At 68.5% G+C, this 54731-nt stretch carries 61 protein-coding genes, 1 pseudogene and 1 riboswitch (1 of these 63 running past the window's edge); of the genes and pseudogenes, 34 read left to right on the top strand and 28 right to left on the bottom strand.

Translation table 11 applies throughout. From position 1 onward, the window contains the following. Nucleotides 1–244 (bottom strand): annotated as a pseudogene (locus OMP43_RS08520) (heme-binding protein); the annotation flags it as partial. 149 nt (nucleotides 245–393) lie between these two features. Between OMP43_RS08520 and OMP43_RS08525 the strand changes: the two are divergent. The 7 genes from OMP43_RS08525 to OMP43_RS08555 all read left to right on the top strand — a co-directional run bounded on the left by OMP43_RS08525 (nucleotide 394) and on the right by OMP43_RS08555 (nucleotide 5182). Further along, nucleotides 394–1128, top strand: coding sequence for a hypothetical protein (locus OMP43_RS08525; protein ID WP_280279295.1), 735 nt, complete (start codon nucleotides 394–396; stop codon nucleotides 1126–1128). Nucleotides 1129–1324: 196 nt separating this feature from the next. Continuing rightward, complete coding sequence (gene crcB, locus OMP43_RS08530) at nucleotides 1325–1702, top strand: fluoride efflux transporter CrcB (protein ID WP_280279296.1); 378 nt, start codon at nucleotides 1325–1327, stop codon at nucleotides 1700–1702. Further along, entirely contained in the window at nucleotides 1699–2967 is a 1269-nt protein-coding gene (locus OMP43_RS08535; RefSeq protein ID WP_280279297.1) for an RluA family pseudouridine synthase, read from the top strand. The genes crcB and OMP43_RS08535 overlap by 4 nt, the downstream gene beginning before the upstream one ends. Continuing rightward, complete coding sequence (locus OMP43_RS08540; protein ID WP_280279298.1) at nucleotides 2967–3569, top strand: FMN-binding negative transcriptional regulator; 603 nt, start codon at nucleotides 2967–2969, stop codon at nucleotides 3567–3569. Before OMP43_RS08535 ends, OMP43_RS08540 begins: the two co-directional genes overlap by 1 nt. A gap of 46 nt (nucleotides 3570–3615) precedes the next feature. Beyond that, the gene (locus tag OMP43_RS08545) at nucleotides 3616–4278 is read left to right on the top strand and encodes an HAD-IA family hydrolase (RefSeq protein WP_280279299.1); all 663 of its coding nucleotides are present in this window, start codon (nucleotides 3616–3618) and stop codon (nucleotides 4276–4278) included. Further along, a complete protein-coding gene (locus OMP43_RS08550; protein ID WP_280279300.1) occupies nucleotides 4275–4508 on the top strand; it encodes a hypothetical protein in 234 nt (77 codons plus the stop codon). Before OMP43_RS08545 ends, OMP43_RS08550 begins: the two co-directional genes overlap by 4 nt. Beyond that, complete coding sequence (locus tag OMP43_RS08555; RefSeq protein ID WP_280279301.1) at nucleotides 4505–5182, top strand: ATP12 family protein; 678 nt, start codon at nucleotides 4505–4507, stop codon at nucleotides 5180–5182. Before OMP43_RS08550 ends, OMP43_RS08555 begins: the two co-directional genes overlap by 4 nt. 87 nt (nucleotides 5183–5269) lie before the next feature. Here OMP43_RS08555 and OMP43_RS08560 read toward each other — a convergent pair whose 3' ends face one another. From OMP43_RS08560 to fumC, 4 genes are all read right to left on the bottom strand, one after another. Then, nucleotides 5270–5833, bottom strand: coding sequence for a hypothetical protein (locus OMP43_RS08560; RefSeq protein WP_280279302.1), 564 nt, complete (start codon nucleotides 5831–5833; stop codon nucleotides 5270–5272). Between the two features lie 24 nt (nucleotides 5834–5857). Beyond that, nucleotides 5858–6508, bottom strand: a complete 651-nt coding sequence (gmk, locus tag OMP43_RS08565) for a guanylate kinase (protein ID WP_280279303.1) — start codon at nucleotides 6506–6508, stop codon at nucleotides 5858–5860. Nucleotides 6509–6558: 50 nt separating this feature from the next. Next, on the bottom strand, nucleotides 6559–6753 hold the full coding sequence (locus tag OMP43_RS08570; RefSeq protein WP_280279304.1) for a hypothetical protein: 195 nt from the start codon (nucleotides 6751–6753) through the stop codon (nucleotides 6559–6561). Nucleotides 6754–6837: 84 nt separating this feature from the next. Then, nucleotides 6838–8226 (bottom strand): class II fumarate hydratase, encoded by a 1389-nt coding sequence (gene fumC / locus OMP43_RS08575; protein ID WP_280279305.1) that lies wholly within the window; start codon nucleotides 8224–8226, stop codon nucleotides 6838–6840. Nucleotides 8227–8348: 122 nt separating this feature from the next. Here fumC and OMP43_RS08580 point away from each other — a divergent pair, with 122 nt between their 5' ends. Then, a complete protein-coding gene (locus tag OMP43_RS08580) occupies nucleotides 8349–9005 on the top strand; it encodes a PilZ domain-containing protein (RefSeq protein ID WP_280279306.1) in 657 nt (218 codons plus the stop codon). Nucleotides 9006–9183: 178 nt separating this feature from the next. Here OMP43_RS08580 and OMP43_RS08585 read toward each other — a convergent pair whose 3' ends face one another. Further along, on the bottom strand, nucleotides 9184–9672 hold the full coding sequence (locus OMP43_RS08585; RefSeq protein ID WP_086128528.1) for a ClpXP protease specificity-enhancing factor SspB: 489 nt from the start codon (nucleotides 9670–9672) through the stop codon (nucleotides 9184–9186). 71 nt (nucleotides 9673–9743) lie between these two features. Between OMP43_RS08585 and hisB the strand changes: the two genes are divergently transcribed. From hisB to OMP43_RS08640, 11 genes are all read left to right on the top strand, one after another. Next, nucleotides 9744–10331, top strand: a complete 588-nt coding sequence (gene hisB, locus OMP43_RS08590) for an imidazoleglycerol-phosphate dehydratase HisB (RefSeq protein ID WP_280279307.1) — start codon at nucleotides 9744–9746, stop codon at nucleotides 10329–10331. Nucleotides 10332–10473: 142 nt separating this feature from the next. Further along, a complete protein-coding gene (gene hisH / locus OMP43_RS08595) occupies nucleotides 10474–11076 on the top strand; it encodes an imidazole glycerol phosphate synthase subunit HisH (protein ID WP_280279308.1) in 603 nt (200 codons plus the stop codon). A gap of 11 nt (nucleotides 11077–11087) precedes the next feature. Then, nucleotides 11088–11813 carry a 1-(5-phosphoribosyl)-5-[(5-phosphoribosylamino)methylideneamino]imidazole-4-carboxamide isomerase gene (hisA, locus tag OMP43_RS08600; protein WP_280279579.1) on the top strand — a complete coding sequence of 242 codons (726 nt, stop codon included), beginning with the start codon at nucleotides 11088–11090 and terminating at the stop codon, nucleotides 11811–11813. 229 nt (nucleotides 11814–12042) lie between these two features. Then, on the top strand, nucleotides 12043–12813 hold the full coding sequence (gene hisF, locus OMP43_RS08605; RefSeq protein ID WP_280279309.1) for an imidazole glycerol phosphate synthase subunit HisF: 771 nt from the start codon (nucleotides 12043–12045) through the stop codon (nucleotides 12811–12813). A gap of 124 nt (nucleotides 12814–12937) precedes the next feature. Further along, nucleotides 12938–13192, top strand: a complete 255-nt coding sequence (locus OMP43_RS08610) for a PEP-CTERM sorting domain-containing protein (protein WP_280279310.1) — start codon at nucleotides 12938–12940, stop codon at nucleotides 13190–13192. Between the two features lie 36 nt (nucleotides 13193–13228). Continuing rightward, nucleotides 13229–13432 (top strand): hypothetical protein, encoded by a 204-nt coding sequence (locus tag OMP43_RS08615; RefSeq protein WP_280279311.1) that lies wholly within the window; start codon nucleotides 13229–13231, stop codon nucleotides 13430–13432. A 58-nt stretch (nucleotides 13433–13490) separates the two neighbouring features. Further along, on the top strand, nucleotides 13491–13808 hold the full coding sequence (locus OMP43_RS08620; RefSeq protein ID WP_280279312.1) for a phosphoribosyl-ATP diphosphatase: 318 nt from the start codon (nucleotides 13491–13493) through the stop codon (nucleotides 13806–13808). Nucleotides 13809–13868: 60 nt separating this feature from the next. Next, nucleotides 13869–14246 carry a histidine triad nucleotide-binding protein gene (locus tag OMP43_RS08625; protein ID WP_280279313.1) on the top strand — a complete coding sequence of 126 codons (378 nt, stop codon included), beginning with the start codon at nucleotides 13869–13871 and terminating at the stop codon, nucleotides 14244–14246. A 392-nt stretch (nucleotides 14247–14638) separates the two neighbouring features. Continuing rightward, nucleotides 14639–15355, top strand: a complete 717-nt coding sequence (locus OMP43_RS08630) for an MgtC/SapB family protein (RefSeq protein ID WP_280279314.1) — start codon at nucleotides 14639–14641, stop codon at nucleotides 15353–15355. Nucleotides 15356–15413: 58 nt separating this feature from the next. Continuing rightward, nucleotides 15414–15743 (top strand): SMR family transporter, encoded by a 330-nt coding sequence (locus tag OMP43_RS08635; RefSeq protein ID WP_348538599.1) that lies wholly within the window; start codon nucleotides 15414–15416, stop codon nucleotides 15741–15743. 320 nt (nucleotides 15744–16063) lie between these two features. Then, complete coding sequence (locus OMP43_RS08640; RefSeq protein ID WP_280279316.1) at nucleotides 16064–17605, top strand: amino acid permease; 1542 nt, start codon at nucleotides 16064–16066, stop codon at nucleotides 17603–17605. Nucleotides 17606–17707: 102 nt separating this feature from the next. Here OMP43_RS08640 and OMP43_RS08645 read toward each other — a convergent pair whose 3' ends face one another. After that, nucleotides 17708–18706 (bottom strand): adenosine kinase, encoded by a 999-nt coding sequence (locus tag OMP43_RS08645; protein WP_280279317.1) that lies wholly within the window; start codon nucleotides 18704–18706, stop codon nucleotides 17708–17710. Between the two features lie 56 nt (nucleotides 18707–18762). Here OMP43_RS08645 and OMP43_RS08650 point away from each other — a divergent pair, with 56 nt between their 5' ends. The 3 genes from OMP43_RS08650 to OMP43_RS08660 are packed head-to-tail and all read left to right on the top strand — an operon-like array spanning nucleotide 18763 to nucleotide 20614. Then, on the top strand, nucleotides 18763–19455 hold the full coding sequence (locus OMP43_RS08650; protein ID WP_280279318.1) for an EI24 domain-containing protein: 693 nt from the start codon (nucleotides 18763–18765) through the stop codon (nucleotides 19453–19455). After that, nucleotides 19452–19844, top strand: coding sequence for a hypothetical protein (locus OMP43_RS08655; protein ID WP_280279319.1), 393 nt, complete (start codon nucleotides 19452–19454; stop codon nucleotides 19842–19844). The genes OMP43_RS08650 and OMP43_RS08655 overlap by 4 nt, the downstream gene beginning before the upstream one ends. Beyond that, complete coding sequence (locus OMP43_RS08660) at nucleotides 19841–20614, top strand: class I SAM-dependent methyltransferase (protein WP_280279320.1); 774 nt, start codon at nucleotides 19841–19843, stop codon at nucleotides 20612–20614. Before OMP43_RS08655 ends, OMP43_RS08660 begins: the two co-directional genes overlap by 4 nt. Here the strand turns inward: OMP43_RS08660 and queG are convergent. Next, on the bottom strand, nucleotides 20611–21660 hold the full coding sequence (queG, locus tag OMP43_RS08665) for a tRNA epoxyqueuosine(34) reductase QueG (RefSeq protein ID WP_280279321.1): 1050 nt from the start codon (nucleotides 21658–21660) through the stop codon (nucleotides 20611–20613). The two genes, OMP43_RS08660 and queG, sit on opposite strands and share 4 nt — an antisense overlap. 145 nt (nucleotides 21661–21805) lie before the next feature. Here queG and OMP43_RS08670 point away from each other — a divergent pair, with 145 nt between their 5' ends. The 4 genes from OMP43_RS08670 (at nucleotide 21806) to msrB (ending at nucleotide 25966) form a co-directional block, all read left to right on the top strand. Then, a complete protein-coding gene (locus OMP43_RS08670) occupies nucleotides 21806–22732 on the top strand; it encodes an ATP-binding cassette domain-containing protein (RefSeq protein ID WP_280279322.1) in 927 nt (308 codons plus the stop codon). Further along, nucleotides 22729–23961 (top strand): ABC transporter permease, encoded by a 1233-nt coding sequence (locus tag OMP43_RS08675; RefSeq protein WP_280279323.1) that lies wholly within the window; start codon nucleotides 22729–22731, stop codon nucleotides 23959–23961. Before OMP43_RS08670 ends, OMP43_RS08675 begins: the two co-directional genes overlap by 4 nt. 204 nt (nucleotides 23962–24165) lie before the next feature. Beyond that, nucleotides 24166–25401: a cytochrome P450 gene (locus tag OMP43_RS08680; protein ID WP_280279324.1), complete on the top strand. Its 1236-nt coding sequence runs from the start codon at nucleotides 24166–24168 to the stop codon at nucleotides 25399–25401. A 79-nt stretch (nucleotides 25402–25480) separates the two neighbouring features. After that, on the top strand, nucleotides 25481–25966 hold the full coding sequence (gene msrB / locus OMP43_RS08685; protein WP_280279325.1) for a peptide-methionine (R)-S-oxide reductase MsrB: 486 nt from the start codon (nucleotides 25481–25483) through the stop codon (nucleotides 25964–25966). 92 nt (nucleotides 25967–26058) lie between these two features. Here msrB and OMP43_RS08690 read toward each other — a convergent pair whose 3' ends face one another. Beyond that, nucleotides 26059–26571 carry a CHAP domain-containing protein gene (locus OMP43_RS08690; protein ID WP_280279580.1) on the bottom strand — a complete coding sequence of 171 codons (513 nt, stop codon included), beginning with the start codon at nucleotides 26569–26571 and terminating at the stop codon, nucleotides 26059–26061. A 476-nt stretch (nucleotides 26572–27047) separates the two neighbouring features. On the opposite strand from OMP43_RS08690, the gene OMP43_RS08695 reads away from it, so the two are divergent. Next, entirely contained in the window at nucleotides 27048–27599 is a 552-nt protein-coding gene (locus tag OMP43_RS08695; RefSeq protein WP_280279326.1) for a hypothetical protein, read from the top strand. A 120-nt stretch (nucleotides 27600–27719) separates the two neighbouring features. Here OMP43_RS08695 and OMP43_RS08700 read toward each other — a convergent pair whose 3' ends face one another. The 15 genes from OMP43_RS08700 to OMP43_RS08770 all read right to left on the bottom strand — a co-directional run bounded on the left by OMP43_RS08700 (nucleotide 27720) and on the right by OMP43_RS08770 (nucleotide 43695). Then, nucleotides 27720–28454, bottom strand: coding sequence for an extensin family protein (locus OMP43_RS08700; protein WP_280279327.1), 735 nt, complete (start codon nucleotides 28452–28454; stop codon nucleotides 27720–27722). Then, complete coding sequence (locus tag OMP43_RS08705; RefSeq protein WP_280279581.1) at nucleotides 28451–29194, bottom strand: NUDIX domain-containing protein; 744 nt, start codon at nucleotides 29192–29194, stop codon at nucleotides 28451–28453. The genes OMP43_RS08700 and OMP43_RS08705 overlap by 4 nt, the downstream gene beginning before the upstream one ends. 76 nt (nucleotides 29195–29270) lie before the next feature. Further along, nucleotides 29271–30287: an SMP-30/gluconolactonase/LRE family protein gene (locus OMP43_RS08710; protein ID WP_280279328.1), complete on the bottom strand. Its 1017-nt coding sequence runs from the start codon at nucleotides 30285–30287 to the stop codon at nucleotides 29271–29273. A gap of 115 nt (nucleotides 30288–30402) precedes the next feature. Then, nucleotides 30403–31428 (bottom strand): sulfotransferase, encoded by a 1026-nt coding sequence (locus OMP43_RS08715; RefSeq protein ID WP_280279329.1) that lies wholly within the window; start codon nucleotides 31426–31428, stop codon nucleotides 30403–30405. Beyond that, nucleotides 31412–31786: a hypothetical protein gene (locus OMP43_RS08720; RefSeq protein WP_280279330.1), complete on the bottom strand. Its 375-nt coding sequence runs from the start codon at nucleotides 31784–31786 to the stop codon at nucleotides 31412–31414. Before OMP43_RS08720 ends, OMP43_RS08715 begins: the two co-directional genes overlap by 17 nt. Beyond that, nucleotides 31783–31983 (bottom strand): hypothetical protein, encoded by a 201-nt coding sequence (locus OMP43_RS08725; protein WP_280279331.1) that lies wholly within the window; start codon nucleotides 31981–31983, stop codon nucleotides 31783–31785. Before OMP43_RS08725 ends, OMP43_RS08720 begins: the two co-directional genes overlap by 4 nt. After that, nucleotides 31980–33344, bottom strand: coding sequence for an arylsulfotransferase family protein (locus tag OMP43_RS08730; RefSeq protein WP_280279332.1), 1365 nt, complete (start codon nucleotides 33342–33344; stop codon nucleotides 31980–31982). Before OMP43_RS08730 ends, OMP43_RS08725 begins: the two co-directional genes overlap by 4 nt. Nucleotides 33345–33609: 265 nt before the next feature. Beyond that, nucleotides 33610–34911, bottom strand: coding sequence for an ATP-binding protein (locus OMP43_RS08735; protein ID WP_280279333.1), 1302 nt, complete (start codon nucleotides 34909–34911; stop codon nucleotides 33610–33612). 29 nt (nucleotides 34912–34940) lie between these two features. Continuing rightward, on the bottom strand, nucleotides 34941–35666 hold the full coding sequence (locus OMP43_RS08740) for a response regulator (protein ID WP_280279334.1): 726 nt from the start codon (nucleotides 35664–35666) through the stop codon (nucleotides 34941–34943). 57 nt (nucleotides 35667–35723) lie between these two features. Beyond that, nucleotides 35724–36110 (bottom strand): OsmC family protein, encoded by a 387-nt coding sequence (locus OMP43_RS08745; RefSeq protein ID WP_280279335.1) that lies wholly within the window; start codon nucleotides 36108–36110, stop codon nucleotides 35724–35726. Nucleotides 36111–36215: 105 nt separating this feature from the next. Beyond that, nucleotides 36216–37610 (bottom strand): TolC family protein, encoded by a 1395-nt coding sequence (locus tag OMP43_RS08750; protein WP_280279336.1) that lies wholly within the window; start codon nucleotides 37608–37610, stop codon nucleotides 36216–36218. 126 nt (nucleotides 37611–37736) lie between these two features. Further along, nucleotides 37737–40931 carry a multidrug efflux RND transporter permease subunit gene (locus tag OMP43_RS08755; RefSeq protein ID WP_280279337.1) on the bottom strand — a complete coding sequence of 1065 codons (3195 nt, stop codon included), beginning with the start codon at nucleotides 40929–40931 and terminating at the stop codon, nucleotides 37737–37739. Between the two features lie 79 nt (nucleotides 40932–41010). Then, the gene (locus tag OMP43_RS08760) at nucleotides 41011–42285 is read right to left on the bottom strand and encodes an efflux RND transporter periplasmic adaptor subunit (protein ID WP_280279338.1); all 1275 of its coding nucleotides are present in this window, start codon (nucleotides 42283–42285) and stop codon (nucleotides 41011–41013) included. Then, nucleotides 42282–42671 (bottom strand): hypothetical protein, encoded by a 390-nt coding sequence (locus tag OMP43_RS08765; protein ID WP_280279339.1) that lies wholly within the window; start codon nucleotides 42669–42671, stop codon nucleotides 42282–42284. Before OMP43_RS08765 ends, OMP43_RS08760 begins: the two co-directional genes overlap by 4 nt. Before the next feature lie 412 nt (nucleotides 42672–43083). Further along, nucleotides 43084–43695, bottom strand: coding sequence for a TetR/AcrR family transcriptional regulator (locus OMP43_RS08770; protein WP_280279340.1), 612 nt, complete (start codon nucleotides 43693–43695; stop codon nucleotides 43084–43086). Nucleotides 43696–44063: 368 nt separating this feature from the next. Here OMP43_RS08770 and OMP43_RS08775 point away from each other — a divergent pair, with 368 nt between their 5' ends. Further along, the gene (locus tag OMP43_RS08775) at nucleotides 44064–44687 is read left to right on the top strand and encodes a response regulator (protein WP_280279341.1); all 624 of its coding nucleotides are present in this window, start codon (nucleotides 44064–44066) and stop codon (nucleotides 44685–44687) included. Nucleotides 44688–44690: 3 nt separating this feature from the next. Here OMP43_RS08775 and OMP43_RS08780 read toward each other — a convergent pair whose 3' ends face one another. Continuing rightward, nucleotides 44691–45260 carry a TMEM165/GDT1 family protein gene (locus OMP43_RS08780; protein ID WP_280279342.1) on the bottom strand — a complete coding sequence of 190 codons (570 nt, stop codon included), beginning with the start codon at nucleotides 45258–45260 and terminating at the stop codon, nucleotides 44691–44693. Nucleotides 45261–45272: 12 nt separating this feature from the next. Further along, a riboswitch (yybP-ykoY riboswitch) is annotated at nucleotides 45273–45455 on the bottom strand. Nucleotides 45456–45518: 63 nt separating this feature from the next. Further along, nucleotides 45519–46043: an alpha/beta hydrolase gene (locus tag OMP43_RS08785; protein WP_280279343.1), complete on the bottom strand. Its 525-nt coding sequence runs from the start codon at nucleotides 46041–46043 to the stop codon at nucleotides 45519–45521. Between the two features lie 231 nt (nucleotides 46044–46274). Here OMP43_RS08785 and OMP43_RS08790 point away from each other — a divergent pair, with 231 nt between their 5' ends. The 6 genes from OMP43_RS08790 to OMP43_RS08815 all read left to right on the top strand — a co-directional run bounded on the left by OMP43_RS08790 (nucleotide 46275) and on the right by OMP43_RS08815 (nucleotide 52417). Further along, nucleotides 46275–46541 carry a hypothetical protein gene (locus OMP43_RS08790; RefSeq protein ID WP_280279344.1) on the top strand — a complete coding sequence of 89 codons (267 nt, stop codon included), beginning with the start codon at nucleotides 46275–46277 and terminating at the stop codon, nucleotides 46539–46541. A 420-nt stretch (nucleotides 46542–46961) separates the two neighbouring features. After that, the gene (locus OMP43_RS08795; RefSeq protein ID WP_280279345.1) at nucleotides 46962–50000 is read left to right on the top strand and encodes a TonB-dependent receptor; all 3039 of its coding nucleotides are present in this window, start codon (nucleotides 46962–46964) and stop codon (nucleotides 49998–50000) included. Nucleotides 50001–50158: 158 nt separating this feature from the next. Then, nucleotides 50159–50299: a hypothetical protein gene (locus tag OMP43_RS08800; RefSeq protein ID WP_280279346.1), complete on the top strand. Its 141-nt coding sequence runs from the start codon at nucleotides 50159–50161 to the stop codon at nucleotides 50297–50299. A 14-nt stretch (nucleotides 50300–50313) separates the two neighbouring features. Next, complete coding sequence (locus tag OMP43_RS08805; RefSeq protein ID WP_280279347.1) at nucleotides 50314–50616, top strand: DUF3649 domain-containing protein; 303 nt, start codon at nucleotides 50314–50316, stop codon at nucleotides 50614–50616. Next, entirely contained in the window at nucleotides 50613–52082 is a 1470-nt protein-coding gene (locus OMP43_RS08810) for a PepSY-associated TM helix domain-containing protein (protein WP_280279348.1), read from the top strand. Before OMP43_RS08805 ends, OMP43_RS08810 begins: the two co-directional genes overlap by 4 nt. Continuing rightward, nucleotides 52079–52417, top strand: a complete 339-nt coding sequence (locus OMP43_RS08815) for a DUF3325 family protein (RefSeq protein WP_280279349.1) — start codon at nucleotides 52079–52081, stop codon at nucleotides 52415–52417. The genes OMP43_RS08810 and OMP43_RS08815 overlap by 4 nt, the downstream gene beginning before the upstream one ends. 137 nt (nucleotides 52418–52554) lie before the next feature. On the opposite strand, the gene OMP43_RS08820 is transcribed toward OMP43_RS08815, so the two are convergent. Together OMP43_RS08820 and OMP43_RS08825 are read right to left on the bottom strand one after the other, a co-directional pair. Continuing rightward, a complete protein-coding gene (locus OMP43_RS08820; protein WP_280279350.1) occupies nucleotides 52555–52890 on the bottom strand; it encodes a hypothetical protein in 336 nt (111 codons plus the stop codon). A 99-nt stretch (nucleotides 52891–52989) separates the two neighbouring features. After that, nucleotides 52990–54731: the 3' portion of a response regulator gene (locus OMP43_RS08825; protein ID WP_280279351.1), read on the bottom strand. The gene runs 79 nt beyond the window's last position; 1742 of the gene's 1821 nt are visible here — the last part of the coding sequence; its start codon lies off the right edge, out of view — the gene reads right to left on this strand; its stop codon occupies nucleotides 52990–52992.

Consider the following 54731-nt stretch of genomic DNA (forward strand, 5'->3'; position numbering starts at 1 on the left):
GCCCCCGGCCGAACACATAGTCGGCAAGCCGGGTAAAGCCGACGGAGAGCGCCGCCTGGCGAAGCCCGGGCACCACCGCCTCGGCGACGAGCAGCCTGGGATAGTCGCGCACGCTGAACGCGCCGTCGCGCGTGACGGTGCTGAACGCGGCCTCGTCCTCGGGCCTGAAGAGCAGTGCGTATCCGACACCGGCGGCAACCGCGGCGGCCACGCCGGCGCCGACCATCTTCGCGTTGAGCTGCATGCAAACCCCATCTGATCGCTCGTGCAGATACGCACATGCGCGGCCGGAGTTCCGCCCGAAAGCCTATGCCGAGCCGGCCGGGAATCCACCTTGGCCAAGGCTTCCTTAACCTTCCTCGGGCATGAAAATGGCCCAAAGGAGCGTTTGAGATGGTCCGCCGACGGTATTTCCTGATGCTTGCCCTGCCCCTCGCGCTGGCGGGATGCGGCAGTCGCGGGAGCCTGGGCGACGCCTCGGATACGGAGAGCGGCAATGCCGCCGATCCGGCGCTGGCCAGCGCGCTGCAGGACCAGATCATGGTCGACCCCCAGCTCGGCCGCCAGGCCAATGGCGATGCGATCCGCCCGCCGGGCCAGCCCTATTCCGGCGCCGTGCCCAACGACAATGTCGCGGCGAACGGCAGCAAGGTCGACAATGGCCCGCTGCTCAAGACCCCGGCCCCGACCCAGGCGACCAAGGAATGCACCCAGTGCGCGGCGGCGCGCGAGTCCGTGACGCTCGGCGGCCTCGCCGCGCGGCAGAAGGATCCGAAGTCCAGCCAGTGCGCCGCCTCGCTGCAATATGCGGCCGGCTGGGCGCAGCGCCTGCCGCGCGACCTGCCGCTATACCCACAGGCGCGAGTGACCGAGGCGGCGGGCAGCACGGCCGGCAAGTGCCAGCTGCGCGTGGTGAGCTTCTCCTCGCCCCAGCCGATGCAGGTGATGCTCGACTGGTATTACACCAGGGCGATCCGCTCGGGCTATTCGAGCGAGCATCAGGTCGATGGCCGCGAGCACATATTGGGCGGCACGCGCGACAAGGACGGCGGCGCCTATGTGCTGTTCCTCACCACTCGCCCCGATGGCGGGACGGACATCGACATGGTGGCGAACAACGGGATCTAGCTGGCTCCTCCCCGAGCTTGTCTCGGGGAGGGGAACCATTCGCGCCAGCGAATGGTCGAGGGGCAGCCACGACACGCGGCGGCAACCCGCCGCACCCCTTCACCATCGCCTTCGGCGGCGGTCCTTCTCCACCAGACAGGCCGGGGGAGGAATTGAAACAGTTCCCCTCTCCACGATAACGCGCTAACCGCTCGGGATGCCTGCCCTTATCCTCGTCATGCTCGGCGGCGCCTTCGGTTCCGGCGCGCGCTTCCTGACCGGCAAGCTCACGCTCGCCTGGTTCGGGCCCAACTATCCCTGGGGCACGCTTGCCGTGAACCTGATCGGCGGGTTCCTGATGGGCGTGTTCGTGGGCACGCTCGCCAGGCTCGGCCAGGGCGGCGAGCAATGGCGCCTGCTGATCGCCGTCGGCGTGCTTGGCGGCTACACCACTTTCTCGGCCTTCACCCTCGACCTGATGAACATGATCCAGCGCGGCGACTATGGCATGGGCCTGGCCTATGTCCTCGCATCGGTCGTCGGCTCGGCGGTCGCGCTGTTCGCCGGGCTCAGCATCCTGCGAGCATTACCATGACCCTTCGCCCCGCACAGGACGTCCGCCAGTTCACCGTCAAGGCCGATGACGACGGCATCCGGCTCGATCGCTGGTTCAAGCGGCACATGCCGGACACCAGCTTCAACACCGTCTCGCGCTGGGCGCGCACCGGCCAGCTCCGCGTCGACGGCGCGCGCGCCAAGCCGGGCGATCACGTCTCCGAGGGCCAGGTGATCCGCGTGCCCCCGGCCGAAGCCGCCAAGCCCGAAAAGCCCGGCCGCCCGAAGCGCGAGCGCATCAAGCTCAGCGACGAGCAGATCGACTTCGCCCGCAGCCTGGTGATCCACCGGGACGATGCTGCGCTGGTGCTCAACAAGCCGCCGGGCCTGGCGACGCAGGGCGGCACCAAGACCACCGAGCATGTCGACGGCCTGCTCGACGCGCTCCAGTTCGAGGCCGAGGGCCGGCCCAAGCTCGTCCACCGGCTCGACAAGGACACGAGCGGCGCGCTGCTCGTCGCCCGCACCGCCCGCGCCGCCGCGGCCTTCTCGAAGAACTTCTCCAGCCGAACGGCGCGGAAGGTCTATTGGGCGCTGGTCGTCGGCGTGCCCAGCATCGAGGACGGCATCATCGACCTGCCGATCGGCAAGCAGCCGGGCACCGGCGGCGAGAAGATGCAGGTCGACGAGAAGGAAGGCCAGCCGAGCCGTTCGCGCTACCGGGTGATCGGCCGCGCCGGCAACCGCGCCGCCTGGGTCGAGCTCCAGCCCTTTACCGGGCGCACCCACCAGTTGCGCGTCCACATGGCGGCGATCGGCTTCCCGATCGTCGGCGACGGCAAATATGGCGGGCCCGAGGCGTTCCTGACCGGCGGGATCAGCCGCAAGATGCACCTCCATGCGCGCCGCATCCGCGTCGACCATCCCGATGGCGACAAGATCGACGTGCGCGCGGCGCTGCCCCACCATTTCGCCGAATCGCTCGCCACCCTGGGCTTCGAGGAAGCGGAGGGCGACGCGCTGCAGCTGGACGACGGCCCCGCCCCGCTCACCAAGGAACAGCAAAAGGCCAATGCCCGGGCGCACGCCAAGACGGTGCGCAAGGAGCGCCGCGGCGAGCGCGGCCGGCGCGGCGAGGGCGGTGGCGACAAGCCCGCGCCCCGCAGCGGCGGCAAGCCGAGCACGCGCAAGCCGCCCGCCGCCAGGCCGGGCGGCAAGCCGGCGGCCCGCAAGCCGGCGCCGCGCGGCGCCCGGCCCGGCCCGCGCGCCGGCGGCGACAAGCCCCGCACGCCCCGGAGCCGCTGATGCATCCGCACCCGGCCTTCCGCTGGGAGGACCGCCCGGCGATCCGCGCGCTGGTTCGCGACATCGGCTTCGGCGCGCTCTTCGCCGCGACGCCCGACGGCCCCCGGGTCGCGCATGTGCCGATCGTGTGGCTGGGCGACGACACGCTCGGCTTCCACCTCGCGCGCGGCAACGGCCTCGCCCGCCATCTCGACGGCGCCACCGCGCTGTTCAACCTGCAGGGCCCCGACGCCTATGTGAGCCCGGACTGGTACGGCACCGGCCCGGACGAGGTGCCGACCTGGAACTATGTCGCGGTCGAGCTCGAAGGCCAGGTGGCCCGCACCGACGAGACCGGCCTGCGCGCGATCCTGGGCGCGATCAGCCACGAGCAGGAACGCCGCCTCGCGCCCAAGCCCGAATGGGTGCTGGACAAGGTCGATCCCGCCAGGGCCGCGAAGCTGCTCACCGCGATCATCGGCTACCGCCTGGAGGTCCGGGCCTGGCGCGGCACGCTCAAGCTCGGCCAGAACAAGCCCGACGCCGCCCGCCTGGCCGCCGCCGACGCGCTCGAGGCACGGGGCCGCCGCGCCATGGCCACGCTGATGCGGGGGGCGAAGTGAGGCTCCGCCAATATCCTCCCCTGCTTCGCCATGGCGGGTTTCCGGCATGACCAACCGCCTCGCCGTGTTCGACTGCGACGGCACGCTGGTCGATTCGCAGGCCAATATCTGCCGGGCGATGGAAGCCACCTTCGTCGCGCACCGGCTCGACCCGCCGGATCGCGGCGACATCCGCCGCATCGTCGGCCTCAGCCTGGTGCCGGCGATCGCGCGGCTGCTGCCCGAGGGCGGCGACGACCTGCACGAGGCGATGGCCGCCGAATACAAGCGCGCCTTCTTCGCGATGCGCGCGTCCAACGCGCTCGATCCCGAACCGCTGTATGACGGCATATCGGAGACGATCGCGGCGCTCGACGATGCCGGCTGGCTGCTCGGCGTCGCCACCGGCAAGTCGGACCGCGGGCTCGGCCTGATCCTCGAGCATCACGGCATCCGCCAGCGCTTCGTCACGCTGCAGACCGCCGATCGCCATCCCTCCAAGCCGCATCCCGCGATGCTCGAGCGCGCCATCGCCGAGGCCGGCGCCACGCCGCGGACCACGGCGATGATCGGCGACACCAGCTTCGACATGGCGATGGCGCGCGCCGCTGGCACGCACGCCCTTGGTGTGCTATGGGGATACCACACATCCGAGGAGCTGCTCGGCGCCGGCGCGCATCATGTCGCCGATCATGCCAGCCAGATCTTCGCGCATCTGGAGTCGCTATGACAGACGCCGAACGCCTGGCGATGAAGCGCTACTACATCATCGTCGCGGTCAACATGCTCGGCACCGCCGGCGCCGTGATCGGGCTGCTGGTCGCCGGCCGCGCGCAGCATTATGGCATGACGGTCTTCGGCGGCGCGATCCTGTTGTCGTCGCTCTATTTCATGGCGGTGGTGCCGCGCTTCCTCGCGCGGCGCTGGAAGACCCCGGTGGAAGCGACGCCCGAGGCATGAAGCGTTTCTGGAAGGACGTGACCGTCGAGAACGGCCAGGTGGCGCTCGACGGCAAGCCGGTGCGCACGCCCGATCGCGCCCCGCTCGCCCTGCCCAGCCCGGCGCTGGCCGAGGCGGTGGCGGAGGAATGGCGCGCCGTGGGCGAGACGATCGATCCGCGCGCGATGAAGCTCACCGGCCTCGCCAATGCCGCGATCGACAAGATCGCGGTCGATCCCGCGCCCTTCGCCCAGGGCCTCGCCGCCTATGGCGAGAGCGACCTGCTCTATTATCGCGCGGATGGCCCCGAACCGCTGGTCGCGCGCCAGGCCGAAGCCTGGGACCCGCTGCTCGACTGGGCGCGCCGCCGCTACGACGTGCATTTCGAGACCGCGACCGGCGTGATGCACCGGGCCCAGCCCGAAGCCACCGTCGCGCGGCTGGCCGAGGCGGTGCACGCGCTCGACGCCTTCCATCTCGCCGGGCTTTCGCCGGTGGTGACGGTGAGCGGCACGCTGATCGGCGCGCTGGCGCTGCTCGAAGGCGCAGTGCATGCCGAGACGTTGTGGCAGGCCGCGCATGTCGACGAGCTGTGGCAGGCCGAGCAATGGGGCGAGGACACGCTGGCGGTGCAGGCCCGCGACGCGCGCCGGGCCGATTTCGACGCCGGCGTGCGCTTCCTGGAATTGCTTTAGGCATCTCCCCTCCCTGAAAGGGAAGGGATTCAGAGCGGCAAAACGCCCGATGACAGCCGCTTCAGACCACCGGCGCCCGGACGGGCTTCAGGCGCCGGCTGCCCCGGCTCGCCGCGGCAGCGCCCAGGCGAGTACCGCGCCGGCCGCGATCCAGCTCACTACCTCGCTCACCCAGAGATAGAGGAAATAGCCCCAGGGCGCGTGGTTGAAGATCGGCTGGCCGAGATCGGAATAGGCAGTGACCGCCACCGCCACGATCGCCACCAGCCTGAGCCGCCCCGCGAAATCGAGCCCGCCCGCCACTGCGCGCAACGCGAACCCGGCGAGCAGCACGCAGATAATGGCGAGGACCAGCCCGCCCACCAGCGCATTCGCATCGAACGCCGCGAAGCCGCGCTGGTTGAACAGGATCATCGCCACCGGGCCCTGGCCATAGAGCGCCGTGCCGGCCGACGTATAGGGCCAGGGCACCGGATAGGCCCCGGTGCCGAGCGGCCCGAGATGCTGAGCCAGCGCCGCGTGGAGCGCCGCGCCGGTGGCGTCGTCGGTCTTGGAAAGCGCGAGCAGGTTGAGGGGCGTCCCCCAGAAGATGAAACCCACCAGCCACATGGCCAACCCGCCGAGCGCGCCGCCGAGGAACAGTCTTGCCATCATTACCTCCCCCTGTTGGGAAGGCTACTTCATCAACCCGCGGATGAATCCGATCAAGCCCGTCTGGCGCGAGCGCTTCAGCCGCTCGGCATTCAGGATGGTGTGGACCGACTTGTAGCATTGGTCGGCATCGTCATTGACCAGCACATAGTCATAGCCGTCCCAGTGGCTCACCTCGTTGGCGGCACGGGCCATGCGGGCATCGATCACTTCGGTCGTGTCGGTGGCGCGGTTGATCAGCCGCTGGTGCAGTTCCTTGAACGATGGCGGCAGGATGAAGACGCGAACCACGTCGCCGCCGGCCAGCTGGAAAAGCTGCTGGGCGCCCTGCCAGTCGATGTCGAACAGCACGTCGCGGCCCGAATCGAGGATCGCCTCGACATGCGCGCGCGGCGTGCCGTAGCGATGGTCGAACACATGCGCCCATTCGAGGAACTCGTGGTTCGCGACCATCTCGCGGAATTTCTCGAGATCGACGAAATTATAGTCGACGCCATCCTTCTCCCCCGGGCGCATCGCGCGGGTGGTGTAGGAGACGGACATCTGAAGATGGTCGTCGGCGGCGAGCAGCTTGCGGGCGATCGTCGACTTGCCGGCGCCCGAGGGCGAGGAAAGCACGAACAATACGCCGCGGCGCTTGAATCCGTGCGGGTCGGTCTCGGTGCGATGGGGCATGGGCGCCTTTGGCTTGGGAGTCCCACCCGCGTCAAGTCATGCGAGTCGACTCAGGCCGATGCGCGCATCCGCTGCGATATCCGGTGCGCGCCATAGGCGGCGGCGCCGAGCACGATCGCGGCGGGCACGATCTTCTTCGCGGCCTTCCAGGTCAGCACCCCGGCAACGGCGCCCAGCGCCCCGCCCTCGCCGTCCGCCCGGTCGATGCGGCTGCCGATCCAGCCGGCGATCACGTCCCCGATCATGCTTGCTCCCTTGGTGGTTACGCGGGGGCAAGCGCTTGAAAGGGCTCAAAGTTCCCCTCCCTGCAAGGGAGGGGAAGTGCAGGTTTACCGCCCGATCATCGTCTCGGGCCGCACATATTGGTCGAACGTCGCTTCGTCGACCAGGCCGAGCGCCAGCCCGCTTTCCTTGAGCGTCAGGCCCTTTTCGTGCGCGTTCTTGGCGATCTTGGCGGCATTGTCATAGCCGATCGCCGGCGCCAGCGCGGTCACCAGCATCAGCGAGCGATCGACCAGCTCCTTGATCCGCGCCTCGTTCGCCTTGGCGCCGTCCACCGCGCGCTCGGCGAAGCTGACCATGCCGACCGACATCAGCTCGATCGAGCGCAGCACGTTCGAGCCGATCAGCGGCTTGAACACGTTCAGCTCGAAATGGCCCTGCATGCCGCCGACGGTGACGGCCATGTGGTTGCCGATCACCTGCGCCGCGACCATCGTCAGCGATTCGCTCTGCGTCGGGTTCACCTTGCCCGGCATGATCGAGCTGCCCGGCTCGTTGGCCGGCAGGTCAAGCTCGCCCAGGCCCGAGCGCGGGCCGCTGCCCAGCAGGCGGATGTCGTTGGCGATCTTGGTGAGCGACACGGCCAGCGTGTTGCAGGTGCCCGACAGGTTGACCAGCTGGTCCTTGGTCGCCAGCGCCTCGAACTTGTTCGGCGCCGTCACGAAGGGCAGGCCGGTGATCTTCGCGATCTCGGCCGCCACGTCCTCGGCATAGCCCGGAGGAGCGTTGAGCCCGGTGCCGACGGCGGTGCCGCCCAGCGCCAGCTTGAAGATGTCAAGATCGAGCACGGAGGCGAAGCGCGCCCGGGCCGACTCCAGCATCGCGGCATAGCCCGAGAATTCCTGGCCCAGCGTCAGCGGCGTCGCATCCTGCAGGTGCGTGCGGCCGATCTTGACGATGTGATCCCAGGCCTTGACCTTCGCCTCGATCGAGGCGTGCAGCCGGTCGAGCGCCGGATAGAGCTTGAGCGTCACCGCCCGGGCGGCGGCGATGTGCAGCGCGGTCGGGAACGAATCGTTCGACGACTGGGCCATGTTCACATGGTCGTTCGGATGGATCGGCGCCTTGCCGCCGCGCTTGCCGGTGAGGATCTCGTTGGCGCGGCCCGCGATCACTTCGTTGACGTTCATGTTGGTCTGGGTGCCGCTGCCGGTCTGCCAGATCACCAGCGGGAACTGGTCGTCCAGCTTGCCGTCGACGATCTCCTGCGCAACCTGGTCGATCACTTCGGCGATCTTCGGATCGAGCCCGTGCTTCACGTTCACCCGCGCCGCGGCCTGCTTCACGATCGCCTGGGCATGGACGATGCCGAGCGGCATGCGCTCCATCTCGCCGAACGGGAAATTCTCGATCGAGCGCTGGGTCTGGGCGCCCCAATAGGCGTCGGCGGGAACTTCGATGGCGCCGATCGAATCGGTTTCGGTACGGGTGGTCACGCTGGCTGGTCCTCTTGTCCGTTTCGCGCTCCCCTAGCCCCTGGGCCGCCGCGATTCCAGCGCTCAGGGATTCTGCGTACGCGTTAACCAAGAGTGCGTTTTTGGCTGCCTAAAAGCGAATCATGTACGTCGATGCGTCCATGGCTGCCCGCGCGGCGAAAGAACGCCAGCCGCGCAAGAACCTGCTGCTCGCCGCCACGATCGAGGCGGACGGGCTGAAGGTGCCCGTGCGCATCCGCAATCTCTCCGAGGGCGGGGCGATGGTGGATGGATCGGCCCTGCCCCGCACCGGAACGCTGCTGACGCTCACCCGCGCGGAGATCGAAGTCGGCGGCCGGGTGGTGTGGCAGACGCAGGGCCGCTGCGGGGTCGCCTTCGACACCAGCGCGATCACCGTCGACGAATGGGTCTCCGGCAATCGCGTTCCGAGTTTCCAGGGCCATCGCGGCCAGGCCCGGGTCGATGCGATCCAGCAGGCGGTGCGCGGCGGCGGCGCGCTGCCCGCGGAACCGGTCCCGACGGCGGCCGCGCCGGACCTCGCCAATCTCGGCACGCGCCTGGTCGAGGAGATCTTCCATGTCCGCGAACTGCTCGACCGGCTGGGCGAGCAGCTGATCGACGATCCGCACGTGATCGCTGCCCATATGGCGTCGCTGCAGAATCTCGATCGCGCCAGCCAGATCCTCGATCACCTGGGCGCGATCCTGGGCGCGGACGATCCCGCCGCCGCCGTGGATGCCGTGGCGATGCAGGAACTGCGCGCGCGGCTGCTGCGCTAGGGCGAGGCGTTCGGACACCCCTATCCGTCATCCCGGCCTTGTGCCGGGGTCCACCGGGAGGCGGACGGAGAACAAGAAGCTCTTGGTGCTGAATTCGAAGCACCGTGGACCCCGGCACAAGGCCGGGGCGACGGGAATTCAGGAACGGCGCGCCCCTCGGAACGACGCGGGCGCCGGCTTACTTCTTCCGCTTGAAATCCACCGAGACGACGTTCGAGCCGTCCTCGACCGGCTTGGCCGGCGGCTCGTCATTCTCGGCCTCGTCATGCTGCGGCTCGGGCTCGTCGCCGCCATCGGCCGCCTGGAAGCGCAGCTCGAAATTCACCGCCGGATCATGGAAGCCGGTGATCGCCGAGAAGGGGATGTTGAGCATCGCCGGCACCTGATTGAAGCTCAGGCCCACCGAGAATTTATTGTCGTCGACCTTCAGGTCCCAGAATCGATGCTGCAGGACGATGGTCATCTCGTCCGGGAAGCGATCGATCAGCCGCTGCGGGATATCGACCCCGGGCGCGTGCGTCTTGAAGGTGATGTAGAAATGATGTCCGCCGGGCAGGTTTCCGCCCGAATCGGCGACCGAGCCGAGCACGCGGCCGACCACGGCGCGCAGGGCTTCCTGCACGATCTCATCATAGGGAATCAGGCTATCGGGCACGTTGCCGGTCATGCCCCTTGGGTAGCGTCCCCGGCAGCACGGTCAAGATTGCATGCGCGGCAACCATCGCTATGTGGGACGCCATGCGCACCGCCACCGTGAGCCGCAAGACGAGCGAGACCGCCGTCGACGTCACCGTCAACCTCGACGGCACCGGCGCCTATGCCGTTTCCACCGGGATCGGCTTTTTCGATCACATGCTCGAGCAGCTCAGCCGCCATTCGCTGATCGATCTCGACGTGAAGACGGTGGGCGACCTGCATATCGACCAGCACCACACGGTGGAGGATACCGGGCTGGCGATCGGGGAGGCCATCGCCAGGGCGCTGGGCGACAAGAAGGGCATCCGGCGCTATGCCGACGCGCTCTCGCCGATGGACGAGACGCTCACCCGCGTCGCGGTGGACATTTCCGGGCGCCCCTATCTCGTCTGGAAGACCGAGTTCAGCCAGAAGCGGCTGGGCGAAATGGACACCGAGATGTTCGAGCACTGGTTCCATTCCTTCGCCCAGACCGCCGGGCTGACGCTCCATATCGAGACACTTTACGGCACCAACAACCATCACATCGCGGAAGCCGCGTTCAAGGGCCTGGCCCGGGCGCTGCGCGAGGCGGTGGAGATCGATCCGCGCAAGGCCGATGCAGTGCCCAGCACCAAGGGGGTGCTGTGAACGACGCCATCAGGCTCCCCTCCCTCGAAGGGAGGGGCTGGGGATGGGTCGCGTCCAGCCAATATTGCCGCGTCGCGCCAACCGGCGCCGTAGCGCGTGCATCACCCCACCCCGGCTCCCTCCCTTCCAGGGAGGGGAGAGCATGACCATCGCCCTGATCGACTATGGCGCCGGCAATCTCCATTCGGTCCATAATGCCCTGAAGGCGGCGGGCGCGGCGGACGTCGCGGTTACCGCCGATCCGCAAGCGGTGCTGGGTGCCGACCGGGTCGTCCTGCCCGGCGTCGGCGCCTTTGGAGCCTGTGCCGCCGGGCTGCGGGCGATCCCCGGCATGGTCGAGGCGCTGCACGAGCGGGTCCGCCGGCAGGGCGCGCCCTTTCTCGGCGTCTGCGTCGGCATGCAGCTGATGGCCGATGCCGGGGAAGAGATGGGCAGCCATCCCGGCCTCGGCTGGATCCCCGGCACCGTCCGCGCGATCGCGCCCGCCCCCGGCATCCGCGTGCCGCACATGGGCTGGAACGACGTCGTACCCACCCTGTCCCACTCGCTGATCGAGCCGGGCCAGGCCTATTTCCTGCACAGCTTCGCCTTCACCGGCGACGCGGTGCTCGCCACTACCGACCATGGCGGCCCGGTCACCGCGGCGATCGGCCGCGACAACATGATCGGCGTCCAGTTCCACCCCGAGAAAAGCCAGCGCTACGGCATCGCGCTGATGGAAAGGTTCCTCGCTTGGCGCCCCTAGACCCGGATGGCCTGATCATCTTCCCCGCCATCGACCTCAAGGCCGGCCAGGTCGTGCGCCTGGCAGAGGGCGACATGGCCCGCGCCACCGTCTATGGCGACGATCCCGCCGCCCAGGCGGAGATCTTCGCGCAGGCCGGTGCCGAATGGCTGCATGTCGTCGATCTCGACGGCGCCTTTGCCGGCGAATCGGTCAATGGCGCGGCGGTGTCCTCGATCCTCGAGCGCTTCGGCGGCAAGATCCAGCTCGGCGGCGGCATCCGCAACCGGGACGCGATCGAGCGCTGGCTCGATCTCGGCGTCCGCCGCGTGGTGATCGGCACGGCCGCGCTGGAGAATCCGGACCTGGTCCGCGAGGCGGCACGCGACAATCCCGGCCGCATCGTCGTCGCCGTCGACGCGCGCGACGGCATGGTCGCCACCCGCGGCTGGGCCGATGTGTCGGACGTGGCGGTGGCCGATCTCGCCCGCCGTTTCGAGGATGCCGGCGTCGCCGCGCTCCTCTTCACCGATGTCGGCCGCGACGGGCTGCTGAAGGGCTGCAATGTCGAGGCGACCGTCGCCCTCGCCCGCGCCATCGCGATCCCGGTCATCGCCAGCGGCGGCGTGACCGACATCGCCGACATCCACGCGCTGCGCCCGCACGTCGCGGATGGCGTGGAAGGCGTGATCACCGGCCGCGCGCTCTACGACGGCCGGCTCGACCTCAAATGGGCGATCGAAGTGGGCAAGGCATGAGGTTCGCGGGACGCGAGGAAGCGAAGATTCTGTTCACGCGGAGACGCGGAGGCGCGGAGAAATCGCTCGGCCGCGCGAGCGGCCCCTCCTTCCTGCGGCGTGCCAGGAATCTGACGCAAGATGTCGCGGCTGACGCCGCAAGACGGCCCGCCACCTCCGCGCCTTCGCGTCTCCGCGTGAACAAATCTCTTCTTCCCGGCGCCCTCGCCCCCCATCGCGAGCAAATCGCATGACCGTCCGCGCCCGCGTCATCCCCTGCCTCGACGTCGCCAATGGCCGTGTGGTCAAGGGCGTCAATTTCGTCGACCTGATCGATGCCGGCGATCCCGTCGAGCAGGCCCGCGCCTATGACGCGGCGGGCGCCGACGAGCTCTGCTTCCTCGACATCACCGCCAGCCACGAGGCGCGCGGCACCATCCTCGACGTGGTGCGCCGCACCGCCGAGGTCTGCTTCATGCCGCTCACCGTCGGCGGCGGCGTGCGCGGCGTCGAGGATGCCCGCGCGCTCCTCCTCGCCGGCGCCGACAAGGTGGCGGTCAACTCCGCCGCGGTCTCGCGCCCCGAAATCGTCGCCGAGATCGCCGAGAAGATGGGCAGCCAGTGCGTCGTCGCCTCGGTCGACGCACGCCGCACCGCGAATGGCTGGGAAGTCTTCACCCATGGCGGCCGCAAGCCCACCGGCATCGACGCAGTGACGCACGCCATCGCCCTCGCCCATCTCGGCGCCGGCGAGCTGCTGATCACCTCGATGGACCGCGACGGCACCCGCGACGGCTACGATCTAGAGCTGATCCGCGCGATCGCCGACCAGGTGACCGTGCCCGTCGTCGCCTCCGGCGGCGTCGGCAGCCTCCGGCATCTGGTCGAGGGCATTCGCGACGGCCATGCCAGCGCGGTGCTGGCGGCCTCGATCTTCCATTTCGGCGAGGCCAGCATCGCCGACGCCCATCGCGCCATGGCCGCCGCCGGCATCCCGGTGCGAAGCCCGGTCGTCGGTTAGCCTTACATTTACCAGTTCCGCGAGGCGCCTCTTAACCATCGAAAGCCGCGGAAATGCGCCGAATCCGCAAAGCGGCCGGCTTCTTGCTTCCTCTCGAGGACAATCAAAAGAGGGAACCAGGACCATGAACCGTAACTTCGCCAATCTGGCCGCGTTCGGCCTCGTCGCTACCCTTGCGGCCATGCCCGCCTTCGCCATGGACAAGCCGCCCGTCGATCCGGGCACGCCCTCCAGCAGCAGCAGCGGTGGCGGCACCACGAGCAGCAGCAGCGGCGGCTCGGGCAGCCCCACTTCGATTCCCGAGCCCGGCATGCTCGGCCTGTTCGCGCTCGGCACGATCGGCGCGCTGGCCGCGCGCCGGGTCCGTCGCCGCGGTTAACGATTTGTCGGGGCGTTGCGGCTAGGCTCCCCTGCCATGCGCAACGCCCTGCTTCCCCTGCTGCTGCTCGCCGCCACGCCCGCCCTGGCCGCCGACGAGCCGCCGCATACCGGCCGGGCCGGCACCCGCTCGATGCCCGAGCTTTCGGACCTCGCGCTCGCCGCCTGCGCCGCAGCCGGCGTGTGGTTCGTCCGCAGCCGGCTGCGCGCGCGCTTCCGCAAGACCGCGCCCCGCGATTGAAGCCCGAGGATTGATGCCCAAGGATTGACAGGCGCGCCTGCCTCCCGCAGCCGGGGCCATGGCCGACTCCCTCGACGCCCTCGAAGCCGTGATCCGCGCCCGCCGCACGGCGAACCCCGACAGTTCCTATGTCGCGAAGCTCACCCATCGCGGCCGCGCCAAGATCGCGCAGAAGCTGGGCGAGGAAGCCACGGAAACGGTGATCGCCGCGATCCGGGATGATCGCGAGGAACTCACCAAGGAGGCGGCCGACCTGGTCTTCCACCTGCTCGTGCTGCTGGCCGATGCCGGCCTGGGCCTGGACGATGTCCGCGCCGAGCTCGCCCGCCGCGAGGGCGTGTCGGGGATCGAGGAAAAGGCGGGGCGTTCCCAATAGCCATGATCCTGGCTTCCGCCCGGATGACGGTTTGCTATTGGATGGGCAAAGGAGCCGCGCATGCCCATCGACGCCACCCAGCCCTATGACGACCAGAACGTCTTCGCGAAGATCCTGCGCGGCGAGATTCCGTCGCGGAAAGTGTTCGAGGACGAGTTCGCCCTCGCCTTTCACGACATCAACCCGCAGGCGCCGAACCATGTGCTGGTGATCCCCAAGGGCGCCTATGTCTCGTGGGACGATTTCTCCGCCCGGGCGAGCGAGGCGGAGATCGCCGGCTTCGTCCGCGCGGTCGGCCAGGTCGCGCGCGAGGCAGGGTTCGTGGCGCCGGGCTATCGCCTGCTCGCCAATACCGGGCTCGACGCGCATCAGGAGGTGCCGCACCTCCATGTCCACATCTTCGCCGGCAAGCCGCTCGGCCCGATGCTGGCAAGCTAGGTTGCGAACCCAAACAAGTATTTGATTTTCCGCCGTCATCCCGGCCTTGTGCCGGGATCCCGCTTCTTCTTCCGCCCGTAAGGCAGCGGGAACCCGGCGCAAGGCCGGGGCGACGAAAGAAGAATATGAGTCCCCAACCTAAGGCCCCGACTCAATCCAGCAAACCGCGCCATCCCCGCTGCCGGAGCGGATGGAGCCGGAACGGCAGCGTCTATGGATCCCCGCCTGCACGGGGATGACAGTGGAGAATGGCGGGGATGATGGCTGAGGGAATGGCGGGGATCACGGTCGAGGGAATCGCCGGCCCGACGAAATCAGAGTCCGATCTTCGGGCAAATGCGCTATCTGTCCGGGCTCTCGAGCCAGCCGAAACCGCCTGATCCGGGGGCGTCATGCATTTCCAGCACACTTTCCACCTCGCTTCCTATCTCGACACGCTGATCAGCTATGGGCTCGCCCTGGTGCTGGGTGCGCTGATCGGCGCCGAGCGCCAGTATCGCCAGCGCACCGCCGGGCTGCGCACCAACGCGCTGGTCGCGCTCGGCGCGGCGGCGTTCGTGGACCTCGCCCAGAAGCTCGCCGGCGATGTCGAGGCGGTGCGGGTGATCGCCTATATCGTCTCCGGGATCGGCTTTCTCGGCGCGGGCGTGATCATGAAGGAGGGCATGAACGTCCGCGGCCTGAATACCGCCGCCACGCTCTGGTGCTCCGCGGCGGTGGGCGCCTGTGCCGGCACCGACATGGCGGCGGAGGCAGCGACGCTCACCGTCTTCGTGGTGGCCGGCAACACCTTGCTGCGGCCCGTCGTCAACGCGATCAACCGCATCCCGCTGGCCGGCGGCACGCTGGAGGCGACCTATTCGGTCATCCTCACCGCCGATCCGGCCGACGCGCCGGCGCTGCGCGATCTTCTCGTCGATCACCTGGAGCTGATGCGCTACCCCGTGGCCGATACCGAGATCTCCGAGCGATCGGAGGACCTGGTCGAGATCCGGGCGACGCTGGTCAGCACCGGGGCGGTCGATGCCGATCTGGATGCGATCGTCGCGCATCTGGCCAGGACGCATGCCGTGCAGCACGCCACCTGGGAAGTGCAGACCCACGACTGAGCGCGGCGGCGGGCCGGGGCGCTTGCCAAGCGCGCCGCCGCCTGCTTGCCTCGCCGCCATGCGCTATCTCAACCTCGCCGTCGCGATCGTCGCCGAAGTCACCGCCACGTCGTTCATGAAACAGTCCGAGGGGTTCACCCGGCTCCTCCCCTCGGCGATCACGATCCTCGGCTATGCGATCGCCTTCTATTTCCTCTCGCTCACCCTGCGCGAGATTCCCACCGGCATCGCCTATGCGATCTGGTCCGGCGTCGGCATCGTGCTGATCGCGGCGATCGCCTGGGCATTCCAGGGCCAGAAGCTCGACCTGCCGGCGATCCTCGGCATGGCGCTGATCATCGCCGGCGTGCTGGTGATGAACCTGTTCTCCAGGGCGGCGCCGCACTGAGCGGCACCCGCGCTTGCAATAGAGAATTTCGCCTGCTCCGCTGGAATCGCCACCCGATCGCCCCCGTCATCCGCGCCCGGCGCGGGTCCAGGATGGCCCGGGCCGGATGCGTGCTGCTCGCCCTCACTCGCCGTGCCGGGCCGTCCGGCACCCGGAAAACAAGGCCCCGTGGCATCAACTTCGTAAACTTCCGCGCACCCCGGCCGCACGACTCGGCGCTTTGCGGCACTAAAGGATTGCCTCCCCCGGTTTTGCGGCTAGGCTCCGCGCTTTCATCCAAAAGGGGCGGCGGGACAAACCGCCGTTGAGGGGACCATCCAATGATCTTCGGGCGCGTAAAGCCACTCGATGCCATCCTCGCCACTGCCGAGAAAAAATCGCTCCACCGTTCGCTGGGGGCTTTCCAGCTCACCATGCTCGGCATCGGCGCGGTGATCGGCACCGGCATTTTCGTTCTCACCGCCGAAGCCGCGCAAAAGGCCGGCCCGGGCATGATGATCTCGTTCATCATCGCCGGCGTGGTCTGCGCCTTCGCCGCGCTCTGCTATGCCGAGATGGCCGCCATGGTCCCGGTCTCGGGCTCGGCCTATACCTATAGCTATGCCGTGATGGGCGAGCTGATCGCCTGGATGGTCGGCTGGGCCCTGATCCTCGAATATGCCGTGGCCGCGGGGGCGGTCTCGGTCGGCTGGTCGGGCTATGTCGTCGGCCTGATCGAGCACAGCTTCCACATAAACATACCCAACACGCTGGTCTCGGGCCCCTTTGACGGCGGCATGATCAACCTGCCGGCGATGCTGATCGCGGGCCTGGTCACCTGGCTGCTCGTCATCGGCACCAAGGAGAGCGCCACGGTCAACGCCATCCTGGTCGCGATCAAGATCTCCGCGCTCACCGTGTTCATCGTGCTGGCGGTGCCGGTGATGAACAGCGCGCAATTCTCGCCCTTCGCGCCGACCGGCTTTATCGGCGTCGGCATGGCGGCGGCGTCGATCTTCTTCGCCTATGTCGGCTTCGACGCGGTCTCCACCGCGGCCGAGGAAACCAAGAACCCGCAGCGCAACATGCCGATCGGCCTGATCGGCAGCCTCGCCATCTGCACCATCTTCTACCTGCTCGTCGCCGCCGGCGTGATCGGCGCGCCGGGCCTCAGCACCCAGCCGGTGACCGACGCGATGGGCCATGCGCTCGAGCCGGGCAGCCGCGAGCTGGCCGCCCAGTGCGCCGCCCGCGCGGCCGAAGGCTTCAAGGACGTGGTCTGCTCGAAGGAAGCGCTGGCGTTCACCCTGCGCGAGATCGGCTGGCCGCAGATCGGCAACCTGCTCGGCCTCGCCGCCGGCCTGGCGCTGCCCTCGGTCATCCTGATGATGATGTTCGGCCAGACCCGCATCTTCTTCGTGATGAGCCGCGACGGCCTGCTCCCCGCCGCCTTCTCGAAGATCCACCCGACCTTCAACACCCCGCACGTGATCACGATCATCACGGGCATCGCGGTGTCGCTGTTCGCGGCGTTCTTCCCGGTCGGCCAGCTCGCCAACATCTCCAACTCCGGCACGCTGTTCGCGTTCGCCGCGGTGTCGATCGCGGTGTTGGTGATCCGCAAGACCGAGCCGAACCGCAAGCGTCCGTTCAAGACGCCGTTCGTATGGGTGACGGCGCCGTTCTCGATCCTGGGCTGCGTCTATCTGTTCGTGATGCTCGACCATAAGAGCATCATCCTCTTCGCCTCCTGGGCGGTGGTCGGCCTGCTGGTCTATTTCGGCTATAGCCGCTCGCGCAGCCATGTCGGCCGCGGCATCGTCGACGTGCCCGAGCACGAGGCCTATTCGGAGATCAAGCCCGAGGTACCGGGCACCCATTGAGGGCGCCGTTTCCAGGCAAGGAAAAAGGGCCGGAGGAGCGATCCTCCGGCCCTTTTCTCTTCAAGTTCCTCCCCGAGCTTGCCTCGGGGAGGAACTAGTAGCTCAGCCCAGCTTCTCGGCGGCCAGTTCCTTCAGGTCCACCTCGGCGCGGGCGCCGTAATGCTGGATGATCTCGGCGGCGCAGAGCGCGCCCAGGCGCAGCGAGTCCCGCACCGAGCGGCCCTGGGCCTGGCCGTGGAGGAAGCCCGCCGCGAACATGTCGCCCGCGCCGGTGGTGTCGACCAGCCGGGCGATCGGCTCGGCCGGAACCTCGACGCGCTCGCCGCCGACCAGCGCGATCGCGCCCTTCTCGCTGCGAGTGACGACCAGCACCGGCACCTTGCCGTGCAGGTGCTGCACCGCCGCCTCGAACGCCTCGCGCTCGCACAGCGCCAGCAGCTCGTTCTCGTTGGCGAACAGGATATCGATCATCCCGTCCTCGATCAGCTTGCGGAAATCGTCGCCATGGCGCGAGATGCAGAACACGTCGGACAGAGTGAAGGCCACCTTGCGGCCGGCGGCGCGGGCGATCTCGATCGCCTTGCGCATCGCGGCGCGCGGCTCCTCGGGATCCCACAGATAGCCCTCGAGATACAGGATCGCGCCATTGGCGATCAGCTGCTCGTCGAGCGCCGAGGCCGGCAGGAACTGCGAGGCGCCGAGGAACGTGTTCATCGTGCGCTGCCCGTCGGGCGTGACGAAGATCAGGCAACGCGCGGTGGCGGGCTGGCCGGGGCGCACGGCAGTATCGAAGTCGACGCCGGCGGCGCGGATGTCGTGCGCGAAGACCTGGCCCAGCTGGTCGTCCGCCACCTGGCCGATGAACGCGGTCCGGCCGCCCAGCGCGGCGATGCCCGCCACGGTGTTCGCCGCCGAACCGCCCGAGATCTCGCGGCCCGGGCCCATCTTGGCATAGAGCGCGTCGGCGTCCTCGGGCGAGAAGATGAGCTGCATCGAGCCCTTGGCGACGCCGATCTCCTCGATGAAGCTGTCCTCGGCCTGGGCGAGGATGTCGACGATCGCGTTGCCGATGGCGACGACGTCATAAGTCGGGCTGGTCAAACTGTTGCTCCAAAAAGATTGCGCCGCCGCCGTAGTGGCGGGCAATAGAGGATGCAATGATTCACGCCTTCTTCCTGTCGCTGGGCCAGCTCTTCGACCGGCCGATCCTGGCGGTCTTCGTCAAGTCGGTGATCCTGACATTGGTGCTGTTCGCCGGGACGAGCGTCGGCCTGTGGTTCGGCATGCATGCGCTCGCCGACCGGATCGCGGCCTGGCTGGGGGGCTGGAGCGGCTCGGACGCCTTTGCCGACATCGCCACCATCCTGATCGTGCTCGTCGCCCATTGGCTGATGTTCCGCGCCATCGCGGTGGCGGTGATCGGCATCTTCGCCGACGAAGTGGTCGCCGCGGTGGAGCGGAAACACTATCCCGGCGCCCATGCCCAGGCGCACGACCTGCCCTTTGGCCGCGCGCTGGCGATGGGCCTGGGCTCGGCGCTGCGGCTGATCGGCGTGAACCTGCTGCTCTCGCCGCTATATCTGATCCTGCTCGTCACCGGCGTCGGCACGGCGCTGGCCTTTTTCCTGGTCAACAGCTGGCTGCTCGGCCGCGACCTGGGCGACATGGTCGCGGCCCGGCACATGCGGCGCGACGAATTGCGCGGCTGGCGGCGGCGCACCGGCATCAGCCGCTTCGCGCTGGGCGCCGCGGGCACCGGGCTGTTCCTCGTCCCGATTTTGAACCTGGTCGCCCCGGTGCTCGGAGCCGCGATGGCCACCCATGCATTTCACCGCGGGAGGCGGGCATGAAGAAACTCATCCTGATCGGAACGCTGGCGCTCGGCGCCTGTGGCGGAGGCGGCGTGATTCCGCCGCCGCGCGCCGGCTATGTCCCGGTGCCGAGCGCGCGGCCCGCGCCGGGCGGCGCGCCGATGCCCGCCAACCTCACCGCGATCCATGGCGCCACCGCCCCGCGCCTGATCGCCCGCTTCGGCAAGCCCCAGCTCGACATGAGCGAAGGCACGGCGCGCAAGCTCCAGTTCGCGGGCCCGATCTGCGTGCTCGACACCTATCTCTATCCCCAGGGCCGCGGCGAGCCGGTGGTCACCCATGTCGACGCCCGCCAGCGCGACGGCCGCCCGATCGACGAAGCGAGCTGCGTCGCCGCGCTCAGCGGCGGGCGCTCCGGCGGACGGTGAGCGACACGGTGCATCGCGCCGCCGCGGCGGGCTATGCGACCTCGGCCGACACCTATGCCGCGGGCCGGCCGGACTATCCGGCCGAAGTCGGCCCCTGGCTGCACGACACGCTGGGCCTGGGGCCCGGGCGCACGGCGCTCGAGGTCGGCGCGGGCACCGGCAAGTTCCTGCCGCGCCTGATCGAGACCGGGGCGCGAGTGATGGCGCTGGAGCCGGTGGACGCGATGCGCGACCTCCTCGCCGCACGCTATCCGCAGGTGGTCGCGATCACCGGCACCGCCCAGGCGATTCCGCTCGACGACGCCAGCGTCGACGCTCTGGTCTGCGCCCAGTCCTTCCATTGGTTCGCCGACCGGGCCGCGCTCGACGAAATGCGCCGGGTGCTGCGCCCCGGCGGCACCCTCGGCCTGATCTGGAACGTCCGCGACGAGCGCGTGCCCTGGATGGCCGCGCTGGAGACGCTGGTCGAGCCCTATGCCGGCGACGCGCCGCGCTATCGCAGCCGCGCCTGGCGCAAGCTGTTCCCGGCGGACGGCTTCGCGGCGCTGCCCGAGCGGCGCGTGCCCCATGCCCATGTCGGCGATCCCGAGCGAGTGATCGTCGACCGCACGCTCTCGGTGAGCTTCGTCGCGGCGCTGCCGCCGGCCGAGCGGGCGAAGATCGCGGCCAAGGTCCGCGCGCTGATCGCCGCCACGCCCGAGCTCGCCGGCCGCGATGCCATATCCTTCCCCTATGAGACGCGGATGTTCGCCTGGCGCCGCACGGGCTAGCCGATGGCCAGCCGCGCCAGCGCCCAGCCCGCCGCCTCGCGCACCGTCTCGTCGGGATCGTCGAGCAGCGCCCGCACCGGCCCGATCAACGCAGCACTGCCGCTATTGCCCGCCGCGATCAAGCAGTTGCGCATCATCCGGTCCCGTCCGATCCGCTTGATCGGCGAGCCCGAGAACACTTCGCGAAACCCGGCATCGTCGAGCGCGAGCAGATCCGCCAGCGCCGGCACGGTCAGCTCCGCGCGCGGCGCGAAGGCCAGGTTCGCCTGGGCGGCATGGGCGAACTTGTTCCAGGGGCACACCGCCAGGCAATCGTCGCAGCCATAGATGCGGTTGCCGATCCCCGCGCGGAATTCCTCCGGGATCGGCCCCTTGTGCTCGATCGTCAGGTACGAGATGCAGCGCCGCGCATCGAGCCGATAGGGCGCCGGGAACGCATCGGTCGGGCAGGCCGTCTGGCAGGCGTCGCAGCTGCCGCAAGTGGTGCGCACCGGCGCGTCGGGCGCCAGTTCCAGCGTGGTGTAGATCGCGCCCAGGAACAGCCAGCTGCCATGGCTGCGGCTCACCAGATTGGTATGCTTGCCCTGCCAGCCCAGCCCCGCCGCCTCGGCCAGCGGCTTCTCCATGACCGGCGCGGTATCGACGAACACCTTGAGCTCCGCGCCAGGCGCGGCGCCGACCAGCCAGCGCCCCAGCTCCTTCAGCCGCCGCTTCATCACGTCGTGATAATCGGCGCCCTGGGCATAGGTGGAGATGCGGCCGATCCCGCCTTCCCCCGCCAGGGCGAGCGGATCGGTGCGCGGCGCATAGCTCATGCCAAGCGAGATCACCGACTTCACTTCGGGCCACAGCCCCGCCGGCCGCTCGCGGTGATGCGCGCGCTCCTCCATCCAGAGCATCGAGCCGTGGCGCCCCTCCTCCAGCCATTGGCGCAGCCGCTCGACGGTCTTGGGCGCGGCGTCGGCGCGCGCGATCCCGCAATCGGCGAACCCGATTTCCGCCGCTTTGGCCTTTATTCGCGCTTCCAGTGGCTTGTGCTGTTCCACGCGGACCCGCTACCACGTTTTCGTGGTTTGCGGCACCAGCCCGCTCCCCACCCGGCCACCCATGGAATATTGCCGTCGGGTGGCCGAGTGGGGAGCGGGCTGGTGCCGTCCTCGGCTTGGCCGAGACACTGATGGAGACACTCTTTTGTCTGGCGAATTGGCCGTAAGCGCCCGGGGGCTCGTCAAATATTTCGGGGATCGGCGCGTCGTCGACGGCGTCGACATCGCGGTGCCCAAGGGCCTCGTCTATGGCGTGCTCGGCCCGAACGGCGCCGGCAAGACCACGACTCTGCGCATGCTGCTCGGCATCATCGAGCCGGACGAGGGCGCCCGCACCATGCTCGGCCGCACCCATCCGCGCGACGCCAGCGACCTGGTCGGCTATCTGCCCGAGGAGCGCGGCCTCTATCCCAACATGAAGTGCCGCGAGGCGATCGCCTTCATGGGCGCGCTGCGCGGCCTGCCCTGGGCGACGGGGCGCAAGCGCGCCGACACGCTGCTCGACAATGCCGGCCTCGGCCATGCCAAGGACGAGAAGATCCGCAAGCTCTCCAAGGGCATGGCCCAGCTGGTCCAGCTGCTCGGCTCGGTGGTGCACGAGCCCGAGCTGCTCGTCCTCGACGAGCCTTTCTCCGGCCTCGACCCGGTCAACCAGGAAAAGCTCGAGAGGCTGATCCGGGCCGAGCGCGATCGCGGCGCGACCATCCTGTTCTCCACCCATGTCATGGCCCATGCCGAGCGCCTGTGCGACCGGCTGTCGATCATCGCCGGCGGCAAGGTGCGCTTCGAAGGCACGGTGAACGATGCCCGCGCGACGCTGCCGATGAAGGCGCACTACACGCCGCACCATAATGTCGAGGGCGCGCGCGCCCTGCTTCCCGCCGATGCCGAGCGCGAAGGCGATGGCTGGCGCTTCACCCTGCCCGCCGGCGGCGTCGAATCGCTGCTCGTGAAGCTGATCGACGGCGGCTATGGCGTCTCGGGCCTGTCGATCGAGCGGCCGGGACTGCACGACGCCTTTGTCCGGATCGTCGGCGCGGATGCCCTCAGGGACCAGGAGGAAGCGGCGTGAGCAAGTTTTCGCGCATGCTGCGCCAGGCGCTGACGGTCGCCCGCCGCGACTTCACCGCCACGGTGTTCACGCCCACTTTCCTGCTTTTCCTGCTCGCGCCGGTGCTGATGATCGGCTTCGGCACGGTCGGCGGGATCGGTGCCCAGTCGATCGTCGGCGACGATTCGCAGATGCGGATGGTGGTGATCGCGCCGCCCGCCCAGGCGCCGGTGCTGCTCGAGACCGACAAGCAGCTGCGCACCCTCTTCCCCAGGAAGAGCGAGCTGATGCCGCCGCCGCTCACCATCGAGGCGCCGACCGGCGATCCCGCCGCCCAGGCGCGCGCCTATTTCGACAGCGACAAGGTCGATACCGCCGCGGTGCTCTATGGCCCGCTCGACAGGCCGGACGTGCTCTATGCCAGCCGCGGCGCGACCGAGGCGCAGTTCCTCGCGCAGCTCGCCGAGCAGAGCCTGCGGGCGCAGAAGCTGGGCAGCGCCACGCCCACCAGCATCGTCACCCAGACGGTGGTGAAGCGCGGCCAGGGCTCGCCCAGCGGACGCGGCCAGGCCGCCTCGATCGGCGTGTTCGCGATGTTCTTCCTCACCCTGTTCCTCTCGGGCCAGGCCGTGGGCACCATGGCCGAGGAACGCTCGAACAAGGTGATCGAGATCCTGGCGGCGGCGGTGCCGCTGGAGAGCGTGTTCTTCGGCAAGCTGATCGGCATGTTCGGCGCCGCCGTGCTGTTCGTGCTGTTCTGGGCGACGATCATCATCAACGCGACGCGGCTGGTCCCGCCCGAGATCGCCGGCAACTTCCCCAGCCTCGTCGCAGCGATCGGCGCGCCTACCTATGCCCTGCTCTTCATCGCCTATTTCACCATGTCCTACATGCTGCTCGGGGCGATGTTCCTCAGCATCGGCGCGCTGACCTCCACCCAGCGCGAGCTGCAGATGCTCTCGCTGCCGATCACCATCTTCCAGATGATGATGTTCGGCCTGGCGCTCGGCGCGGCGACGCGGCCCGGCAGCTGGATCGAGACGGCGGCGCAGGTCTTCCCGTTCAGCTCGCCCTTCGCGATGATCGGGCTGGCGGGCAGCCAGCCGGCGATCTGGCCGCACCTGCTCGCGCTGGCCTGGCAGGCGCTGTGGGTGGCGATCATCATCACGGTGGGCGCGCGGGTGTTCCGCCGCGGCGTGCTCAAATCGGGCAGCCCCAAGCGCCGGACGAAGATCGAGGCGGTGGCATAGCCGCACCGATATTTCCACGGGGGAAGGAATGCAGGCGGCGGCTCGCATCGCTGAATGGCAGCCCCGCCTAAGCCCTTTACAACGTCATCCCCGCCTGCGCGGGGACGACGAGTATTTGTGCGATGCCCTCGCCCCGGCCGCCTCTCGCTATTGACACTTCTGTCAATTAGGCGTTTCCTTCCGGCAAACGCCAGGAGAGGCAGTATGGCTACGCTTATGACCGAAGCCGGAATCCCCGAAGCCGTCGATCCGCTCGACGTCAGCCGGCCCGAACTCTACCGCGACGATGTGTGGCAGGCGCCGTTCCGCGAGCTGCGCGCGCGGGGCGGGATCTATCATTGCGAGAATAGCGGCTTCGGCCCCTATTGGTCGATCGCCACCTACAAGCCGATCGTCCAGGTCGAATCGCTGCCCGACATCTTCTCGTCCGAGGCCGGCGGCATCACCATCGCCGACATACAGGAAGGCGATATCAAGATGCCGATGTTCATCGCGATGGACCGGCCCAAGCATACCGACCAGCGCCGCACCGTCGCCCCCGCCTTCACGCCGAGCGAGATGGTGCGGATGAGCGACAATATCCGCATGCGCACTGCCGAGATCCTCGATTCGCTGCCCGTCGGCCGGGAATTCGACTGGGTCGACAGCGTCTCGATCGAGCTGACCACCCAGATGCTCGCGCTGCTGTTCGACTTTCCCTGGGAAGAGCGGCGCAAGCTCACCTATTGGTCGGACTGGGCGGGCGATATCGAGATCGCCAAGGATCCCGTGCGCAAGGAGGAGCGGCGCCAGATCCTGTTCGAATGCGCCGCCTATTTCGGCAATCTCTGGCAGGGCAAGCTGGGCAAGGAGCCGAGGCCCGACCTGATCTCGATGATGATCCATTCGGACGCGATGAGCCATATGGACCAGATGGAGTTCCTCGGGAACCTGATCCTGCTGATCGTCGGCGGCAACGACACGACGCGCAACTCGATGAGCGCCTATGCCTGGGGGCTCGAGCAATTCCCCGATTCGCGCGCGAAGCTCGAGGCGGATCCGGGCCTGATCGGCAACGCCACGCAGGAGATCATCCGCTGGCAGACGCCGCTCGCGCACATGCGCCGCACCGCGACGCAGGATACCGAGCTGGACGGCCACAAGATCCGCGCGGGCGACAAGCTCGGCCTCTGGTATCTCTCGGCCAATCGCGACGAGAGCATCTTCCCCGATGCCGACCGGATCATCGTCGACCGCGAGAATGCCCGGCGCCACCTCGCCTTCGGCCACGGCATCCATCGCTGCGTGGGCGCGCGGCTGGCCGAGCTGCAGATCGGCATCCTGATGGAGGAGATGGCGAAGCGCCGCCTGCGCGCGAACGTGCTGCGCCAGCCCGAGCGCGTCGCCGCCTGCTTCGTCCACGGCTACAAGAAGATGGCGGTAGAGCTGACGCGCTATTGAGGGCGCGATTTGCGGAAGGGGTGCAACCTTTCCCCGCTCTCATACGAACCTATATCGTCGCAATAACGAGAGGTTCGCCATGCATACCGACCGCCGCGCCTTTCTCGCCGTCGCCGGCATCGGCGCCTTCACCGCCGCGTGCGGTGGCGGCGCGCCCGCCGAAGCCGCGCAGAAGTTCGAATTCACGCTCACCGATGCGGAATGGAAGAAGCGGCTGAGCCCGCTAGCCTATCAGGTGCTCCGCCAGGGCGCGACCGAGCGGGCCTTCACCAGCCCGCTCAACAAGGAGCACCGCGCCGGCACCTTCGCCTGCGCCGGCTGCGCGTTGCCGCTCTATGCCTCCTCGACCAAGTTCGACAGCGGCACCGGCTGGCCGAGCTTCTGGCAGCCGCTGCCCAGGGCAGTGATCACCCGCGCCGACAATTCGCTCGGCATGCGCCGCACCGAGGTGCTGTGCCGGCGCTGCGGCGGGCATCTCGGCCATGTCTTCGACGACGGGCCGCCGCCCACCGGCAAGCGCTATTGCATGAACGGCGCGGCGCTGGCGTTCGTGGCGAAAGGATAGCCCCCTTCCATTCCCCTCCCTGGAAGAGAGGGGAGCGAACAGGAAAAGGCCCGGGCGATGCCGGGCCTTCGCGTTTCAGCCTGTCGAAGCGATCAGCCCGCGTCGGGCGTCTCGTTCTTCGCTTCCGCCATCAGGTCGCTGAGGTCGAGGTCGAGCGACGGCTTGAAATCGTCGTCGATGTCGTGCGGCGCGCCGCCCGAATAGATGAAGCCGTTGACCGGATAGACCGAAGTGCCGAGGCCGCCCATCGGCGCGAACCACACTTTCACTTCGCTCCAGTCGCCTTCGGGCGAGACGTCGACGGCGCGGACGTTGCGCTCGATGCCGCCGGCGCGCGACCAGTTGGCATGGGTGAGCAGCACTTCACGATCGCTGACGACCTGGCTTACCATCGCGACATGGCCGAGCGGCATGCGGGCCGTGCGCTGGAACGACATCACCGAACCGACCTTCGGAGTCTCGCCGCGCTGATAGCGACCGGCGGCCTGCGACCACCAGGTCCAGGCATTGCCGTGAATGTTCACGCCGGAGATTTCGCGGGCATAGGGCGCGCACTGCCAGAAGGTACGGCCCTTGGCCGAAGCCGCCTGGGGGGCGGCCATCATCAGGGTGCAAACAGCCATCAGCGCGAAACGCGCTGCGAAAACACGGAAATTCATGGACCCCCCGGTCAGGAAGCAGTCTGATGAACAGCGACTGACCAGATCATAGGACGGAAGTATAGGGCCGCGGCCGGTCGATGGGACGAACCGTTGCGGCGAGCCGATGACCTGCTGATTCGCCCTGATTCGCGAGGAACCAAGCCCGGAAACCGGCCGCCGGCGCGCGCTGGCGACCCGCCGGGCCCTACGGGCGAACCCGGACCCGGATACGCCCCGGATGGGCAGCTGCCCCCCGCAAGCCCATCACTATGCGCAGTTTTCCACAAGCGGGACTTCGGTTCATCGCATGCATGTTGCGCCGCGGAATCAGTTGGTTTCCTATAATGAACAGGGGACGACGACTGGTTCAGCGGCTCGTTAACCATATTGCCGCACTATCGGTCTCGGAGGGTCACGATATGGGGTGGGAGTATTGAGCTATGGGAGCACGGGCAAAACCGGCTGAAGGCGCGATGACGCTGGCCGAAATGAAGGAATTTGCGGGTTTCAGCGCGGCGACCCAGCGCTATGTGCGCCGTTCGCTCGATATCGGGCTGGACCGCGAGGACGCGATGGCGCGCTGGTCGCGCGACGTGGTCGAGGCCGCCAGCATCCGCGCCCAGGCGCATGTCTATGAGCGCCTCCACGAAGTCCGCGCGCTGATGCCCGACGACAGCGACTTCGATTCCATCGAGCCGTTCATGTCGCCGCTCGTCGCCATCGCCGCCTTCGACCTGAGCCAGGGCCGCCTGACCAGCTTCTCGAGCTTCCGCTTCCTCTACGAGCGGCTGATCGGCGCCGAAGTGCGCCCCTGGCTCCCCTCGGCCTTCTGCGCCGCGGCGGCGCTGCCGCATCTCCATCCGGACCTGCGCCGCAAGCTGCTCCAGTCGATCAGCGAAGCCGCCGCCACTGCCTCGGGCTGGTCGAACCGCCAGCCGAGCTTCTATCCGGCCTGGGTGGAGAAGGTCGACACCGCGTCGCTCTCGCACTGATTTCCCAATTCCCCTCCCGCTTGCGGGAGGGATTCCCTTTGTCTTGTTCCTCCCGTCATCCCCGTACAGGCGGGGATGACGGTGGAGCGGGAGATGACGGGCGTGGCGCCGAGACCCGGCCTACCGGCAGGACCGCCATCCCCATTCCCCGCGCTCCGCCTCGTCGAGGTGCAGGTGATCGCGATGCGCGGCGTTATAGTCGGGCGAGAGCACCGTCGAGAACAGCCGGCAGGCCCCGGTGCGCACTTCGCGCAGGAAGGCGGCCTTCGCTCCGCCTTCCTCCCAATCCTCGGCCACGCCGATCCGCGTCCCGTCCGCCAGGCGAAAGGCGGCGATGTCGATCGCATCGGCAGTCGCATGCTCGCTCCAGCCGCCGGTGCCGCGGCCGTACATGCGCCGGCACGCATAGCTGCCGAGATGCTCGATCCGCACCACCGCCGCGCCGAAATGCCGCTGCGCGGCCGGCTGGACGATCTCCCATTCCCAGAGCGAGAGCGCCGCGGCCACCGGGCAGGACATGCCGGGGCTGGCCGGCACGAAGCCGATCCCGCGCGCCCCGCCCGGAACAAGGCGCACCCCGTCCGCATAGCCGCATTGCGGCGCGTCGCCGATGACGCTGGCCAGCGCCACATAGCGCACTCCCGCGGCGCGCAGCAGCGACCGGCAGCGGGCAGCGTCCCCGGTCAGCCCGGCGAGCTTGCGGCCGGTGAAGATGCCGATCGGCTGGTCCAGATCGAGCCGCGTCCAGGGCAAGTCCTGCGGACGGTCGCGCAGCGCCACCCAGGCCAGGAGCGATCCGCCGAGCAATGCCGCGAGCGAGACCGCCGCCGTCGCGGCGCGGCGCGCCCGCCTCACATGCGGATCGCCTGGTCAAGGGGTTGCGTGGTGATCGGGTAGCCAAGATCGTCGGGAATGCACAGATGGCGCTCGCCGTCGCGTTCCTCGATCCAGGGCGTGACGGTGCGGATCGGATGGGCACGGGCATCGGCGACGGCGTCGTCATAGCTGGCGAACAGCGCCAGCCGGTCGAGATTGCGGCGGGTGGGAAAGATGATGTGCGCCTCGCCCCGGTCGGCGGCGTCGAGCACCGCGCGCGCGCTCGCCCAGAAGACCCGGACATTCTCGTTGCCGTCGACCTGCGGCTCGGCTCCTTCCGGCGCGCGGGCCAGGTAGAAGCGCGTGTCGAACACCTTGTGGTGCACGCCCCTGGGCAGCCAGCGGGCAAAGGGCACCAGCCGGTCCAGCGCGAGCGCGGCGCCGGCCTCGCCGAGCAACTCGCCCATCGGCTCGCCGGCATAGAGGCGCTGGCGCAGCGCGAGCACCTCCCCGGCCGGATCGAGGCCGATCGCGACGCCCGCTTCCTCCAGCGTCTCGCGGATCGCGGCGATGCGCGCGGCATTCTCCTCGACATCGCCGGCATGCAGGCCCGCCAGGACGAAATCGCCCGGATCGACGCGGCCGCCGGGAAAGACCAGCGCGCCGCCCGCGAACGACATGGCACGGGCCCGCTCCACCATCAGCAGCTCGGGCGGCCCGTCCGGGGTCTCGCGCATCACGATCACGGTGGCGGCGGGAATCGCCTGTTCGTCGGTCATGGGACGGATGTAGGTCGCGCGATCAGGGATGGACACCCAATTCCTCCCCCGGCTTGCCGGGGAAGGAGCCGTAACGCTACCACCCCGTCATCTTCAGCCGCACCTTCGCCACCATGTCGGACGAGGTGACGAACAGCGTTCGCCCGTCCTCGCCGAAGCAGCAATTGGCGGCGGGCTTGCCGGTCGCGATCAGCCCCAGCTTCCTGCCGTCCGGCGCGATCACATGGATCCCGCCCGGGCCGCTGGCGAACAGATGGCCGCTCTTCGCCACCTTCATCCCGTCGGGCAACCCCGGCAGCTTGCGCGCCACTTCCGCCGAGAAGTCGACGAACGGTGCCAGCCCGCCTCTCGCCGAGCCGTCCGCCGCCAGTTCGCAACGGAAGATCTTCGCATTCTCGGGATCGGACTGGCTGACATAGAGCCGGTCGAGCCCCGGCGAGACGCCGATGCCGTTCGGCCGCCCGAGACTCTTGTCGATCAGCCGCACGCCGCTGCCGTCCGGACGGACGCTGTAGACGCCGTTGAACGCCAGCTGCTTGAGCGGCGAGGCATCGCCCTCGGCCAGGCCATAGGGCGGATCGGTGAAATAGAGGATCCCGCCGCGCCCGATCGCCAGGTCGTTGCAGCTGTTGAACTTCCTGCCTTCGAATGCACCGCAGACGATCGTCTTCCGCCGCGTCGCCAGGTCCACCCGGGCAATGGCGCGCGTGCCCGAATCGGCCATCAGCAAGTCGCCACGGGCATCGATCACCATCCCGTTCGATCCCGCCTCGCGCACCCCCGCCGGGATCGGCCCGGCCAGGCCCGAGGGATCGAGGAACGGCCTGGCCCCTTCGCCCGCCCGCCAGCGATAGGCGATGTTCGCCGGCACGTCGGAGAAGAGCAGATAACCGCCCTTCCTCACCCATGCCGGCCCCTCGGCCCATCGAAAGCCGGTGGCGATCACCTCGATCGGGCTGGCCGTATCGATCAGCGCGTCGAGCGCCGGATCAAGGCGGGTGATGCCTCCCACGGTCTCGCCCAGCGCCACCCGCGGCGCCAGGGGCAGTGCCGCCAGGCCGGCCAGCATCGCGCGACGCGTCGTCTCGGTCATCTTCTTCTCCGTCCAGCCGGCGGAATCGTCCGATCCCCATGCACCGGGCGGCATATCGTCGCGATCCGCCGCATGGCGCGCAATCCTTCCTTCCGGCGCGAGGGGAAATATCCGGTCAGTCGAAGCGCGCGCGGAAACACGCGCGAAGCGCCGCATGGGTCTCCGCCACGCGCGCGAGCAATGCCGGATCGGCTTCGGCATGGCGGCTATCCGCCGCCCGCAACGCGGCGGAATCGATCGGCGCCTCGACCAGCACGGCGAGCCGGGGCGCATAGCGGCGCGGACTGGCGCACAACGCGTCATAGTCGACGAAGAACTGGCGCTCCCGCACCCGGGCCGGCGCCGAAAGCAGCGCGCGGTGCACGCTGTCCCACAGCTTCAGCCAGTAATCGGCGCGAGTCGGGTCTTCGTCGCGGCCGGGGGCGCCGTCGAACAGGAACGGCCGGTGGTCGGCGCCGAATTCGTGATGGCCGAGCCAGGTCATGAAGCGGCGGCGGAACGGGTCCTCTCCCGCCAGCCGGGCCGCCCGGCGATGCTGGGACAGCAAGGACAGCGCCTGCTGCAGCGGATCGCGGAACGGATGGATCAGAAGCGCATCGGGAAAGCTGGTGGCGAGCCCCTCCAGGCGCAGGATGTTGTTGTTGTTCTTCGACAGATAGCGAGCGCCGCCATGGCGCAGCAGCACCAGGCGCACATAGTCGCGAAAGGCAGCCAGCGTCTCGGGATCCGGCGCGGCCGGCGCCAGCCCGTCGCGCCGCAGATAGCGTCTTCCTTCCAGCGCGCGCCAGAAGACCTCCTCGATCGCCTCGGGACTGTCGAGGTCATGCGTCAATCCGTCGCCATGGCCGCGCTCGCTGGCCTCGACATGCCGCTTGCCGCCGAGCCTCGCCCAGCTGTTCGGGGCGAGCGGAAACGGAAGGTCGCGATAGGAAGGCGCGGCGAAGCCGCCGCCCTGGTGGAGCAGGCGGGTGAGGATCGAGGTGCCCGCGCGCGCCAGCCCGGCGATGAACACCGGGCGCCGGATCGGCACCGCGGCGATCTTCCCGCGATGGGTGGCGCGCTCGATGTCGAAGGTCGCTTCGAGCAGCGCGGGCGAGCCCAGGGCGATGCGGTGGAGGAGCCGGTCAGCCCCGCTGTACACGCGGGATCACCTGCCAGCGCAGCACGGCATAGCCGAGCGTGAAGGGCATCAGCGCGAGCCTTGCCGTCCAGTCCGTCCGGAAGACTCCGATTTCCGGCCAGTTGGCGTCGAGCGCCAGCACCACGAGCAGGGGCGCGGCGGCGGCGAGCAGCAAGCCGCCGGCACGCATCGTCCGCGCGAACATGCGGCCCGAAAGGATCCGGAGCGCGCGCTCCTTGCCCCAGTCCGAAACGCCCCGCCTGGCCATCAGCCGCATGGCATGCCGGCCGCAGGCGGCAAGCTCGCGAAAGGCCGCGACGAGCGGCAGGGCGCGGGCCAGCTCGAGCACCGCGACGATGGCGAGGAAGAACGGGATCACCGGGCACGCCCGCGGATGCGGCGGACCAGCCGCTTGATCGGGTACCAGACGACCGAGACGATCGCGAGCAGGATCGAGCCGATCAGCCCGAAGGCGACTCCGATCGCCCCCAGCCCGAGCCCGGGCCCGGTATAGGCCTGGGCGGCGAGCGGCGCCGAAAGGGCGAGGGCGATCGACAGGGCTCTGAGAAACTTCACGAACATTTGGCATTCACCGTAGCTTGAATGGCCGGGCCATCGGTGGCGGGATCGAGATAGCGCGCCCAGGAAAGGGCCATGCGCCGCTCGGCGGAATCGGCGGAGATGTAGCGCCAGCGGACCGCGCCTTCGGGCGACATGCGGACGAGGCGGCCCTGCTCGGTCTCCTCGATCATCGCGTCGCCATTGGCGAGCGGCGTGCCGCGCCCCTGGGCGCGGGTGGCGATGCGGTTGGCGGCGAAGCCCCTGTCCCAGGGCGAGCTGGTCTCGCCGCTGGACAGGTCGTGGACGAGCAGGCGGTTGTGCCCGTTCACGCGCTCGTCCGGATAGCCCATCAGCGTGTTGTTATCGAACACCGAGATGCGGTGATCGTCGAGGATGCTGACATCGTGCTGGAAGCGCCACGGGCCGATCTTCCACCACAATATCGCACCGGTCGCCGGCCGGTAGAGCGCGATCAGCGAGAGGTTGCGGATGCTGAGAAACAAATCCCCCTTCTTCCAGAACCGGCCGTCCGCCATCGCCGGCTGGATATCGTTGAGATGGAAGGGGTCCTGCACATAGGGCCGGCCGCGCCACAGCCTGGCCAGCCCGTTGCGCTCGAGGATGTCGGCGATCCGGTCGACGTTGCGCAGCTTCCCCTCGGGCGAGACCCGCGCCACCGCATCGTCCCAGAAATCGGGCTTCACCCCGGGCTCGCGCGGCACCGGGTAGCGATAGGGCACCCACAGGTCGCCGTCCGGGCCCAGCTCGGTGGAATGGTTGAAGATGCCGTCGAGCGACCAGAGCAGCTTGCCGCATGCATCGTAGCGGGCGAGCGGCGAGCTGTCGTGCAGCACCAGGCTGCCATCGGCGAGCAGCAGCGGATGCATCAGCCGGTTGCGCGCGGCATTCTTGTCGCGGTGCAGGTCGGTGAGCGCGGAAGCGAAGCGCGAGCGGGCATTGGCGGCGTCGACATCGGGCACGAACTCGCGCACCACCGCGCCGTCCGCGAGACGGATCAGCCGCACCACCGATCGCTTGCGCCGGGGCTCGAAGGGCGAGATCAGCGCATAGCCGGCATCGACGAACCCCGGATCGCGGGAAAAGCCGCCCGGCAGCTTCTCATAGGCACCGTGGAAATAGGGCGCATTGCTGCGGAACAGGTGCTGAATCGTATCCGGGACGCGAGCCAGCATGATCGCCGCGCGACCAACCGCGCCCGATTTCTCCCAGCCATCGACGATCGCGCCGGTGCCCATCGCGGCGAGCGGAACCAGCAGCAGCGTCAGGGCGAGGGTCCACAAGGGCACGGGCCGGGCAAGCAGGCGCTCCAATGCGCTGCCCTGCGCTTCCGTTCGAACTTGCTGATCGCGAACCATTTGCCCTTGTCCCCCGGGGCATGTGGTTCGGCGGCGCGGGTGTCGGCGGGATTTCGGTACGTCGCTGGCAGGTTTCCGCTTTGTGGCCGTATTCGGGTCAGGCCTCAAATCAGCGCCCCCCGTCATCCCTGCGCAGGCGGGGATCATTCCGGCTGTCGGAGCGGATGGAGCCGGAACGGCAGCGCCAATGGATCCCCGCCTGCGCGGGGATGACGAAAGAAGCCAGGATGACAGGGGAAATCAAAGCCCTGGCCGGGTTCTGACCTTAGACGGGCAGGGTCACCAGCGCGGAAAGGCCGCCCTCTTCCCGGTTGCGGATGCTAAGGTCGCCGCCATGCGCGCGCGCCACCGCGCGGGCGCTGGCCAGGCCCAGGCCGATGCCACCGGTATCGCGGTTGCGCGAGCGCTCGCCGCGGAAGAAGGGCTCGAACACGCGCTCCAGGTCTTCCGGCGGCACGCCGGGCCCATCGTCGCGCACCTCGATCAGCGCCTGGCCATCGGCCTCGGCCAGCGAGACTTCGGCGCTGCCCGCATATTTGAGCGCGTTGGTGACGAGATTGTTGAGCATCGCCTTGAGCGCCGGCGAATTGCCCTCGATCACCACCGGATCGCCCGGCGCGAGCACCACCGAGGCGCCGCGATCGCTCATGTCGTCGGTCACGGTCTCGGCGAGCGAGCGCAGGTCGAGCGGCTTGCGCACGCCCTGCTTGGTCGTGTCGCGCAGATAGCTCAGCGTCGCGGAGATCATCGCCTCCATGTCGCGAATGTCGCCCTCGCACGCCTGACGCAACGCGTCGGGCGCTGCCTCGAGCCGCAGTCCGAGTCGCATCAGGGGCGTGCGCAGATCGTGCGCGACCGCGCCGACCACGGTCGCGCGATCGTCGACATAGCGATTGAGCCGGGCCTGCATCCGGTTGAACGCCGCCGCGGCATCGGCGATTTCCGTCGGTCCCTCGATCGCGATCGGCGCGGCGCGGGGGTCGCGGCCGAGCCGTTCGGCGGCCTCGGCAAAGGCACCGATCGGCTTGGCGATGCGATGCGCGAGCGCCCAGGCAAAGGGCGCGACCGCTGCCGCGGACAGGATCAGCCACCACAGCACGAACAGGCGCCACGGCTCGAAGCTGTGGTTCGAATCGATCAGGGTCCACTGCCCGTCGTCCCGGCGGAATGCCGCGGAGAAATCGCCGATGATCACCACGGCCCGCGCCGCCTGGTCGCTGGCCGGCGGAACGGCGCGCGGCACGCTGGCGCGATCATAGATCTTCTCGCGCTGCATGAACGGCGTGGGGAAGCCGATCCGCACCCGTTCCACCGGCACCTGTAGCGCCCTGGCCAGCGCGAGCTCGATGCGCTCGCTCCGGGGGTTCCAGGGTGTCGGCTCGACATTTGCCGGGTGGGATATCAGGAAATCGCCGTCCGCATCGCCGATGCCGCGCATCGCATTGGCGATCTGCCCGACGCTGTAGACCTTGGTCGATGGCGCCTGCACTGCGATCAGAAGGCCGAGATTCATCAGCTGCGTTATCGCCACGCAGGCGACCATCAGGACGAAGACGCGCAGGAACAACGGGGACCCCGCCCCCCCGCGCCGCGATGTCACGCGCGCACGACCTTGGGCACGAACAGATAGCCTTCGTTGCGCACGGTGCGGATGATTTCGTCGCCGCCCGAGCGCAGCTTGCGGCGCAGGCGGCTTACCTGCACGTCGATCGCACGGTCATAGGCGTCCGAATCCGGGCCCCGGGCCGCGGCCAGCAGCGCCTCGCGGCTCAGCACCCGGCGCGGGCGCTCGATGAACACGCGCAGCACCGCGAACTCGCCATCGGTGAGACCGACCAGCACGCCATTGGGATCGAACAGCTCATGGCTGCCGAGATCGATGCGCCAGCCCTCGAAGACATAGACGTCGCCGCTTTCGTTCGTGGCGATCGCGCCGCGCTTGCGCAGCGCCGCGCGCACCGTGGCGAGGATCTCGCGCGGGCTGCACGGCTTGGGAAGATAGTGGCCGGCACCGACCTCGAGGCCGAGAATCCGGTCCTGCTCCTCGCCAAGGGCGCTCAGGAAGATGATTTCCGGCCCATCGGCGCGCGCGATGCGGCGGCAGGCGGAAAGCCCGTCCTCGCCCGGCATCATGATGTCCAGGATCACGAGATCGACCGGCGTGCGCGCCAGGATCTGATCCATGTCGCGGGTGCTGGACGCAGTCTCGACCTTGTAGCCGCGCGAACCTAGGCTGTTCGCCAGCAGCATGCGGATATCGCGGTCGTCATCCACGACGAGCAGGGTCGCCGAATCGTCCTTGGAAGTCACGGAAGCAAGCATGACTCCAGCTTCTACGACAAAATGCGTCTAGGGTGTTGCGCGAATTTGTAACAAGATTCACCCGAGCCTGGTCGCAATCGGGACTCCCCGTTTCAGGGTCAGCGTCACCGGCGTCTTCTCGGCGATTTCGGCAAGCCGGGCATTCTGCCCTGCATCGGTGCCCGTGATCGTCAGGATGCGCTCGATGTTGAGCGTCTCGCCCTGGCCGTGGAGGAACAGGGCCACCTCGACATGCTCCACCGGCCACCCCTTGCGCTCGGCATACATGCGCAGCGTGATCGCGGTGCACGCGCCCAGGCTGCCCAGCAGCAGCTCATAGGGCGCCGGCCCGGCATCGCCGCCGCCGCGCGCTTCGGGCTCGTCGGCGACAAGCCCGCGCTTGCCGAAGCTGATGTCGGTGGCATAGGGCGCGTCGCGCCCGATCCTGGCGATGGCATGGGTCATGTGGACAGGATCTAGGACACGACGATCCGCCCGTCATCCCCATTACCGTCCCCGTCATCCCCGCGAAGGCGGGGATGACGAAGAGGAAAGTGCCGGGGAAGACCCTCAGCTCTTCTGCCAGCCGCCGCCCAGCGCGCGGAACAGGTCCACCTGGGTCTCGGCGATGAAGGCGTCGGCCTGTGCTAGGTCCGCCTCGGCGTCGGCGAAGGTGCGTTCGGCGTCGAGCAGGGCGAGCGAATCGATATCGCCCTCGCGCTGGCGGGCGCGGGCGATGTTCACCGCCGCTTCCGCTTCGTTGCGCGCCGCCTGGAGCGCGGTACGCCGCCCGAGCGCATGGCCATAGGCGGAAAGCGCCGTCTCGGTCTCCTGCAGCGCGTTCAGCACCGTGCCGTCGAAGGTGGCGAGCGCGGCCTTGGCATCGGCCTCCGCCCCTGCCACCCGCGCCCGGGCCGGGCCCGGGTTCACCGCCCAGTTCAGCAGCCCGCCGACCAGCCAGCGCAACGGGCCGGCGCCGAACACGTCGCCGAAATCGGTGCCGGTCGAGCCGCCCGAGACGCCGAGCGTGATCCGCGGATAGAGGTCGGCGGTCGCCACGCCGATCCGCGCGGTGGCGGCGGCCAGGCGGCGTTCGGCGGCGCGGATGTCCGGCCGGCGCGCCAGCAGCGCGGCGCCGTCGCCGACCGGGATCGGCTGGCCGAGCCGCAAGGTGGTGCTGCGCTCGCCCGCCACCGCCGGCAGGTCGGCGGGGGTACGGCCGGTAAGCGTGGCGAGGCGGAACAGCGCCGCATCCCGCGCGGCCTGGAGCGCGGGCACCTCGGCCTGGCGCTGGTTGCGGAGCGCGCCGATCCGGGCCGTGTCGAGCCGGGTGGCCAGACCGACGCCGCGGCGGCGCTCGGTCAGCTCGATCGACTGGTCGAGCAGCTTGACGATATGCTCGGCGACGCCCAGCCGCTCGGCAGACGAAGCCGCATCGGCATAGGCGCGCGCCGTGTCCGCCGCCACGATCACCCGGACCGCGTCGGCATCCGCCTCGGCCGCGCCGACATCGCCGCGCGCGGCTTCCGTGCCGCGGCTCAGCCGGCCGAACAGATCGGCCTCGTAGCTGACGCTCAGCCCGGCATCGACCTGCCAGTCCTCGCGCGGGGCGCCGGGCAGGCGCTGGGCCGCGGGCAGGCGGCCGTAATTGGCGCCGGCACTCAGGCTGGCCTGGGGCAGCTGGTTGGCCTTGGCGCCGCGCAGCGTCGCGCGGGCCTTCTCGATCCGCGCCACCGCGACCCGGATATCGGTGTTGGCGGCCAGCGCGTCGGCGACCAGCTGGTCGAGCACCGGATCGTTGTAGAGCCGCCACCAGTCGCCCTGCACGGGCGCCGCGGTCACCGCGGGATTGGCCGCGACGAAATTGCCGGCCGCCGTCTGGGGCGGCGTGGGCGTGACATAATTCGGACCGGCGGCACAGGCGGCGAGCGCGAGTGCCGAAGCGGTTGCGAGGAAAATACGCATCTCGTGCATTCCTTTCTGACGACCCTCACCCTTCCCACCGCCTGTGGCGGCGAGCCCCTTCCCTCTCCCATCGGGAGAGGGAGGGAGGCGCCGAAGGCGCCGGAAGGGTGAGGGCGACGTCATTGGTTATTCAGCAGGCTGCAGCGCCGGCTCATGGCCACCTTCGTCGTGCGCCTTGCGGTTGCCGCGCATCTTCGCGATGCGATCGCCGAGCGCGCGGCAGACGACGTAGAAGGTCGGCGTGAAGAGCAGGCCGAACGCAGTCACGCCCATCATCCCGAAGAACACCGCGGTGCCCAGCGCCTGGCGGAGCTCCGCACCCGCCCCGCTCGCGATCAGCAGCGGCACGGCGCCAAGGATGAAGGCGAACGAGGTCATCAGGATCGGCCGCAGGCGGTCACGCGCGGCACGCACCGCGGCCTCCACCGGCGACAGCCCGTCCTGCACCTCCGCCTGGTGGGCGAACTCGACCACGAGGATCGCGTTCTTGGCGGCGAGCGCGATCAGCACGACCAGGCCGATCTGCGTGAGCACATTATTGTCCATGCCCCGCAAATTCACCCCGGCCATGGCCGCGAGCAGACACATCGGCACGATCAGGATGATCGCCAGCGGCATGGTCAGGCTCTCATATTGCGCCGCCAGCACCAGGAAGACGAACACCACGGCCAGCGCGAAGACGAGACCCGCGGTGCTGCCCGCCATCTTCTGCTGGAAGGCGATGCCGGTCCATTCCGCGCCATAGCCCGGAGGCAGCGCGCTCGCGAGCTTCTCCATCGTGTCGAGCGAGGCGCCCGAGCTGTAGCCCGGTGCGGTATCGCCATCCACTTCCACCGCCGGGAACAGGTTGTAGCGCGTCACGCGGTACGGGCCGGTCTTGTTCTCGAAGGTCGAGACCGAGCCGATCGGCACCATCGCGCCCGAGTTCGAGCGGGTCTTGAGGTTGGCGATGTCCGCCTCGGTCGCCCGGAACGGCGCATCGGCCTGCGCGGTCACGCGATAGGTGCGGCCGAGCATGTTGAAGTCGTTCACAAAGGCGGAGCCGAGATAGACGTTCAGCGCCTCGAACACCCGCTCCGGCGGCACGCCCAGCATGTCCGCCTTGCGCCGGTCGATATCGGCGAAGACGCGCGGGGTGGCCGTGTTGAAGAAGGTGTAGATCTGCTTCAGCCCCGGCGTCTGGTTGGCCTGGCCGATCAGCCCGAACGCGGTCTTGCCCAGTTCGTCATAGCCATGCTCGGCGCGATCCTCGATCATCATCCGATAGCCACCGGCCGAGCCGATGCCCTGGATGACGGGCGGGGGGACGACGAGCAGCATCGCCTCGTTGATGTCGGCGGTGCGCTTGCGCGCCTCGTTCATGATGCCGTCAAAGGTGACGCCGAGCTTCTTGCGCTCCTCGAAGGATTGCAGCGGCACATAGGCGGCGGCCGAGTTCGGGGCGAGCGTCTGCGACGGACCATCGAAACCGGCGAGCATCACCGATCCCTTCACGCCCGGAATCGGCAGGATGCGGGCGACGACCTTGCGCATCACCTCGTCCGTCCGCTCGAGCGACGAGCCGGGCGGCAGCTGGATGACGGTGAGGAAATAGCCCTGGTCCTGCTGCGGGATGAAGCCCACCGGCGTGACCCAGAACATCCCGATCGTCGCGGCGATCAGGCCGACATAGGTGAGCATCATCCGCTTCGGCCGGGTGACCAGCACGCGCGTGAGCTTGGCATAGCCGACGCTCATCCGCTCGAAGCCGTTGTTGAACGCATCGGCGCCGCGGCGCACGATCCGGCCGATCGGCCCCCTGGGCTCGCTCTCATGATGGCTGAGCAGCACCGCGGCCATCGCCGGCGACAGCGTCAGCGAGACCAGCAGCGAGATCGCGGTCGCGGCCGAGATCGTCACGGCGAACTGCTTGTAGAAGGCGCCCGACAGACCGTTGAGGAACAGGGTCGGCAGGAACACCGCGAGCAGCACCAGCACGATCGCGACGAGCGCGCCGGACACTTCGTCCATGGAAGTCCGCGCCGCCTGGAGCGGGGTCATGCCGCGCGCCAGGTTGCGCTCGACATTCTCGACCACGACGATCGCGTCATCGACGACGATGCCGATGGCGAGGACCAGGCCGAACAGCGAGAGGTTGTTGAGCGAGTAGCCGAGCGGCAGCAGCACCGCCATCGTGCCGATCAGCGAGACCGGGATGGCCAGCACCGGGATGATCGCCGCGCGCCACTTCTGGAGGAAGACGATCACCACCAGCACGACGAGCAGGATCGCCTCGCCCAGCGTGTGATAGACGGCGTCGATCGATTGCGAGATGAACTCGGTCGGGTTGTAGATGACGCGATATTCCAGGCCCTTGGGGAAGTTCTTGGACATCGCCTTGAGCTGGTCCTGCACCGCATTGGCAGCGGCAAGGGCATTGGAGCCCGGGCGCTGGAAGACGGCGAGGATCACGGTCGGCTTGTTCGAGAGATAGGTGTTGGACGAATAGTCCGCCGCGCCCAGCTCGACGCGCGCCACGTCGCTCACCCGCACCTGGTGCCCATCGGCATCGGTGCGGATCACCACCTGGCCGAACTGCGCGGGGTCCTTAAGGCGTCCCTGCGTCTCGATGTTGAGCTGGAAGGCATTGCCGGTGGGCGTGCTGCCCGGCTGGCCGAGCGTGCCGGCGGCAACCTGGACGTTCTGCGCGCGCAGCGCCTGGACGATGTCGCCCGCGGTCAGGTTGAGCGCGGCGGCGCGGCCCGGATCGATCCACACGCGCATCGCATAGTCGCGCGCGCCGAACATGCGCACGTCGCCCACGCCTTCGACACGGGCGAGGCGGTCCTTCACCTGGGTCAGCGCATAGTTGGAGATATATTCGCGATCGACCGAGTTGTCGGGCGAGATCAGGTTCACCACCAGCAGGAAGTCCGGCGTGGTCTTGCGCGTCACGACGCCGAGGCGCTGCACCTCTTCGGGCAGGCGCGGGATCGCGACCGCGACGCGGTTCTGCACCAGCACCTGCGCGGAATCGAGGTTGGTCCCCGACTTGAACGTGACGGTGATGGTGACGTTGCCGTCGCCGGTCGACTGCGACGACTGGTAGAGCATGTCGTCGACGCCGTTGATCTCCTGCTCGATCGGCGCGGCGACCGTCTCGGCGACGGTCTCGGCCGAGGCGCCGGGATAGGAGGCGGTGACCGTCACCGTCGGCGGGACGATGTCGGGATATTGGGAAATCGGCAGCGCCAGATAGGCGATCGCGCCGATGATCGTGATCACGACCGCGATGACCGCCGCGAAGATCGGGCGCGTGATGAAGAACCGCGAGAGGCGCATGGGGCCACTCCTCGAAAAAGAGGTCTGAAACGAAGAAAGTGTCAGCCGCCGGACCCTGGGGAGATCCGGCGGCTGACGGTCAACGGGCGAAGGTTGCTTCGCCCGTCACCGGCGCCGTGAGGGCCGGCGCCTGACTGGTTGCGGTCGGCGCGATCTTGCCGGGCTTCGGGTTCACCTTGCCGCCCGGGGCCGCGAACTGGGTGCCGGAGATCACCACCTTGTCCTGGGCGGTCAGGCCCGAGCGGACGATGCGCAGGCCGTCGACCACCGGGCCGAGTGTCACCGGCTTCGGCGCGACGGTGCCGTCCTTGCCGACGGTCAGCACGAGCTTGCGCGCCTGGTCGGTCTGGATCGCGGTATCGGGCACCATCAGCGCCTGGGTGGTGCCGCCGGCCGAGAGGCGCATGTTGCCGAACATGCCGGGCGTCAGGAACATGCCCGGATTGCTCAGCACCGCGCGGCCGCGGATCGTGCCCGACTTGGGATCGAGGCCGTTATCGGTGAAGTCGAGCTTGCCCTTCCACTTATAGTCGGTCTCGTCCTGCAGGCGGATCTCCACCGGCGAGGCCTGGGCGCCGGTTTCCTTCGCGCGCTTGGTCTTGAGGAACAGCGCCTCCGAGCCGTCGAACGTGAAGTAGATCGGGTCGAGCGCGTTGATCGTGGTCAGCAGCGAACCGCCCTGCCCCTCGCCCGCGGCCACCAGGTTGCCCGGATCGACGCGGCGGTCCGAGATGCGGCCGGCAATCGGGGCGCGGACCTGCGTGAACTCCATGTCGAGCGCGCGGCTGCGCACCCGGGCCTGGGCCGCGGACACCGCCGCGCCGGCGGCGCGGACCCGGGCCTGGAGCCGCTCGACATCGCTCTTCGACACTGCCTCGACCGACACCAACCGCTCGGCGCGGCCAAGGTCGGAACGGGCGAGCGCGAGATCGCTCTCGGCGCTGGCCAGCCCGGCCCGCGCCTCGGCGAGCGCGGCCGCGAAGGGACGCTGGTCGATGGTGAAGAGCAGCTGGCCCTTCTGCACGATCGCGCCGTCGGTGAAGTGAACGCCGATGATCGCGCCCGAGACGCGCGGACGCACCTCGACGGCGCGGCTCGGCTCGAAGCGGCCGACATAATCGTCCCATTCGTTGACGTCGCGGACCAGCGGGTTGGCGACCGTCACCACCGGGGGCGGCGGCGCGGCCATCGCCGCGGGCGCGTCCTTGCTGGCGATGCTGAGGCCGGCGGCGACGAGCACCACCGGCAGCGCGACGAGGCTGCCGCGCTGCCACAGCGGCATGCGGCGGAGGCGCTCCGAGACGCCCGGCTTGTTGTCGCCCGTCTCGGATTCGATGCGCGTGATCATGTTCATTGGAATCGCTTCCCCTGATTCAGGGCTGCCCGGCCGCGGCTGATGGAGGCGAGCAGCGTTTCATATTGCTCGGGCGTGAAGCCCGCTTCGTGGAAGGCGCGGATCTCGTGGCGCGGCACGGCATAGCCCTTGTGCCAGGCGAGCACGGAGACGCGGCGGAGCGCCTCGAGTTTCTGGTCCGCGAGTTTCGGATTGGACACCTCGCCCCCGAAGATCACGCCCAGCGCCACCGCGAGGCGGCCCGGCTTCTCCAGGCTCGAGAGCCGGTCGTGCTGCGCGATCGCGACGACCTGCCATTCGAGCGCGGAAAAACCGCTGACCGGGAGGACATCGGCGGGCACCGCGATCGGGCTGCCCTGGAGCGCGGCGAAGTTGAGATATGCCATGATCGTCTCCTCCTGCTTGTTGCCCGGCGGAAGGCAAAAGCCTCCCCGTGCCGCGCGGAACCCGTTTCCGCCGGCATTTCCGGTCATCCCCAACCGGCACGAGACGAGGCCTTCGCGCAGACGCATGTGTCTGCGGCGCACCGTCCCGGTCCTGTCTAAATTCTGCGCTGCTGGAGTGATGGCTCGGGGCGTCGGCCCCTCGTCCTCGCTTCGGCAGCTTCCCTCATTCTATACTGACTGGTATAGAAATCGTGCTGCGTTGCGTCAAGAGCATTTTTATACCGGCCGGTATTTTTTGTCGAGACGGGGAAGAAAAAACTTTGGAAGCCCCTGTTCGCATCCCGGCGAAAGCCGGGATCCCAGGCAAAGGCGCGTGCTTTCGCCGGGATGACGGCTCCCTGCCCGCTATCGCTTACTTGCTCGGCCAGCAGGCCAGGCTGGTGTCGATCAGCGCCTTGAGATCGGCACAGGAAGTGCCGCCCCCCGCCTGGAGCGCGATGCCCTGGAGCAGCGCGGTCAGATAGGCGGTGAGCCCGATCACATCGGTATCGGCGGGCAGATCGCCCTCGTCCTTGGCGCGCTCGAACCGATCGATCAGCCCCTGCTTCACGATCGCACCGCGCTTGAGCACCTCGGCGCGGATCGACTCCGCCTCGGCCCCGCAGGCCACCGAGTTGATCACGCCCATGCAGCCCTTGGGATCGCACGAGCTCATCTGCATCTCGAGCGCGCCGATCAGCAGCCGCTCGGCGACGCCGCGCGCGGTCGGCGCATCCAGCGCCTTGCCCATATAGTCGAGCTTCTCGCGCTGATAGAGGTCGAGCGTCTTCTTGAAGAGCGCTTCCTTGTTGCCGAACGCCGCATAGAGGCTCGGCCGGGTGATGCCCATCGCCTCGGTGAGGTCGCTCAGCGAAGCGCCTTCATAGCCCTTGCTCCAGAAGACGCGCAGCGCCGCGGTCAACGCCGAGTCGGTGTCGAATTCGCGGGGGCGCCCCTTGGCGACGGCACAGGCGGTGATTTCCATAATGACCGGTACATAATGTTGATGGACCCAAAAGTCCAATGCCTTGCGGCGCCTCCGCGTTCCACCCCCGTTAACCACTGTATTTTCACGGGTGTGAACTTGCCGGTCAGTGGGATTACGCGATTCACATGGTTGAATCCACTCGACTCACCAGTTGGCGAAACCATGTGGCGGCTCCAGCGCGAGTTTCTGGTGCATTACGCGCGCATTCCCGCAGATCTTCCGAATTGATCGGCGAGATGATCGCGGGTCCGTCGCGCAGTTCTTGGGCAGCCATGGCATCGTGCAATCTGCCGCAACGATACCCCCTGCGCCACCGGCGCCATTTATACGCTTGCCCTAGTTTGCACCAAAATGGAGTAATTTAAATGGACGGCCAGCGTCTGGTGCACATCATCGACGACGAGGACAGCGTCCGGAACTCGATCGGGTTCATGCTGCGGACGACGGGCTATGCCGTGCGCCTATGGTCCTCGGGCGCCGCATTCCTTCGCGAGCTGCGCGGCATCGAGCCGGGCTGCATCCTGCTCGACATCCGCATGCCCGAGATCGACGGGTTGCAGGTGCAGCAGCAGATCAACGAACGCGGCGCCGCCATGCCCGTGATCGTGCTCACCGGGCATGGCGATGTGGCGATCGCCGTGAAGGCGATGCGCGGGGGCGCGATCGACTTTCTCGAAAAGCCGTTCGAGGCCGATCGGCTGCTCGGCGCGATCGACAAGGCCTTTGAGCGCATGCGCGAGTCGAACGGCGCCTCGCGCACCGATGCGGCCCGCACCCAGCTCGCCAACCTCTCCGCCCGCGAGCGCGAGGTGCTGGACGGGCTCGCGGCGGGCTTCCCCAACAAGACCATCGCCTATGATCTCGGCATCTCGCCGCGCACGGTGGAAGTCCACCGCGCCAATCTGATGCAGAAGCTCGGTGCGCGCAGCCTCTCGGAAGCGCTGCGCGTCACCTTCATCGCCGAGATGGGCGAGATCCAGCGCCCATAGCGCTCAGAACCAGCCGGCGGTCTCGCCCAGCATCAGGATGCCCGCGGCGATGAACAGCACCGCGGCGATGCCGTGCACGAGCCGGAGCGGCACGCGCTTGAGCAGGGCGTTGCCGAGGAACACCGCCGGCACATTGGCGAGCATCATGCCCAGGGTGGTGCCCGCGGTGACCGCCCACACATTGTGGAACTTCGCGCCCAACGCCACCGTGGCGAGCTGGGTCTTGTCCCCCATCTCGACCAGGAAGAAGGCGATGGCGGTGGTGACGAAGGCGCCGAAACGGGCCGGCTTGTCCTCCAGATCGTCGATCTTGTCGGGGATCAGCGTCCACAGCCCCATCGCGATGAACGAAGCGGCGATCAGATAGCGGAACCAGCTGCCCTGGAGCAGCGCGGCGGCTTCCGAGCCGACCAGCGCGGCGAGGAAATGATTGGCCAAGGTCGCGACCAGGATGCCAAGGATGATCGGCACCGGCTTCTTGAAGCGGGTGGCGAGCAGGATGGCGAGCAGCTGGGTCTTGTCGCCGATCTCGGCGAGCGCGACGAGCGCGGTGGAACTGAGCAGGGCTTCCAAGGGACATACTCCGGGCCGGACGGAGACGAAATCCAACGACATCGCACCTCCCCGCCCGGCAAGAGCGGAGATGCGACGCCATTGGTCTCGCCCGAACGGTGACCCGTCCCTCCCGCGCCATGGCCTCTCGGCCAAGTATGTTGACGCGGGAGCCCGCGCGTCGGCGCGGCTGGCTACTCCCCAAATAGCGAGTTGCTGCCGAGGCAGCACATGCGGGCCCCTAGGGCAGCTACCCCCGGAAATCCAGCATTTTGTGGTTCAGCGCGCCAGGCTGAGCAGGGGATTCTCCGCCGCGGGCGCCGGATCCGGCTCGCCGCGCAGCGAGGCGAGCAAATCGCCGATCGAGCGTATCGGCGTCGAATCGAGGAAACGGCTGCCCCAGTCGCGCGCCAGCGCCGCGGCGTCGGCACCCGTATCCGCCAGGATCGAGGGAAAGGCGATGCGCAGGCGCGGCCCGGCGAACAGCTGCTCGGGCGAAGCCGCCACCGCCGATCCCAGCGGCCGCACGAACACCGCGCCGGCCACCTTCTCGACATAGGAAGCCGGCGAAAGCCGTGCCCACCAGGTCACCGCGAAACAGCCGATGCCGTGCGCGACCAGGATCACCGGGCGCTCCGTCAGGCGCACCGCCTCGTCGAGCCGGGCGGCCCACAGGTTGCGCCCGCCCCCGCCAAGCTCGATGATCTGCCCGGCATGCGCCAGCAGGTTGCGATCGGGACGGTCGGCGCGATCATAGATGGTCAATGTCGGAAGCGACGGATCGAAGAGGCCATTCTCGGGCATTCGCTTATCTCCCTTGCCGGGCGGTAAGGCACGCTCAACGAGTCGCCAGCCTATTCCTACCCTGCCACTATGCAATCGCCCCTGCGCCAGGATGTTTTCCCGGCGCGCCGAAATAATCGACCCCCTCTGTGACTCTCCCGTGTCCGAATATTGCAGAAAGTTCATCTTGCGGAGAACTGTCGGCCACCCGGGCGGGTGCAGTCTCGCCTCTCCACAAGCAGGAGAGTGCCAATGTTCAGGAAGCTGATGATCGCCGGAGCCTCGCTCGCCATGCTCGCCGCGGCGACGCCTTCGATCGCGGCGCCGTGCCGCGATGCGCATGGCAAGTTCATGAAGTGCCCCACCAAGCCCGCGGCCACGCCCGCCAAGCCCGCGACCGCGGCCAAGCCTGCAGCCATGCCCGCCAAGCACACGGCCACGCCCGTCAAGGCGACTCACTGCAAGGACGCCAAGGGCAAGTTCGTGAAGTGCGGCACGGCGGGCGCCAAGCCGGCCTGACCCATCTCCGGGCCTGGCCGCCTCCCTCTGGCCGGGCCCGGACATTTCCTACCAGCAACTCCGAAGCCGGCGGCAACCCGCCGGCTTTTCGTTCGTCAGCCCCGCGCGCGAGCGATCCGGCTTCGTCGCAATAGGCACCACCCCGGTCGCTTAACGGAGGAAGCCGCCCCCCGCTCCCCGCAGCGTACCCCCTGCGCCCGTGCTTCAATCGTGAAGACGGCGCAGCGAGCGGGCGGGCTACCGGGCGACATCCTGGACGATCGGGTCGGCGAAATTTCCCAAGCGAAATGGCCAGAGCGCGATGCAGCCCCGCCGCGCGAGCGAAAGAGGGAGTGGCCCGCAATGCGAGAAGCCTGAGCGACAGGCTCTCGCCGCGGCCCACAAGCAAAAGGGCTGACAATGATAAATCGAACCAGGACCATGACTCGCCTGTTGCGGGACTCGACGGCGCTTTGCGGCGCTCTGCTGATCGCCGTGCCGGCCTTGGCGCAGGAAGCCGCCCCCGCCGCGGCACCCGCACAGGATAGTGCCGCCGCCGCACCGGCCGCGGCCGCGCAGGAAGCGCCCGGCGACTCGATCGTCGTCACCGGCTCGCTGATCCGGCGCACCGACACGGAGACGCCGTCGCCGGTGACCGTGCTCTCGGCCGAGACGCTGGAGCAGCGCGGCCTGAACACCGTCACCGAAGCGGTGCAGCGCCTGTCGGCGGGCAATGCCGGCACGATCACCCAGGGCTGGAACGCGGGCGGCAACTTCGCCGCGGGCGCCAGCGCGATCTCGCTGCGCGGCCTCACCGTGCAGGCCACGCTGACCATCTTCGACGGCCTGCGCATGGCGCCCTATCCGCTCGCGGACGACGGCCAGCGCAACTTCGTCGACATGAACACCATCCCGAACGCGATCATCGAGCGGATCGACGTGCTGAAGGACGGCGCTTCGTCGACCTATGGCGCCGACGCGGTGGCCGGCGTGATCAACGTGATCACCAAGAAGGAGATCAAGGGGCTGCACGCCAATGTCTCGGCCGGCATCTCGCAGCGCGGTGACGCGGGCGAGCAGCGCGCCGACCTGACCTGGGGCTATGGCGACCTGAACGAGCAGGGCTTCAACGTCTATGTCAGCGGCGAGTATATGAAGCAGGACCCGCTCTGGGCGCGCGACCGCGACTATCCGTTCAACACCAAGGACTGGAGCCGCATCTGCAACGCGGGCGGCGCCTGCATGCATAACCTGAACTGGAACGGCGTCAGCCCCGACGGGACCGTCAACGGCCTCTCCTCCGTTCCCGGTGTCGCACTGGTTCGTCCGGTGACGACTCCCGGCAGCCCCGTCGGCTCGGGGCGCTATTCCTACGTCGCCACATCGAACCCCTGCGGCCGCTGGACGCCGTACCAGCTCTCGGCCGCGCAGATCGCACGGACGACCACTGCGCCAGCAAGCGGCCTGGTCTGCCAGGGCGACCCGGCGGAGTATCTGATGCTGCTGCCGGACGTGGAGCGCTTCGGCGTGTCCACGCGATTCACCGCCAATATCGGGGAATCGCACCAGTTCTACGCACAGGCGAACTATTACAAGTCGAGCGTCGTCGGAACCGCGGTGCCGCACAGCCTTGGCGGTACGCCGCCAGATCCCAGCTCGGTGGGCACCTACAGCGTGATCATGCCGGTCTATGTCTGCGCTGCCGGCAGAGGCACGCCCAACGGGCTGAACACGGGTTGCGACGCCACCAACGGCACGCTCAACCCGCAAAATCCCTATGCTGCGGCCGGCCAGACCGCGCAGCTCCTCTTCCGAACCGATCGCCCGCGCAGGGACGAGGCGATCTCGCGTGCGCTGCGCGGTACGATCGGCCTCTCGGGTCAGCTCGCCGGCTTCGACTATTCGGCGAGCTTCGTCGCCGCCAACTCCAAGCTCACCCGCACCCAGTACAACTATGTGAAGGCACAGCGGGTGATGGACGTGCTCGCGCGCGGCACGTTCAACTTCACCAACCCGTCCGCCAATCCGCAAAGCGTCTGGGATTATATCATGCCGGACAACACCACGGTGTCGAACTCGGACCTGTGGCAGGCGACCGCGAGCCTGTCGCGGCACGTGCTCGACCTGCCGGGCGGCGGCGTCGATGCGGCGGGCGGCCTCTCCTATCGCTATGAGTCGATCATCTCGCCAAGTGCCAACCCCGGCAACGAAACCAGCCCCTGGGATCGCTACTACAATATCAACGCGGTCGGCACCTCGGGCAGCCGCAAGGTCTTCTCGGCCTTTGGCGAAATCCAGGCAGCGGCACTGGACAAGATCGAGCTGAACCTCTCGGGCCGCTATGATTCCTATTCGAGCGGGCAGAAGAATTTCTCGCCCAAGGTCGGTGCCAAGATCACCCCGATCCGGGCCCTTGCGGTGCGCGGCACCTGGTCGAAGGGCTTCCGCATCCCGAGCTTCAACGAGGCCTATGGCACGCCGACCACCGGCTTCATCTCGCGCGGCGGCGGCACCTTCTGCCAGACCTATGCGAGCTTCTGCGCGGCGCATGGCAACAACGCCTATGCCACCCAGCAATTCTCGCTGGGCCTCACCAATGTGGGCAACCCCGCGCTGCGGCCGGAGAAGTCGGAAAGCCTGACCGCCGGCATGATCTTCGAACCGATCCGCGGGCTGAGCTTCACGGTCGATTTCTGGCGGATCAGGGTCAAGGACCAGATCGTCGGCGTGAACAACACCGCGCCGGTGGTCGACGCCTATTATCGCAACAACGGCGTCGTGAACATTCCGGGCATCACCGTCCGGCCCGGCATCATCGACCCGGCCAATCCGAACGCGCTGCCGCATATCGGCTCCATCCAGGCCCTCTATGCCAATGCCAACCGGCAGATCGTCCAGGGCGTCGACGTCGGCTTCAACGCGAATCTGAAGCTGACCGAGGGCGTGCGCTGGATCAGCTCGCTCGATGTCTCGTACCTCGACAAGAACCACCTCACGCTGGTCGACCCGATCACCGGCGTGGCCCAGCCCCCGCAGCGCTATGAGGACACGCTGAGCCCGTGCAACAACACCTCGTGCTCGGGATCGCCGCGCTGGCGGGCCAGCTGGCAGAACACGCTGCAGCTCGGCGCCACCAGCGTGACGGCCACCGCCTATTACACGGCCGGCTATCATGTGTCGCAGGTCGACCTGGGCGCGACTCCGTTCGACTGCCAGAGCGCGATCGAGAATGGCACGCAGACCTATGACGATGATTCGCCGGTGCAGTGCCGCTCGAAGGACATCTGGAACGTCGACCTCACCATCCAGCATCGGATCAACGACAATTTCGCCCTGTCGCTGAACGTGATGAACCTGCTCGACACCAAGCCGCCCTTCGATGCGGACGCCGCCTATAGCGGCTTCGGCTACAACCCGGCCTGGGCCGGCCCGAACATCATGGGCCGCTATTTCCGCGTCGGCGCGAAGATCGACTTCTAGAACCGCCGAGAGAGGCCAACTCCGGGGGAGCGGCATTGCCGTTCCCCCTTTTTTGTCCCGATCACGCAGCCATGGCTGCGCCTTCCGCTAATGCGATTGACTCGCAATATACCATTCCCTAACGAGCCCGCCACATGGTGTTTCAAAAGGGATCCGCGATGAAATCCTTCTTCCGCAGCGCGCTGCTCGCCGGCGCCATGCCCCAGCCCGTCCGGGCCGCGGGGCCGCGCGAGGAAGCGGATGGGGATGGGCGCGGCAACGAAACCATCGCCACCCGCACGCCCCCTTTCGCATACTGATCCCGGACACGCGCATGGCGGGGGCAGCACGACAACGCGCCGGATGGCGCTACCGCGCCAATGTCGCGGCGCGCACGGCGGCGGGAACGGTCGGCGCCTATGCGGTCGCCGCCCTGTTCGCCGCGGCGCTGGCGCGCGTGCTGCCGATGCCGAAGGTGGAGGCGATCATGCCGGCGACGCTGCTCGCCTTTCTCGTCGGGCCGGCGGTCACCCTCTGGGCGTTCCTTGCCCGTGACCCCTGGCGTGCCTGGGCGGGAGTGATCCTGCCCGCCGCGCTCTTCGCCGCGATCGGCTGGCTCGCGGGCGCACCGGCATGAGCGCGGTCCGCGATGGCGCGCGCCAGGTCATGGCGTGGCTGCACGGCTGGACCGGGCTACTGCTCGGCTGGGTATTGTTCGTCATGTGCCTCGCCGGCACGCTCAGCGTGTTCAAGCCGGAGATCGGCCAGTGGATGCGCCCGGAGACCCGCGCCACCGCCGACCCCGCCGACGCCGTGCAGGCGGCGACCGACTGGCTGGCGCGGAACACCAGCGGCTCGACCGGCTGGTACCTCACCGCCCCGAGCGCCCGGACCAACACGGTCGAGGCCGCCTATGACAGCGACGGCGGCTTCGTCTATCGCGCGCTCGATCCGGCGAGCGGCGCTCCCGCACCACGCGAGACGCTGGGCGGCGAGTTCTTCTACCGCCTCCATTTCGAGCTGGAGCTGCCCTATCCCTGGGGCCGGCTGCTCGCCTCGATCGCGGCGATGGCGATGCTGGTCGCGCTGATCACCGGGGTCATCGCGCATCGCCGCATCTTCAAGGACTATTTCACTTTCCGCCCGGCCAAGGGGCAGCGCTCCTGGCTCGACGGGCACAATGCGCTGGGCGTGCTGGCCACGCCCTTCCATCTGATGATCACCTTCACCGGGCTGGTCACGCTCGCCTCGCTCAACATGCCCTGGGCCATGTCCGCCACCTATGGCAAGGATCTGGCGGCGGTGTACCATGACCTCGCGCCGGGCGTGGCGGAACGGCCCAGGGCCAACGCGCCCGCGCCGCTGGCCCCGATCGCCCCGATGCTGCGCGAGGCGCAGCGCCGGCTCGGGGGCACGATCGGCCGCGTCTATGTGGTCAACCCGGGCGACAAGGCCGCGGTTGTCACTGTGTTCCGCTCGGATGCCGACCAGCTCGGCTTCACCCCGGGCGAGATCAGCTTCGACGGCGCGACCGGCAGACCGCTCCGCGCCTGGCGGGAGAATCGCGGCGCGGTCCAGACCTATAATGTCGTCTACGGCCTCCACATGGCCCGCTTCGCCTCGATCGCGACTCGCTGGCTCTATTTCCTGGGCGGCGCGATGCTCACCCTGGCGATCGCGACGGGCCTGGTCCTCTGGATCGTCAAGCGTCGCGAGCGGGCGCCGCTCTCGCTCGGCAATCGCGTGCTCGAGCGATTGAACGCCGGCGTGCTGGCCGGCGTGCCGCTGGGCTGCGCCACCTATCTCCTCGCCAATCGCCTGTTGCCGCTCGGCCTTGCCGGCCGCGCCGAGCTGGAGATCTCGGCGGCGCTGTGGACCGCCGCCGCCGCGCTGGCGATCGGCGCCGCGCTGCCGCCGCGCTGGGCCTGGCCGCTGCTCATCGGCGCGACGGCGCTCGCCTGCGCGCTCGCGGCGCTCATCGGCCTTGTAGTGAGCGTCATGTCGGGGGTGCTGCTGGCCGTCGCCGCCGCGCTTGCCCTGCTCGCCGCGAAACAGCTGCGCGGCCCGAAGCAGCGCCCCGAGCGCAGGCGGCGCGCGGCATGACGATGGCGGTCGCCGGCCTGCTCTATCTCGGCATGTTCGCGCTCGCCGCGGGCATGTCGCGCCACGCCGATCCGCTGCTCGGGCCGCAGGCGAAGCGCGCCGCGCTCCGGCATCCGGCCCGCCCTGGCTGGGCGCTGGTCGCGCTCTCCTTCCTGGTCGCCTGTCTCGCGGGCGATGGCGGCCGGGCGCTGGTGCTGTGGTTCGGGCTGATCCCCTTTGTCAGCGCGATCATCCTGCTGGGACTCACCTATCGCCCGGCCGTGCCGCGCGCCGTGGTGCCCGTCGCGATGCTGATGGTGCTGCTCGCGCCCTTCACCTGGGCCGTGAACCCATGAACCGGAAATGGTCGAGATGGGTGGCAAGCGGTCCCCAGCTGGCCGCAGGAATCGTTCGTGAAATGCCAGATTTCAGGAAGCCGTTTTGCGATGGAGACGCTTCAGATCCGCCAACGGTTGCGGCCATGTCGGAGATCCTAGGATCCTCGCGACAACCGATCGCGTAAAATTAGATATTGCTCATAAGATGTATCGGAAAATGCTTCATCCCGATCGGAAGGCAGGTCAGCGTAAAATACCGCCTGAGGAAATTGACTCGCGGAGAAATCGTAGCGCTCGCCATCGATGAGATTGTAAAAATGCCACGCGCCATCGACTTCGGTTTTAACAATCTCGCCGCCTAGCATGCCCTGAACCACAAGCGCCGTCACACTGCACTGCCCGCGCGCCGGATTGTCGGATAGCCACTTACTCGACGTTTCGATGGACCATGCGCGTTCCAGCGCAGATTGAAGGGCAGCAAAATCGGACATCCGTACCAAGCTTAGCCGTTCGGCCTGCCGCCGCCAACTTCCTCGCCATGTTCCGGCGCACCTCGATCCGCCCGTGGCTCCGCGCCAATGAGCCGCCATCTAGGCGAGCACGGCCTTGCCGCGCAGCAGCGCTCCGGCGATCTCGACGATCTCGACGGGATCGAACGGCTTGCCGATCGCCGGCACCTCGGCGAACCCCACGGGCAGATGGTCGCGGCCATAGCCGCTGACAAAGGCGAAGGGCACGCCCCGCGCATCGAGCGCGGCCGCGATCGCCTCGACGCTGGCGCCCTGCAGATTGCCGTCGAGCAGCGCGCCGTCGATCCGCCCCTCCGCGATGATCGCCCGGGCATGCTCGGCTGTCGCCGCCGGGCCGATCACCTCGACTCCGGCATCGGCAAGGATCGCGCCGAGCTCGAGCGCGACCAGCGGCTCGTCCTCGATGATCGCGAAGCGCTTGCCGGCGATCGATGCCGCCGCAGCGGCCGCGCCCCTGGCCCAGCCGCCCGCTTCGCGCACGGGGCGATCCGCCGGCAGCTCGGCCGCGCCGCCGGCATGCGGGAGAGTCAGGATCCAGCGCAGCCCTGCCGGCACGAAGCTGGCCACCGCCGATCCGCCCTCGGCCTTGAGGCTGCGTTCGATCAGGGCCGTGCCGAAGCCGCGCCGGCTCGGCGCCGCCACCGCCGGGCCGCCGCTCTCGGCCCATTCCAGCTCGAGCATCGTCCCCCGCAACCGCCATTCCAGCCGCACCCGCCCGGCTTCGTTCGAGAGCGCGCCATATTTGTTGGCATTGGTGCCGAGCTCATGGAGCACCAGGGCAAGGTGCAGCGCCGGCTCGGGCGACAGCTCGATCTCGGGCCCGGCGAAGCTCAGCCGCTGGGGATCGATCGTGCCGAGCTGGAGCTGCCCCTCGATCAGCTCGCGCAGCCTGGCACCTTGCCAGGTGGTGGCGCTGAGCAGCGAATGGGCGCGGGCCAGCGCATGGATGCGCCCGATAAAGGTCGGCGCGAAGTCGGAAGGGCCGGCCGAATGGCGCAGCGTCTGCGTCGCGATCGCCTGGACCGAGGCGAGCGTGTTCTTCACCCGGTGGTTGAGCTCGCCGATCAGCAGGCGCTGCGTCGCCTCGGCGCGCTTGCGCTCGGTCACGTCAAGGATCTGGACGCTGACCGAGACCAGCCGGTCGCCTTCGAACAGCGCCGAGCAATAGCATTCGCAGTCGAGCAGCGTCCCGCCTTTGTCGTTGGCGCGCAGCGTCTCGACGCGGCGCAGCTCGTGCCCCTCGACCATTTGCCCCAGCACCAGCTCGACCGCCGCGCCATTGGCGGGGTCGAGCCAGTCGAGCTTCGCCGCGCGCCGACCCAGCACTTCGCCCGCGCTCCAGCCGAACAGCCGCTCGGCGCCGTTCGACCAGCCGATCACCCGGAGATCGGCATCGAACTCGACGATGGCGAGCGGGCTGTTGTCGCTATGCGCCTGGATCCGGCCGAGCGCCGCGGCCAGCTGGTCGCGCTGGCGGGCGATCTCGAGCCGCTGGCGTGCCAGCTCGACGAAGATGTCGACCTTGTTGCGCACGATCTGCGGGTCGACCGGCTTGAACAGATAGTCGACCGCGCCCGCCTCATACCCCCGGAACCGCCGCCGTTCGTCGGTCGCCACGGCCGTCACGAAGATGATCGGGATCCGGCGCGTCCGCTCCGTCCCGCGCATCAGCTCGGCGAGTTCATAGCCGTCCATGCCCGGCATCTGCACGTCGAGCAGGGCAAGCGCGACTTCGTGCCGGAGCAGCAGCTCGAGCGCCGCCGGGCCCGAGGGTGCCTTCAGTATCTCCACCCCGTCGCCGC

Source organism: Sphingomonas sp. CBMAI 2297, from assembly GCF_029870595.1.
Classification (GTDB): domain Bacteria; phylum Pseudomonadota; class Alphaproteobacteria; order Sphingomonadales; family Sphingomonadaceae; genus Sphingomonas.

Bases quoted from the DNA above. Each gene is read 5' to 3' on its own strand.
- OMP43_RS08525 (WP_280279295.1), top strand. From the start codon at position 394: ATGGTCCGCCGACGGTATTTCCTGATGCTTGCCCTGCCCCTCGCGCTG.
- crcB (WP_280279296.1), top strand. From the start codon at position 1,325: ATGCCTGCCCTTATCCTCGTCATGCTCGGCGGCGCCTTCGGTTCCGGC.
- OMP43_RS08535 (WP_280279297.1), top strand. From the start codon at position 1,699: ATGACCCTTCGCCCCGCACAGGACGTCCGCCAGTTCACCGTCAAGGCC.
- OMP43_RS08540 (WP_280279298.1), top strand. From the start codon at position 2,967: ATGCATCCGCACCCGGCCTTCCGCTGGGAGGACCGCCCGGCGATCCGC.
- OMP43_RS08545 (WP_280279299.1), top strand. From the start codon at position 3,616: ATGACCAACCGCCTCGCCGTGTTCGACTGCGACGGCACGCTGGTCGAT.
- OMP43_RS08550 (WP_280279300.1), top strand. From the start codon at position 4,275: ATGACAGACGCCGAACGCCTGGCGATGAAGCGCTACTACATCATCGTC.
- OMP43_RS08555 (WP_280279301.1), top strand. From the start codon at position 4,505: ATGAAGCGTTTCTGGAAGGACGTGACCGTCGAGAACGGCCAGGTGGCG.
- OMP43_RS08560 (WP_280279302.1), bottom strand. From the start codon at position 5,833: ATGGCAAGACTGTTCCTCGGCGGCGCGCTCGGCGGGTTGGCCATGTGG.
- gmk (WP_280279303.1), bottom strand. From the start codon at position 6,508: ATGCCCCATCGCACCGAGACCGACCCGCACGGATTCAAGCGCCGCGGC.
- OMP43_RS08570 (WP_280279304.1), bottom strand. From the start codon at position 6,753: ATGATCGGGGACGTGATCGCCGGCTGGATCGGCAGCCGCATCGACCGG.
- OMP43_RS08580 (WP_280279306.1), top strand. From the start codon at position 8,349: ATGTACGTCGATGCGTCCATGGCTGCCCGCGCGGCGAAAGAACGCCAG.
- OMP43_RS08585 (WP_086128528.1), bottom strand. From the start codon at position 9,672: ATGACCGGCAACGTGCCCGATAGCCTGATTCCCTATGATGAGATCGTG.
- hisB (WP_280279307.1), top strand. From the start codon at position 9,744: ATGCGCACCGCCACCGTGAGCCGCAAGACGAGCGAGACCGCCGTCGAC.
- hisH (WP_280279308.1), top strand. From the start codon at position 10,474: ATGACCATCGCCCTGATCGACTATGGCGCCGGCAATCTCCATTCGGTC.
- hisF (WP_280279309.1), top strand. From the start codon at position 12,043: ATGACCGTCCGCGCCCGCGTCATCCCCTGCCTCGACGTCGCCAATGGC.
- OMP43_RS08610 (WP_280279310.1), top strand. From the start codon at position 12,938: ATGAACCGTAACTTCGCCAATCTGGCCGCGTTCGGCCTCGTCGCTACC.
- OMP43_RS08615 (WP_280279311.1), top strand. From the start codon at position 13,229: ATGCGCAACGCCCTGCTTCCCCTGCTGCTGCTCGCCGCCACGCCCGCC.
- OMP43_RS08620 (WP_280279312.1), top strand. From the start codon at position 13,491: ATGGCCGACTCCCTCGACGCCCTCGAAGCCGTGATCCGCGCCCGCCGC.
- OMP43_RS08625 (WP_280279313.1), top strand. From the start codon at position 13,869: ATGCCCATCGACGCCACCCAGCCCTATGACGACCAGAACGTCTTCGCG.
- OMP43_RS08630 (WP_280279314.1), top strand. From the start codon at position 14,639: ATGCATTTCCAGCACACTTTCCACCTCGCTTCCTATCTCGACACGCTG.
- OMP43_RS08635 (WP_348538599.1), top strand. From the start codon at position 15,414: ATGCGCTATCTCAACCTCGCCGTCGCGATCGTCGCCGAAGTCACCGCC.
- OMP43_RS08640 (WP_280279316.1), top strand. From the start codon at position 16,064: ATGATCTTCGGGCGCGTAAAGCCACTCGATGCCATCCTCGCCACTGCC.
- OMP43_RS08650 (WP_280279318.1), top strand. From the start codon at position 18,763: ATGATTCACGCCTTCTTCCTGTCGCTGGGCCAGCTCTTCGACCGGCCG.
- OMP43_RS08655 (WP_280279319.1), top strand. From the start codon at position 19,452: ATGAAGAAACTCATCCTGATCGGAACGCTGGCGCTCGGCGCCTGTGGC.
- OMP43_RS08680 (WP_280279324.1), top strand. From the start codon at position 24,166: ATGGCTACGCTTATGACCGAAGCCGGAATCCCCGAAGCCGTCGATCCG.
- msrB (WP_280279325.1), top strand. From the start codon at position 25,481: ATGCATACCGACCGCCGCGCCTTTCTCGCCGTCGCCGGCATCGGCGCC.
- OMP43_RS08690 (WP_280279580.1), bottom strand. From the start codon at position 26,571: ATGATGGCCGCCCCCCAGGCGGCTTCGGCCAAGGGCCGTACCTTCTGG.
- OMP43_RS08695 (WP_280279326.1), top strand. From the start codon at position 27,048: ATGGGAGCACGGGCAAAACCGGCTGAAGGCGCGATGACGCTGGCCGAA.
- OMP43_RS08705 (WP_280279581.1), bottom strand. From the start codon at position 29,194: ATGACCGACGAACAGGCGATTCCCGCCGCCACCGTGATCGTGATGCGC.
- OMP43_RS08710 (WP_280279328.1), bottom strand. From the start codon at position 30,287: ATGACCGAGACGACGCGTCGCGCGATGCTGGCCGGCCTGGCGGCACTG.
- OMP43_RS08730 (WP_280279332.1), bottom strand. From the start codon at position 33,344: ATGGTTCGCGATCAGCAAGTTCGAACGGAAGCGCAGGGCAGCGCATTG.
- OMP43_RS08740 (WP_280279334.1), bottom strand. From the start codon at position 35,666: ATGCTTGCTTCCGTGACTTCCAAGGACGATTCGGCGACCCTGCTCGTC.
- OMP43_RS08745 (WP_280279335.1), bottom strand. From the start codon at position 36,110: ATGACCCATGCCATCGCCAGGATCGGGCGCGACGCGCCCTATGCCACC.
- OMP43_RS08750 (WP_280279336.1), bottom strand. From the start codon at position 37,610: ATGCGTATTTTCCTCGCAACCGCTTCGGCACTCGCGCTCGCCGCCTGT.
- OMP43_RS08755 (WP_280279337.1), bottom strand. From the start codon at position 40,931: ATGCGCCTCTCGCGGTTCTTCATCACGCGCCCGATCTTCGCGGCGGTC.
- OMP43_RS08760 (WP_280279338.1), bottom strand. From the start codon at position 42,285: ATGAACATGATCACGCGCATCGAATCCGAGACGGGCGACAACAAGCCG.
- OMP43_RS08765 (WP_280279339.1), bottom strand. From the start codon at position 42,671: ATGGCATATCTCAACTTCGCCGCGCTCCAGGGCAGCCCGATCGCGGTG.
- OMP43_RS08770 (WP_280279340.1), bottom strand. From the start codon at position 43,695: ATGGAAATCACCGCCTGTGCCGTCGCCAAGGGGCGCCCCCGCGAATTC.
- OMP43_RS08775 (WP_280279341.1), top strand. From the start codon at position 44,064: ATGGACGGCCAGCGTCTGGTGCACATCATCGACGACGAGGACAGCGTC.
- OMP43_RS08785 (WP_280279343.1), bottom strand. From the start codon at position 46,043: ATGCCCGAGAATGGCCTCTTCGATCCGTCGCTTCCGACATTGACCATC.
- OMP43_RS08790 (WP_280279344.1), top strand. From the start codon at position 46,275: ATGTTCAGGAAGCTGATGATCGCCGGAGCCTCGCTCGCCATGCTCGCC.
- OMP43_RS08795 (WP_280279345.1), top strand. From the start codon at position 46,962: ATGACTCGCCTGTTGCGGGACTCGACGGCGCTTTGCGGCGCTCTGCTG.
- OMP43_RS08800 (WP_280279346.1), top strand. From the start codon at position 50,159: ATGAAATCCTTCTTCCGCAGCGCGCTGCTCGCCGGCGCCATGCCCCAG.
- OMP43_RS08805 (WP_280279347.1), top strand. From the start codon at position 50,314: ATGGCGGGGGCAGCACGACAACGCGCCGGATGGCGCTACCGCGCCAAT.
- OMP43_RS08810 (WP_280279348.1), top strand. From the start codon at position 50,613: ATGAGCGCGGTCCGCGATGGCGCGCGCCAGGTCATGGCGTGGCTGCAC.
- OMP43_RS08815 (WP_280279349.1), top strand. From the start codon at position 52,079: ATGACGATGGCGGTCGCCGGCCTGCTCTATCTCGGCATGTTCGCGCTC.
- OMP43_RS08820 (WP_280279350.1), bottom strand. From the start codon at position 52,890: ATGTCCGATTTTGCTGCCCTTCAATCTGCGCTGGAACGCGCATGGTCC.